The sequence below is a fragment of the Demequina rhizosphaerae genome, assembly GCF_000971255.1.
In the GTDB taxonomy this organism is placed as follows: Bacteria; Actinomycetota; Actinomycetes; order Actinomycetales; family Demequinaceae; genus Demequina; species Demequina rhizosphaerae.
On record NZ_BBMC01000003.1, the window covers coordinates 1 to 57671 of the forward strand.

Consider the following 57671-nt stretch of genomic DNA (forward strand, 5'->3'; position numbering starts at 1 on the left):
GACTTGTACGCGGGCCCGTTGTCGGACAGCACGGCTTCGACGTGCACGCCGGCGGCGGCGAACCATGCGACCGCACGGACGAGGACGCCGATGGCGGTGGCCGCGGTCTCGTCGTCGTGGATCTCGGCGTATGCGACGCGGGAGTGGTCGTCGATGACGGTGTGGACGTACGCATGCCGCATCAGGGGGTCGCGGTACTTGGACTTGGCCTTGCCGGGTGTCGCGGCGCGGTTGCGGTCTCCTTGCTGGCGTCCGACGTAGCGCCAGCCCCCGCCATCAGGGACGTTGCCGAGCTTCTTCACGTCGACGTGGATCAACGAGCCCGGATGGTCGTGTTCGTAGCGGCGGATTACCTCACCCGTGCGGACGTCGACGTGGGACAGCCGGTTCAGTCGGCACCGCTTGAGTACGGCATACACGGTCGATGCGGGCACGCCGGTGAGGGAGGCGATCTCGACCGGCCCACGCCTGGTCTTGATGCGCTTGTGCACGATCTTGCGCACCAACGGTTGCGGGGTCTTGCTCGGCGAGCGATGCGGACGTGACGAGCGGTCGTCCATGCCGCCCCGACCCATCTCGAGATACCGATGCGCCCACTTCGCCGCCGTGGGCCAGGAGACACGGAAGAACCGAGCCGCTTCAGCGACCGTCCAGCCCTCGTCGATCACCATGCGACCGATCCGAGCACGTTGGACAGGAGTCAGCGCGGCATTAGCGTGGGACACGAGAACCTCCAGGTTCAGAGCGAAGTGGTAGCAGCTCCACTCTGCCTGGAGGTTCTCTTCATCGCCCCAGATTCAAACAACGTCCCTGGGCACTACATCTAGAGGTGACGGCGACCTCTCTGGTAGGCATGGCGTGTCGCCCATGTCGAGGAGGACACGCGATGACCGCTACCGCGCCCATGCCGGCACTGGCCCACCCCCTCAGCGCGCTCGAGGGCGCCGCCTGGATCGCGCCGCACGAGCCCGACCCCGCGCCGCCCGGCGAGCGTCCCGCCCACCTGCTCCGCGCATCGTTCACCGTCGCGCCGAACCACGGACGTTTCCGGCTCGTCGCCACCGCGCACGGGATCTACGAGGCCTTCCTCAACGGCGCCCGCGTGGGCGACGACGAGCTCGAGCCGGGCTTCAGCGCGTACCGCAAGCGCCTCCAGGTGCAGGAGCACGACGTCACCGCGCTGGTCCGCGAGGGCGAGAACACCCTGGTGCTCGTGCTCTCCGACGGGTGGTTCCGCGGCCGTCACGGCTTCCAGCGCCGCGCCGACGGCTTCGGCGAGCGCACCGCGGCGCTCGCGGCGGTCGTCGGTCCGGACGACGCGCCGCTCGCCGCGACCGGGCCCGGCTGGGAGTCGCGCGCGAGCCACATCACGCGGGCGGACCTCATGGACGGCCAGGCGGTCGACCTGCGCCTGCTCGACCCCGCCTGGTTCACCGGCGGCGGCGACGGCTGGCATCCCGTCGGCACGCCGGACGATGCGCTGCTCGCCGACCGCTCGCGCCTCGTGCCCGCCGAGGGCGCGCCCGTGCGCCGCGTCGAGGAGCTCGCGCCGGCCGCGATCACGACGCCGCGCCCGGGCACCGCGGTGATCGACCTGGGGCAGAACATCAACGGCTGGATGCGCCTGACGGACCTCGGGCCGGCAGGCACGCGCCTGACGCTCACCCACGGCGAGATCCTCGACGCGGACGGCCTCGTGACCGTGGAGCACCTGCGCGCCTTCAACTTCGACACGCACGAGATGCTGTCCGCCGGACAGGTCGACGAGGTGGTCTCGGCCGGCCGCGTCGGCGACATCTTCGAGCCGCGGCACACCACGCACGGCTTCCGCTTCGTCCAGGTCGACGCCGTGCCGGACGGGCTCGACCTCACATCCGCCCGGGGCGTGATGGTGGAGACCGCCCTCGCGCGCACGGGCGAGTTCGCCTGCTCGGACCCGCGCCTCGAGCGGCTCCACGAGGCCGTGCGGTGGAGCCTGCGCGGCAACGCGTGCTCGGTCCCCACCGACTGCCCCCAGCGCGAGCGCTCGGGCTTCACGGGCGACTGGCAGATCTTCGTCGCCACGGGTGCGCTGCTGGCGGACGTCGACGAGTTCTCGCGCCGCTGGCTGCGCGACCTCGCCGCCGATCAGTGGGCGGACGGCCGCATCCCCACCGTGGTGCCCAACCCGCCGGGCGACCGGCCCTCGGGTGTCGCGTTCGAGGACATGTCCGCGGGCTCGGCAGGCTGGGGCGACGCCGCCGCCATCGTGCCATGGGAGCTGTGGCGGGCGTACGGGTCCGTGGACGGGCTGCGTGAGGCGCTGCCCGCCGCGCTCGCGTGGGTGCGGTACGCCGCGGGACGCGCCGCGGCGGGACGCCACCCCGACCGCGCCGCGGCGCGGCCGGAGCCGCTGCCGCACGAGCGGTACCTGTGGGACACCGACTTCCACTTCGGCGAGTGGCTCGAGCCCGGCGAGGTCCCGAACCCCGACCCGACTGTCGACCACGGCATCGTCGCCACCGCCTTCCTCCACCGCTCGGCGCACCTCGCGACGCTCATGGCCGGCCTCGTGGGGGAGGACGAGGCGGCCGCCGAGTGCCGCGCGATCGCGGACGGCGCGCTCGCGGCGTGGCGCGCCGAGTACCTGCGGCCCGACGGGAGCCTCGCGGAGGAGAAGCAGGCGCACTACGTCCGCGGCCTCGCGTTCGGGCTCGTCCCGGCCGAGCTGCGTCCGGCCGCGGCGGCCCGGCTCGCCGCGCTGATCGACGAGGCGGATGGGCTGCTCGGCACCGGCTTCCTCGCGACCGGCCAGCTGCTGCCGGCCCTGGCGGACCACGGCCAGGCGGACGTCGCGCATCGTCTCCTGGTCGAGACGCGGCTGCCGTCGTGGCTCGGCATGCTCGAGGCCGGCGCGACCACGATGTGGGAGTGGTGGGACGGCGTCGCTGCGGACGGCACCGCGCGCGGATCGCTCAACCACTACTCCAAGGGCGCGGTCATCGGGTTCCTCCATACCCACGTGGCGGGGCTGCGGCTGCCCGACGAGCCGGCGCCGGGGGAGGAGGCCTACCGTCGCGTGACGATCGCGCCGATGCCCGGCCCGGAGCTCACGTGGGCGCGCAGCCGCCAGCTGACGCGGCAGGGCCCCGTCGAGGTCGCGTGGCGGATCGACGGCGGGCGGTTCGCGCTCGCCGTCGACCTGCCGGCGGCGACCGAGGCAGACGTGCTGCTGCCCGACGGCACGTCGCACCGGGTGGCCGGCGGGGCGCACGAGCTCTCCTGCGCCATTGCGCGCTGAGCCTGGTGGTCGGATCGATCGGCGATCGATCCGACCACCGGGTACGAAAGAGCCCGTATGTCGGACCGACCGGGGATCGGTCCGACATACGGGCTCGGCGGCGTCGTGGTGTCAGGCCAGCCAGGGCGAGTCGATGTCGAAGGTCTCCGCGACCTCGCGGATCTCCTGCTTGGTGAGACCCTCGGCGCGGCCGCCGGCGACGAGGTCCATGTACTCGTACTTCGCGCCCGTCTCGGCGTACTCGACGCGGTCGACCGCGCGGTAGACCGAGATGTCCGAGCGGGACATGGTGCCGTGCTTGGACCACAGCGTGATCTCGAAGTCGCGCAGGCCCTCGACGTTCGCGGTGCCCATCTCCTCGGAGCCGGGGATGAAGAACGGCAGCACCGCGATGCCCTGCGACAGCGACACGATGCTCTCCGGCTCCCAGCGCAGGATCGCGGCGTTCATGCGCGCGGTGTCGCGGTACGCGGGGATGTGGGAGAGGTAGGTGAGGTGCGGCGGCTGGGCGTGGACGACGGCCTGGAAGTCGACGCCGCGGCGCTCCACCTGGTCCTGGTGCACCGCGAGGTGCGAGTTGAACTCGGAGGTGAGCCTCGCGAAGCGGCGGATGTTGGAGGTGTAGAGCGTGCCGGTCAGGCCGCCCTCGTGGATCTTGACCGCGCCGATCGCGGCGAGGGGCTCCTCCTCGATCTGGCGCAGGCGGCGGCCCGAGCCCGTCGCGAGCACGGTGCCGCCGGCGAGGGCCGGGGCGGGCACGGGGAGCTCGATCTCCTCGGCGTTGGGGAAGTGGCGGCGCACCTCGACCTCCCAGCCCATGTAGACCGAGATGTTGCCGGCGCCTGCCTCGGACGCCTCGATGTCGCAGATGCGCGCGCCCGAGTGGCCCATCTGGGTGATGATCTCGTCGAGCGTGGGCTTGGGCTGGTCCGTGATGGCCACGAGGTTCCTCCTGTGATCGGCGGCGCGACCCCTGTGGCGCGCTCTCTCCCTGCGGGAATGAAACGATTCAACCACAGGTTCCCGGTGGCCGCGCGCGCCCAAGGTCCCGGGTCGGGCGGAGGTGCCGACGGCGGGACGATGCGGGGTGCTTCTCAGGTGGGCAGCGCCGCCTCGGCCGCGGCGCGACCGGCGGCGACCACCGCGCCGAGGTCCCTGGTCTGCCACCAGGTGCGCCCCCGCAGGTCGGGGGAGATGACGAGCACGTCGGGCCGGGTCTCGAGCTCCCGCACGATCTTCGAGCTCGAGTAGCCCGGCACGTCCCAGTCCGGTGCGACCCGCACCGCGATCACGGGCGTCGCGCCCACGGCGAGCGCCTCCTCGAGGGGCAGGTTCGCCTTGAGCCCGCCGTCGAGGAGCCGGCGACCGTCGAGGCGGACGGGCCGGAAGAGCCCGGGCACGGAGATGGTGGCGCGGAGCGCGTCGACGAGCGATCCGCGCTCGATGATCGTCGAGCGGCGCGAGGTGACGTCCGTCGCGACGGCGGCGAAGCGCATCGGCATGTCCTCGATCGGCACGTCGCCGCCGATGATCTCCACGACGGAGGCGCGCAGGGCCTCCGCGTCGAGCAGCCCGGGTCCGGGGCGGCGCGGCACCGCGGCGACGTCCTGCCAGCGCACGTCGAGGAGGAGCTCCTCGAGCCGGTACGGGTCGATCCCCATGGCGTAGGCGGCGCCCACGAGCGCTCCCGCGGAGGTGCCGACCACGACGTTCGGGTGGATGCCGCGCTCGTGCATCGCCTGGAGCACGCCGACGTGCGCGCCCGCGAGCGTCCCGCCTCCGCCCAGGCACAGGCCCAGCGCGGGTGCATCCAGGTCGATCACGGTTCCACCCTAGGCGCGAGGAGGGAGGGGGCCGGCGTTTGCGGCGCGCCGCGACGCGGCACCTCGCGAGCGCGTGGCGCGCGTGCGACGGGCGGCAGGCGGGCGGTCGACGCTCGTGAAGCGCGGCCGCACCTGCTGGGAGCGCTCTCCTCAGGATGCGGGCCGTTGCACCTTTGTATCGATTCAATAACGACGTCCGTGATGGTGGCGTTCACATCCGATCGACGGCGCGTGAGGCTTTGCGGGGGCCGCGCGCCGGTCTCGTCCGTCGCCGATTGCGAAACTCCTGGTAAGAGTGGGTTTCAGCCGGTTCGGGGGTCGGGTCTCACGGCGCGGATCGAGGGTGCGAAGCTGGGGGAAGCGGGCCGCGCGACGCGCAGGTCGGCGCTGTTGACAACGCCCGGTGCCGGGCCTACGTTCCGAATTGAAGCGCTTCAAAGAGGTCGCGTTTCTGATTCAAGGAGGAATCGTGAAGCAGTCCCTTCGACGCGGTCGCCGGACTTTCGCGGCTGCCGCATTCATCGGGGCGAGCGCACTGGCGCTCGCCGCTTGCTCGGGCTCGTCGGACAGCGACTCGTCCTCGACCGCCGGCGGAGGCGGCGGGGGAGGCGGCACCACCAGCGACGAGTTCACCTACCTGGGCCAGACCCAGAACACCACCATCGCGGCGACCCTCGAGTCGCTCCAGACCGGCGCGTGCGCCGCCGCCGCGGACGGCACCCCGCTCGTCACGGACGCGATCGACGGCACCACCTGGGACCAGCAGCTGCAGGTGCTGGCGGGCAACGACGCGCTGTCCAACATGTCGATGGCGGCGGGCACGCCGTCGCTCATGCAGGACTTCATCTCCGCGGGGAAGGTGCTCAACCTCACCGAGGCCTTCGCGGAGCTCGGCGTGGAGGGCGCGGTCCTCCCCGCCGCAGAGGCGACCCTCAAGCAGCTGTACCAGGCGGACGACCTGTACGCGCTCCCGACCGAGTTCAACATCGAGGGCTTCTGGTACAACAAGGACCTGTTCGAGGAGGCCGGCGTCGACGTTCCGGAGACCTGGACCGAGCTGGTCGATGCCGCCGAGACCCTCAACAGCGCGGACATCCAGCCCTTCGTCGCCGCAGGCGGCGACGGCTGGCCCGTCACCCGCCTCGTGGGCAACTACATCTTCCGCTCGCTCGGCGCGGACGCCCTGCAGAAGGTCGCCGACGGCGAGGCGAGCCTCACCGACGCCGAGTACGTCGAGGGTGCGGACGCCGTCTCCGCGCTGGGCGAGGCGGGCTACTTCGGTCCGGCCGCCGGTTCGATCGACTACAACACCGCGATGAACCAGTTCCTCACCGGTGGTGGCGCGATGTTCTACATGGGCAGCTGGGCGCTCGGCAACTTCAACTCGGAGGAGGAGAACCAGATCGGCGTCGACGCCATCGGCTACTTCCCGTTCCCGGAGGTCGAGGGCGGCGCCGGCAGCATCGACGAGACGCCGGCCAACGCGGGCATCCCGGTGATGTTCACCACCGCCAACTACACCGACGACATCGGCGAGTGGCTCAAGTGCATCGCCGAGAACTACGGCAACGTGGCGCTCGCCGAGTCCGGACAGGTGACCGGCTTCGAGATCACCGAGACCCCGGCCGACCAGTCGGAGCTCACCACCATGGTGCAGGACCAGATCGCCTCGGCGGCCGGATCGGTGCTGTGGTTCGAGGCGGCCTTCACCTCCGAGGGCACGACCGTGTCGCAGACGAACGGCGGCGGCCTCGCCACCGGCGACCTGTCGGGACAGGAGTTCATGGAGCTCGTCCAGGCGGCGAACGGCGGATGACCTGATTCCGCGCCCCGGGCGGACCGCCCGGGGCGCGGATCCCGTCGTCTCCGCCCCCCTCACACGCTAGGAATCATCGTGGACTCCGTCTTCCGCAACCGCACCGCCGCGGTCGTGATGCTCACGCCGGCGCTGCTGGTCTACACGTTCGTCATGCTGGTGCCGATCCTGTGGTCGGTCACCTACACCTTCCAGTCCGGCAACGCGATCACCGGCTTCGAGTTCGTCGGCTTCGACAACTGGATCGAGTTCTTCCGGGACGACACGGCCCTCGACGCGCTGTGGTTCACGCTGCGCTACGCCATCGTGATGACCGTGCTGCAGGTCGCGACCGGCTACGGCCTGGCGCTGCTCTACATCTTCTTCCTGCGCAACAAGTCGCCGCTGGTCCGGACCACGATCTTCTTCCCCGTGATCCTCCCCACCGTGGCCGTGGCGCTCATGTTCTCGCGGATGTTCGAGGCGGCTCCGACCGTCGGCCCGATCAACACGATCCTCCAGTGGCTCGGCGGCGACCTCACCGACTTCCTCGGCACGCCGAGCCAGGCCTTCTGGGTCGTCATCATCATGGATGTGTGGCGGTCGATGGGCTTCTACGCGGTGCTGCTGTACGCGGGACTCGTCGAGATCCCCAACGAGGTGATCGAATCCGCCCGGATCGACGGCGCGAGCGGGTGGAAGCTGGTGCGGCGCATCGTCTTCCCGCTGTCGCTGCCCGTTCTCCTGTCGGCGCTCATCTTCTCGATCAACGGCACGCTCAAGGTCTTCGACTCGATCGTCGCCCTCACCAACGGCGGACCAGGGTCCGCCACCACACCGCTGACCCTGTACATGTTCCGCACCTCGTTCGCGTACGGGCAGTACGGCTACGGCAGCACGGTGGCGTTCATGCTCACGCTGCTGTGCCTCATCGCGACGATCTTCGTCTTCCGCTCGATGCGACGGGATGTGACCTCCTCATGACCACCACCGCCCCCGCACCCGCCACCGACGCCCCGATGCGAGCGGGCCGCAAGCCGCTCCGCGTCCGCCTCCGTCGCGTGCCCGGGTGGATCGGGCTCGGCCTCGTGCTCCTCACGGTCGCCTACCCGATGTTCTGGATCCTCATGGGGTCCTTCAAGACGCAGCCGGAGTTCCTGTCGGAGCCGTTCTGGGCGCTGCCGCAGCAGTGGAACTTCGACAACTACGTCTCGGCGTTCGTCGACGGCGGCCTCGGCACCTACATCCGGAACTCGGTCATCGCCGTGTTCCCGGCGCTCGCGCTCGTCATCGTCTTCGGCACGGCCGCGGCGTTCGCGCTGCAGATCCTCGTGTGGAAGGGCCGCGGGCTGTTCCTCGTCCTGTTCCTCGCGGGGATCATGGTGCCGACGCAGATGATCCTGCTGCCGCTGTTCACGGTCTACTTCAAGCTGCACCTCACGCAGACGATGTGGCCGCTCGTCATCACGTACACCGCGATCGGGCTGCCGCTCACGGTGTTCATGCTCGCGACGTTCATGCGCGCGATCCCGCGCGAGATCTTCGAGGCGGCCACCCTCGACGGCGCGAGCATCTGGCGCATCTTCCTCAACGTCACGGTGCCGCTCGTGCGCAACGCGATCTTCACCGTCGCGCTCGTGCAGTTCTTCTTCCTGTGGAACGACCTGCTCATCGCGCTGACGTTCATCACGAAGCAGGACCTGCGCACCATCCAGGTGGGCCTGCTCAACTTCACCGGGCAGTACGGTGCGGTCGACTACGGGCCGCTCTTCGCGGGCATCTCCGTGACGGTGTTCGGCACGCTCGCGATCTACATCTTCCTCAACCAGAAGGTGATGGCGGGACTGACCTCCGGCGCGGTGAAGGGATGAGCGCTGTCACCGGCGTCCGCGCCGGGCTCCGTTCCGACTGCCTCGGTGCCGCCCTGCCCGCGCCGCGGGTGTCCTGGCGCATCGTGGACGCCCCGGCGGGCGCCGTCCAGGATGCCGCCGAGCTGCGCCTCGTGCGCGACGGCGAGGTCGACTCGGTCGCGCTCGACGGCGCCGACCAGAACCTCGTCGACTGGCCCTTCGCGCCCCTGCGCTCGCGCGAGCGCACCGTGCTGACGGTGCGGTCCCGCGTCGCGGGGGAGTGGACCGCGTGGAGCGCGCCCCTCGAGGTCGAGGGCGCCCTCTACGAGCCGCACGACTGGCAGGCGCCGCTCGTGATGCCGTCCGCGTCGTTCCCGCATCGCACGCGGCCGTCCTGGCTGCTGCGGGCGTCCTTCACGCTCGACGAGGCCCCCGTGCGCGCACGTCTGTACGCCACGGCGCAGGGCGTCTTCGTACCGTCGCTCAACGGCGCGGCGGTGTCCGACGAGGTGCTCGCGCCGGGCTGGACCAGCTACGACCACCGCCTGCGCTACCGGGTCCACGACGTCACGGCGCTGCTGCGCGCGGGTGAGAACGTGCTCGGCGCGGAGCTGGCCGACGGCTGGTTCCGCGGCAACATCGGCTTCGACGGCGGCGTGTGGGACGAGTACGGCAAGCACGTCGGCCTGCTGCTGCAGCTCGAGGTCACCGGCGCGGACGGCGTCGCGCGCATCGTCGCCCTGGACGATGCGTGGCGCACCGCACCCGGCCCCGCCACCTCGGCGGGCCTGTACGAGGGCGAGGTCCACGACGCGCGGCTGCTGCCGCCCGGGTGGGACGCGCCGGGCTTCGACGATGCGGCGTGGACCCGGCCCGAGCTGCGGCAGGCGGACGAGCTCGCCGCGCGCCTCGAGCCCGCCATCAACGAGCCGGTGCGCGTGATCGAGACGCTCGCGCCGGTGTCCGTCGAGACGCGCCCGAACGGGCGGATCCGCCTCGACTTCGGGCAGAACATCTCGGGCGTGCTCCGCGTCCGCATCGACGCCCCCGCCGGTCGCACGGTGACCCTCCACCACGCCGAGGTGCTCGAGGACGGCGAGCTGGGCACGCGCCCGCTGCGCCGCGCCGTCTCGATCGACTCCTTCACGTCCGCCGGCGAGCCTGAGACGTGGCAGCCCCGCCACACCGTCCACGGCTTCCGCTACGCGGAGCTCGAGGGCTGGCCGGGCGAGCTGGGTGACGGGGACGTCGTCGCCGCGGTGATCCACACCGCCATGGAGCGGCGCGGCTGGTTCGCGTGCAGCGACCCGCTGCTCGAGCGGCTCCACGAGAACGTCGTGTGGAGCATGCGCGACAACTTCGTCGACCTGCCGACCGACTGCCCGCAGCGCGACGAGCGCCTCGGCTGGACCGGGGACATTCAGGTCTTCGCGCCCGCAGCCGAGTTCCTCTACGGCGCGGACGGCGTGCTCGCGTCGTGGTTGCGCGACGTCGCCGCCCAGCAGGGGCCGGACGGCTGGGTGCCCAACTTCGTGCCGTGGCTCGAGTGCGGCTTCCCGTCGGGCGCCTCCGCCGCCTGGGGCGACGCCGCCGTCGTGGTGCCCTGGGTGATGTGGCAGCGGCGCGGCAATCGCGGCGTCCTCGAGAGGCAGTGGCCCAGCATGACCGCCTGGGTCGAGCACCTGCTGCTGCGCATCGGCGCGGACGACGTGGTCGAGGACAGCATGGAGCTCGGCGACTGGCTCGACCCGGCGGCGCCGCCCGAGGACCCGGGCGCCGCCCGCACGGACAAGTACCTGGTGGCCTCCGCGTACGCGGTGCGCTCCGCGCGGCTCGTCGCGCAGGCCGCCGAGGTCCTCGGCCGCGCGCCGGAGAGGGAGCGGTACGCCGCGGTCGCGGACCGCGTGCTCGCGGGCATGCGGCGGCGCTGGCTCGACGACCTCGACGGCCTCGCGCACGCGCCGACCGCGCTCGCGCTCGTCATCGGGTTCGACCTCGCGCGGGACGACGACGAGCAACGACGGGCCGGGGCGCTGCTCTCCGCCGCCGTCCGCGAGGGCGGGCATCGCGTGCAGACCGGTTTCGTGGGGACGCCGATCATCTGCGACGCGCTCGCCTCGACCGGCCACCTCGACGATGCCTACGCGCTGCTGCTGCAGACCGAGTGCCCGTCATGGCTCTACCCCGTGACCATGGGGGCGACCACGATCTGGGAGCGGTGGGACTCGATGCTGCCGGACGGGCGGATCAACCCCGGCGACATGACGTCCTTCAACCACTACGCGCTCGGCGCGGTGGTGGACTTCCTGCACCGCGTGGTCGCGGGTCTCGCGCCGGCCGCGCCGGGATACCGCGAGGTCGAGATCCGGCCGCGCCCGGGCGGCGGTCTCACGTCGGCGAGCGCACGCCACCTCAGCCCGTACGGCGAGATCCACGTGTCCTGGCGCATCGTCGGCGACGAGCTCGCGCTCGACGTCGAGCTGCCCGTGGGCGTCACCGGCGTGGTGACCCTGCCCGACGGCACCACCGAGGCGGTCGCCTCGGGATCCCACACGTTCCGCGGCGCGGCGCGCGCCCCGAGGAAGGAGACGCTGCGATGAGCGGCGAGCGTTACACGAGCTTCCGACCCGGCCAGGAGTGGCTCGACACGTCCGGCAGCCCGATCCAGGCCCACGGCGGATCGATCATCGCGGTCGACAGCACGTACTACTGGTACGGCGAGAACAAGGAGCGCACCACCCCCGGCTCCGGCATCTGGCACTGGGGCGTGCGCTGCTACTCCTCGACGGACCTCTACAACTGGACCGACGAGGGCGTGATCATCCCTCCCGACGAGGATGACCCCGCCTCGCCGCTGCACCCGGGCCGCGGCATGGACAGGCCCCACATCGTCCACAACCCGCACACCGGGAAGTACGTGTGCTGGATCAAGGTGATGTCCGGCTCGGTGCAGCTGTCGACCACGCTGGTCGCGGACTCGATCCTGGGCCCGTACACCAAGGCCAAGGTCGACTTCCGTCCGCTCGGCATGTACGCGGGCGACTTCGACCTCGTGGTCGACCCCGAGGACGGCAAGGGCTACTACGTCTTCGAGCGCGTCCACTCGGAGCTCATCATCGCCGACCTCACGGACGACTTCACGGACGTCACGGGGTACTACTCGACGCACTTCCACCACGGGCGGCCGCCGTTCACGCGCGAGGCGCCCGCGCATCTCCGCCGCCACGGCCGCCACTACCTGGTGACGAGCGGCACCACGGGGTACTACCCCAACGCCTCGGAGGTGGCGACGGCGCGCACCATGCACGGGCCGTGGACCATCGTGGGCGACCCGCACCCGGACGATGCGTCACGCACCTCGTACCGCACGCAGGTGAGCTCCGTGTTCAAGGTGCCCGACCGGGACGTCTACATCGCGCTGGGCGACCGCTGGCTGCCCGACTACGAGGCCGACGGCGCCGAGGCGTACGACCTGTTCGACGAGTACTTCGCGAAGATCGAGGCGGGGATGCCCGACACGGGCATGCGCGAGCTCACCGTGCCGGATCCGTCGCGGGCCCGCTACGTGTGGCTCCCCATCCGCTTCGCCGACGACGGCCGGGTCCTCATCGACTGGCACGACGAATGGACGCTCGAGGACACGGGACACGCGCCGGGCGGGCGCTGAGGCTCCGGGACCTACGATGAGCGGCATGGCTGATGGGGGCGTGGGAGCGGGCACGGGTAGGCGCGCAGTGCGCCGCACCAGCATCGCCGACGTCGCCCGTCTCGCCGGGGTGTCGCAGGGCACCGTCTCGAACGTGCTCAACCACCCCGACCGGGTGTCGGGTGACACGCTCGCGCGCGTCCAGGAGGCGATCGCGCTGCTGGACTTCGTGCCGCACGGGCCCGCCCGGTCCCTCGCGGCGGGGTCGACGCGCGCGCTCGGCCTCATCCTGTCCGACCTCACGAACTCGCTCTTCGTCGACATCGGCCGGGGGGTCGAGAGCGTCGCGTGGGAGCGCCAGGCCTTCGTGCTCATCGCGAACACCGACAGCGACCTCGCGCGCGAGCGGCAGTACCTCGCGACTTTCGACGCGAGCCAGACCCTCGCGACCCTGGTGACCATCAACGACGCGAGCCACTACCAGCAGCTCGTCGACCTGCATCGTCCCGGCCGGCCGCTGGTCTTCCTCAACTACCGCGGCCCGGCGCGGGGCCACTGCACCGTGGACATGGACAACCGCCACGGCGCACGGCTCGCGGCGCGCCACCTCATCGAGACCGGACGTCGCCGGCTCGCGATCGTCGGGGGCCCGATGATGCTGCAGCCAGTCGCGGAGCGCGTCGAGGGCTTCACGGAGGAGGCCTCCGCGGCGGGGGTCGCGCTCTTCCACGAGAGCGTTGCCGACCTCGACCGCTCGCACGGCTTCGCGGCGGGCCTCGCGCTGCGCGCGCGCGTCGAGGCCGGGGAGATCGACGGCATCTTCGCGGTCGCCGACCTCGTCGCGGCGGGCGTGGCGCAGGGTCTCGCCACATCGTCGTCCATCGAGATCCCGCGGGACGTGGGCATCGTGGGGTACGACGACAACCGCGCGTCGTGGGACAGCCCCCTGCCGCTCACGACCCTCCGCCAGCCGGGCGCCGCCATGGGTGCGGCCGGAGCCGAGCTCGCCTTCGCGGAGATCGAGGACCCGGCCCACGAGCACCGGTCCGTCACGCTCGAGCCGGAGCTCGTGGTGCGGCGCTCGACCGTCGACCCGGGCTGATCCGCCCCAGCCTCATCGGTTGTCCGGCTCCGCTGCCGCGCGCCCGCCGACCAGGGCGGACGCGCCCGTACCTGCCGTGAAGGCCGGCTCACGGCCCCTAGAGTGAGGGCATGGTCCGGGACAACGGGGGTGGACGGCCTGCCGTCGCGCAGCGCTCCAGCATGGCCGACGTCGCGGCGCTCGCGGGGGTCTCCAAGGGGACCGTGTCCCACGTCCTCAACCATCCCGAGCGGGTGTCGCCGGCGACGCGCGAGCGCGTCGAGGCCGCGATCGAGAAGCTGCGGTTCGTCCCGCACGGCACCGCCCGGTCGCTCGCGATCGGCAGCATGCCGGCCCTCGGGGTGGTGCTCTCCGACATCTCCAACTCGCTGTTCGTGGACCTGCTGGAAGGCGTCGAGCGGGCCGCGCAGGAGCGCGGTGCCTACGTCCTCATCGCGAACTCGTACACCGACCTGCGGCGCGAGCGCCGCTACATGGAGATGTTCGAGTCCGTGCGGACGCTCGGGAACCTCGTCACCATCAACTCCCAGCACCACTACGCGAACCTCGTGCGCGACCGCGACCGCGACGGCCACCAGCCGCTCGTCTTCCTCAACTACCGCGGCGAGGACGACCGCTTCTGCTTCGTCCACGCCGACAACCGTGCCGGCGGCGCGATGGTCGCCCGCCACCTCGTCGAGACGGGCCGGCGCAACATCGCCGTCGTGACCACGCCGTGGCACCTGCAACCGATCGAGGAGCGGCTCGCCGGATTCGAGGAGGCCATCGCCGGCACGGGTGCGCGCATCGTCAGCCGCGAGTCGTGCGAGCAGATCCACCGCGCCGACGGCTGGCGCGTGGGACGCGCGCTGCTCCCGCGGATCAGGTCGGGCGAGGTCGACGCGGTCTTCGCCGTGGCCGACCTGGTGGCGGCCGGCATCGCCCAGGCGCTCGCGGACGATCCGGGCATCCGCATCCCCGAGGACGTCGCGATCGTCGGATACGACGACAACCAGGCCGCGTGGGACAGCCCGCTGCCGATCACGACCGTGCGGCAGCCCGGCGAGGGGATGGGGGCCACCGGGGTCCAGCTCGTCTACGAGGAGCTGAACGACCCGACCCACGAGCACCGCGTGGTGCGGCTCGGCCCCGAGCTCGTGGTCCGCGCCAGCTCGGTCCCGCGCGCCGCGGCCTGACCCGCGCGAGGCGCCTCCGCCGCGTACCCCACGCCCTCGGTCTTGACGCGGTTCAGGCCAGAGCGAGCAGCATCGCCACGGCGATCCTGGCGTGTGAACGTTAACCCATTCTTCCAGGCAGAACGCTGTGCCTTCGCAATCCGCACATATGTTGCAGGCGTCCTGGGGCGCTGCTAGGTTCGGCAGTGGTTGAACCGATTCAACCGCAGGCATTCCTCAATGGCGAGAGAAGGAGCCCATGTCCACTTCGACACCCCACACGAGGCGGAGGGGCGGCCTGCGGGCGGCCCTCGTCGCCGCCTCGGCCGGCGCGCTGCTCGTGCCGGTCGCCACCCTCCCAGCGACCGCGGCCGAGGAGGCCGAGGTCGACTGCTCGACCGTCCCCTGGATGGACACGAGCCTGTCCGCGGAGGCGCGCGCCGCCGCCCTGCTCGACGCGAGCACGCAGGAGCAGATCTACCGGTGGCTCGTGGAGCAGCCGGCCAACAGCCCGCAGCAGACCACCTTCGGGGGCGTGACGTACCCCGAGCAGGTGCCGTGCACCCCCACGGTGGTCTACACCGACGGCCCCGACGGCATCCGCTTCCAGGACGGGGTCACCGCCTTCCCGGCGACCCTCGCGCTGGCCGCGAGCTTCGACCTGGACCTCGCGGAGCTGAAGGGCGCCGCCCAGGCGGATGAGGCCTTCGACAAGGGCAAGAACGTCATCCTCGGCCCCGGCATCGCCAGCGGCCGCACCCCGCTGTCGGGACGCACGCCCGAGTACCTGGGGGAGGACGCCGTGCTGAGCGGGCTCATGGCCGCGGCCGGTGTCATCGGCATCGAGGAGGGCAACGACCCGGACAAGGCGGTGCTCGCGGACCTCAAGCACTACGTGGCGAACGAGCAGGAGACCGACCGCTCGCGCAGCTCCTCCAACCTCGACGAGCGCACGCTTCGCGAGATCTACTCGCTGCCGTTCGAGATCGCGATCGACCGCAGCGATCCCTCGTCGGTGATGTGCTCGTACAACCAGATCAACGGCGTGTACGCGTGCGAGAATCCGGTGCTCGAGGACGTCCTCAAGGACGACGTGGGCTTCGACGGCTACGTGGTGAGCGACTTCGGCGCCGTCCACTCGACGGCGGCGTCGCTCAACGCGGGCATGGACCAGGAGCTCAACCGCCCGCGGTACTTCACGCCGGCCCTCCTGGACGCCGCGCTCGACGCCGGTGAGATCACCCAGGAGCGCGTCGAGGAGGCGGCGATGCGGGTCGTCGTCGCGTACATCGACGGCGGCCTTTTCGACCACCCGCTCGCGGACGAGCCGGTGGCGGACGCCTCCACCCCGGAGCACAAGGCCATCGCGCTGGAGATGGCGCAGTCGGGCTCGGTGCTGCTGACCAACGACGGCACCCTGCCGCTCGCGGAGGACACCACCGTCGCCCTCATTGGGCCGACGGCGGCTCTGGACCCGGATGCGGACGTGGACGCCGGCACGGTGTGCGCGCTCCCGTGGCGGTTCAGCGGAGGCACCACGCTCACCTGCGAGGACATGGTGGCGCCGCTCGACGCGTTCACCGACCGCGGCGTGGACGTCGTGTTCGACGACGGCAGCGACCTTGCCGCCGCCGCCGAGACGGCTGCCGCCGCGGACGTCGCCATCGTCTTCGGCTACAAGACGAACGGGGAGTTCTCCGACCCTGCCGACCTCGCGCTCATGGGCGACGGAGACGCGCTCATCGAGGCGGTCGCCGCGGCCAACGACGAGACGGTGGTCGTGCTCACCACGGGCACCGCGGTCGAGATGCCGTGGGTCGACGACGTGTCGGCCATCCTCGAGATGTGGTACCCGGGCGAGGTCTTCGGACCCGCGCTCGCGTCCCTCGTCTACGGCGACGTGTCGCCGTCGGGCAGGCTGCCGATGACGTTCCCCGCGTCGATCGAGGACGGTCCTCTCCTCACCGAGGAGCAGTACCCCGGCATCACCGACGAGGACGGCATCCGGCAGGTGGACTACACCGAGGGCCTCGAGGTCGGCTACCGCTGGTGGGAGGCCAACGATGTCGAGCCGCTGTTCGAGTTCGGCCACGGCCTCACCTACTCGGAGTTCGACTACTCGAAGCTCCAGGTGACGCCCACCGAGCACAAGGGGTCGAACGACCTGCGGGTGCGGTTCCGGCTCACCAACACCGGTGACGCCACGGCGACCGAGGTGGCCCAGGTCTACCTCGAGTTGCCCGCCACCGCCGACGAGCCGTCGAAGCGGCTCGCGGGCTGGGCGCGGGTCACGCTCGATCCGGGCGAGCACCAGAACGTCCAGGTGACGTTCACCGCGGAGGATCTCGAGGACCTGCACCTCCTCGAGTACTACGACACGGACGCGGGCGGATGGGTGACCCCCACCGGCACCTTCACCGTCCACGTCGGCGGCTCGGTCGACACGGTCCTCACGGACACGTTCACCGAGAAGTAGGGGGAAGGCGAGGGGCCCGGGGCTGACAGCCCCGGGCCCCTCGTCGGCTCCGGATCCGCCTAGGAGGAGGTGCTCGCCTTCGCGGCCGGACGGCGGCGCGCGGCAGGCTTCCTCGGCGCCGCTACCGGCACCATGCGCTGGAGCTGCGTGACATGGTCCGGGTTGAGCTCGGCCACCGACGAGACGCCCAGCAGCTTCATCGTGCGGACGATCTCCTTCGACAGGATCTCGACCGCACGGTCGACGCCCTCGCGGCCGCCGGCCATGAGCCCGTAGAGGTACGCGCGGCCCACGAGCGTGAAGTCCGCACCGCACGCGAGCGCCGCGACGATGTCCGCGCCGGCCATGATGCCGGTGTCCACCACGATCTCGGTCCTGCCCTTGAGCTCCGCCGCGACGGAGGGCAGCAGGTGGAAGGGGATGGGGGCGCGGTCGAGCTGGCGGCCGCCGTGGTTCGACAGCACGATGCCGTCGACGCCGCGGTCGACCACGGCCTTCGCGTCGTCGAGCGTCTGGATGCCCTTGACGGCGACCTTGCCGGGCCACTGGTCGCGGATCCACTCGAGGTCGTCGAAGTCGACCGTCGGATCGAAGAGGCTGTCGAGCAGCTCGCCGATGGTGCCGTTCCACTCGGACAGCGACGCGAAGGCCAACGGCTCCGTGGTGAGGAAGTTCCACCACCACTCGGGCCGGGGGATCGCGTTGAGCACCGTCTTCGGGGTGAGCTGCGGCGGGATGGTGAAGCCGTTGTAGCTGTCGCGCAGGCGCGCTCCCGCGGCGGGCACGTCGACCGTGACGAGCAGCGTGTCGAAGCCGGCCTCCGCGGCGCGGTTCATCAGCTGCATCGACTTGTCGCGGTCCTTCTGCATGTACAGCTGGAACCAGTTGCGGCCGTCGGGGTTGGCCTCGCGCACGCCCTCGGGCGACGTGGTGCCGAGCGTCGACAGCGAGAACGGGATGCCCGCCGCGCCCGCGGCGGACGCGCCCGCCCGCTCGCCCTCGGCCTGCATCATGCGCGTGAAGCCGGTGGGGGCGATGCCGAAGGGGAGGGCCGAGCGGCCGCCGAAGATCTCGACCGACGTGTCGACGTTCGACACGTCGCGCAGGATCGCCGGGTGGAACTCGATCTCGCGGAACGCGCGCCGGGCGCGGGCGAGCGACAGCTCCTCCTCGGCGGCGCCGTCCGTGTAGTCGAAGGCGCCCTTGGGGGTGCGGCGCTTCGCGATCCGTCGCAGGTCCGCGATGGTGTGGGCCTTGGCCAGGCGGCGCTTGCGTCCGTCCAGCTCGAGCGGCTTGAAGCGCATGAGCGGAGCCAGGTCCGCCGGCCGGGGGATCCGGCGCTCCATCTTCATCTCTACAGTCCCTTCGGGGTGAACACTCGTGGGTTGAACGTACGCGCCACCAGGTCGCGGAGCGACTCGAGCGAGCCGCTCACCGCGCCCAGGGCGCGCCCCTGGATCAGCACGTTGCCGATCGCGGTGGCCTCGACCGGGCCGGCCATGACGGGCAGCCCGGAACGGTCGGCGGTGCGCTGGCACAGCAGCTCGTTGAGCGAGCCGCCGCCGGTGATGTGGATCCGGCCGACGTCCTGCGCGGACAGCGCCCCCGCATCGTGCACCGCGTCGGCGAAGGCCTGCGCGAGGCTCTCGATGATGCAGCGCGCCATCTCCGCGCGCGTGGCGGGGACCCGCAGGCTCCGCTCCGACAGCCAGGTCGAGATCCGCGCGGGCATGTCGCCGGGCGCCATGAAGACCTCGTCGTTGGCGTCGAAGATCGGCATCTCGTCCGCGACGGCGGCGGCCTGCGCGAGCAGCTTCTCGAGCTCGATCGTGGAGCCTTCCTTCTCCCACGTGCGGATGGTCTCGGACAGCAGCCACAGGCCCATCACGTTGTGCAGGAACCGCGTGCGACCGTCCACGCCGCCCTCGTTGGTGAAGTTGGCGCGCTCGGCGGTGCGGGTGAGCACGGGCGCCTCGGTCTCGACGCCCACGAGGCCCCAGGTACCGCACGAGATGTACGCGCCGCCGGGCTCGGTCATGGGCGTCGCGACCACCGCGGAGGCGGTGTCGTGCGAGCCCACCGCGACCACGGGCACCCCCTCGGCGAGGCCCGTGGTCTCGGCGAGGTGGGGGAGGACCGTGCCGATCGTCTCGCCCGGCTGCACGATGCGGGGGAACAGGCCGCGCGGGAGGCGCAGCCGGTCCATCAGCTCGCCGTCCCACTCCTTGGTGCTGACGTCGAGCAGGCCGGTGGTGGAGGCGTTGGTCGCCTCCGCCACCGTGGCGCCGGTGAGGTACCAGGCCATGAGGTCCGGCACGAGGAGCATCCGGTCCGCGACGTCGAGCATGCCCGTCTCGCGCTCGACCGCGAGCTGGTAGAGCGTGTTGAAGGGCAGGAACTGGAGCCCGTTGCGCGCGTACAGCAGGGAGAACGGCTCGTCCGCGTGGACGAGCTCGACGCCGTGCGCGGTGCGCTCGTCGCGATAGTGGAACGGTTCCCCGAGGACGCGGTCGCCGCGGAGGAGGGCGTAGTCGACGGCCCATGAGTCGATGCCGATGGACCGGATGCCCTCGTCCCAGCGGGCCGCGGAGCGCAGCCCGTCGAGCACGTGCGTGTACAGCTGCTGGAGGTTCCAGTGGAGCCCGTCCGGGGTGCGGACGGGGCCGTTGGCGAACCTCGCGAGCTGACGCAGCTCGAGGGTGTCGGGGCCGATCTGCCCGACCATGACGCGACCGGAGGTCGCGCCCAGGTCGACCGCGGCGACCGCGGCCGTCATCGGAGGAAGGCCGCGGCCACGCCTGCGTCCACGGGGATGTGCAGGCCGGTGGTGTGCGTCATGTCGGGCCCGGTCAGGATGGCCGTGGCGTTCGCGACGTGCTCGGGGAGCACCTCGCGCTTCAGGATGGTGCGCTGCGCGTAGAACTCGCCCAACTTCTCCTCCTCGATTCCGTAGGTCTTGGCGCGGTTGGCGCCCCAGCCGCCGGCGAAGATGCCGGAGCCGCGGACCACGCCGTCGGGGTTGATGCCGTTCACCTTGATGCCGTGCTCGCCGAGCTCGACCGCGAGCAGGCGCACCTGGTGCGCCTGGTCCGCCTTGGTCGCCGAGTACGCGATGTTGTTGGGCCCGGCGAACAGCGAGTTCTTCGACGCGATGTAGACGATGTCGCCGCCCATCTGCTGCGGGATCATCACGCGGGCCGCCGCCTGGGAGACCAGGAACGAGCCCTTCGCCATGACGTCGTGCTGGAGGTCCCAGTCCTTCTCGGTGGTCTCGAGCAGCGGCTTCGACAGCGACAGTCCGGCGTTGTTGACGATGAGGTCGACGCCGCCGAAGGCCAGCACGGCCTCGCCGATGGCCGCCTCGACGGCGGCGGGGTCCGCGACGTTCGCCGCCACGCCGACGGCGACGTCGGTGCTGCCGAGCTCGGCGGCCGCGGCCTGCGCCTTCTCGAGGTCGAGGTCCGCGATGACGACGCAGGCGCCCTCGGCCGCGAGGCGGGTCGCGATGGCCTTGCCGATGCCCGACGCGGCGCCGGTGACGAAGGCGACGCGGGTGGCGTGCGACTTCGGCTTGGGCATGCGCTGGAGCTTGGCCTCCTCGAGGGCCCAGTACTCGATGTTGAACTTCTCGGCGTCCGAGATGGGCGTGTAGGTCGACAGCGCCTCGGCGCCGCGCATCACGTTGATCGCGTTGATGTAGAACTCGCCGGCCACGCGCGCGGTCTGCTTGTTCGCGCCGAACGAGAACATGCCGACGCCCGGCACGAGCACGATGGCCGGGTCCGCGCCGCGGATCGCGGGGGAGTCGTCGGTCGCGTGCGCGTCGTAGTACGCCTGGTAGTCCTTGCGGTACTCCTCGTGGAGCTCGTGCAGGCGCGCGATCGAGTCCTCGATCGAGGCGTCGGCCGGGAGGTCGAGGACCATCGGCTTGACCTTGGTGCGCAGGAAGTGGTCGGGGCAGGAGGTGCCCAGCGCCGCGAGGCGCGGGTGCTCGGCGTGACCGAGGAAGTCGAGCACGACGTCGGCGTCGGTGAAGTGGCCCACCATCGGCTTGTCGTACGACGCGATGCCGCGGATCACGGGAGCCAGCGCGATCGCCTTGGCCTTGCGCGCCTCGTCCTCGAGCGCGCCGAAGCCCTCGAGCGCGGGGCCGAAGGGCTCGGCCTTGCCGTGCTCGGCGATGTAGCGGGCCGCGGTGTCGATGATCTCGAGCGAGCGCGCCTCGCACTCGTCGGACGTGTCGCCCCACGCCGTGATGCCGTGGCCGCCGAGCACGCAGCCGATCGCCTGCGGGTTGGCCTCCTTGATCTCCGCGATGTCGAGGCCCAGCTGGAAGCCGGGGCGGCGCCACGGCACCCACACGACCGTGTCGCCGAAGATCGTGCGCGTCAGCTCCTCGCCGTCGACGGCGGTCGCGATGGCGATGCCGGCGTCGGGGTGGAGGTGGTCGACGTGGGCGGCGTCGACGAGGCCGTGCATCGCGGTGTCGATCGACGGAGCGGCGCCGCCGCGACCGTGGAGGCAGTAGTCGAACGCGGCGACCATCTCGTCCTCGCGCTCGACGCCCGGGTACGTGTCGACCAGGCCGCGCAGGCGGTCGAGGCGGAGCACGGCGAGGCCGTTGGTGCCGAGCGTGCCGAGGTCGCCTCCCGAGCCCTTGACCCAGACGAGCTCGACCTGCTCGCCGGTGGCGGGGTCGAGGTCGGTGCCCTTGGCGGACGTGTTGCCGCCGGCGTAGTTGGTGTTCTTGGGGTCGGAGCCGAGGCGGTTCGAGCGCGCGATGAGCTCCGCGGCGGTGGGGTTGGTCATGGGGATGTCCTTTCCGGGGGCAGGAATCGGATGCCGGGACAGGTGTCCAGCGGCAGGTCTGGTGTCAGGGCCTCAGGCCCTCGGCGGAGAGCTGGTCGGCGAGGTTGAAGACCTCGGGGAGCTGCGGTGCTCCCTGGTCGGCGCGCTCGCCCTCGAGTGCGACGAAGAACGGCGCCATCGTCTCCTCCCAGCGCGAGGTGCGCGGGTCGGCGGCGAGGGCGGCCGCCGAGGCGGCGTCGTCATCGGTCTCGTAGTAGCCGACGAGCAGCCCGTCCGGGCGCAGGAACAGCGAGTAGTTCCTGCGCCCGGCATCGCGGATGGCCTCGAGCATCTCGGGCCACACGGCACGATGCGCGTCGACGTACTCCTCCAGGCGGCCGGGGTCGACCTGGAGGGTGAAGCACACGCGGGCCATGGGTCTCAGGCGCCCCAGCCCGCCTGCACGCCGCCGACGCGCTCCTCGGCGATCGAGGTGAGGTAGCCGGAGTCGGCGAAGGCGGCCATCGGGTCGGCCGGCAGGCCGCGCTCCTCGCGCCAGGCGGCGAGGTCCGCGCGCACGTCGGTGTAGAAGGCGTCCATGAAGATGCCGTTCGCGGTGAGGACGTCGCCCTCGACCTGGGCCGAGGTGAGCGCCTCGCGGTCGAGCAGCAGCGCGCGCGCCGTCATCTCCTGGACGTTCAGCACCGACCGGATCTGGCCGGGGATCTTGTCCTCGACGTTGTGGCACTGGTCGAGCATGAACGCGGTGTCACCGTCCTTGCCGTAGCCGCCGCCGCGGATCACCTCGACGATGATGCGGAACAGCTGGAACGGGTCCGCGGCGCCCACGATGAGGTCGTCGTCCGCGTAGTTGCGCGAGTTGAAGTCGAACGAGCCGAGCTTGCCCAGGCGCAGCAGCTGCATGACGATGAACTCGATGTTGGTGCTGGGCGCGTGGTGGCCGGTGTCGAGGCACACCGTGGCGCGCTCGCCGAGAGCCGCCACCTGCGCGTAGCTCGTACCCCAGTCCGGCACGTCCATGTGGTAGAACGCGGGCTCGAAGATCTTGTACTCGAGCACCAGGCGCTGGTGCTCGCCGATGCGCGCGTAGATCTCGCGCAGCGACTCTGCCATGCGGTCCTGGCGGCCGCGCATGTCGTCCTGGCCGGCGTAGTTGGTGCCGTCCGCGAGCCAGATCTTCAGGTCCCGCGACCCGGTCTCGTCCATGATGTCGATGCACTCGAGGTGGTGGTCGATCGCCTTGCGACGGATGCGGTCGTCGCGGTGCGCGAGCGAGCCGAACTTGTAGTCCTCGTCCTGGAAGGTGTTCGAGTTGATGGTGCCGAGCGCGACGCCGTGGTCCTCGGCGTGCTTGCGCAGCTCCGCGTAGTCGTCGACCTTGTCCCACGGGATGTGCAGCGCCACCGACGGCGCCAGCCCCGTGTACTTGTGCACCTGTGCGGCGTCCGCGATCTTCTCGAACGGGTCGCGCGGGGTGCCGGGGGTGCCGAACACGCGGAAGCGGGTGCCGGAGTTGCCGAACGCCCACGAGGGCAGCTCGATGGCCTGCTCCTCGAGGCGGCTTGCGACGTGGCTGCTGAAGGCCATGGGTCTCTCCTTCGAGATCGGGCCCCGGGGTGGCGTCGGTCGACGTCGACCGCTCGGCCCGAGGGGGCGTTGAAACGATTCAAACCTAGCCGGGGACGATGCTGAGGTCAAGTCCGCCGCGAATGGCGAGGCCCGGCCCGGTGCGCCGCGCGCATCGGACCGGGCCCCAGGTGACGGCTCCTAGAAGTCGAAGTCGCCGATGTTGTCCGCGTTGAAGCGGTACGGGTCGCCGAGCAGCACGGTGGCGTCCGCGCCGACCTCGTACGAGCCGAGGTCGCCGGCCTCGAAGGTGTCACCCTCCGCGCCCGTGATCTCGCCCTCGATGAGCGCCTTCGCGGCGTAGGCCGCGAGGTAGCCGAGGTCGGCCGGGTTCCAGAGCGCGAACTCGGTGACGGTGCCGTCCTCGACGTACTCGCGCATCTGGTTCGGCGTGCCGAGACCGGTGAGCGCGACCTCGCCCTTGTAGTCGGACGTCGACAGGTAGCGGGCCGCGGCCGAGATGCCGACCGTGGTGGGCGAGATGATGCCCTTGAGGTCGGGGTAGGTCTGCAGCAGCGCCGCGGTCTTGTCGAACGACGTCTGGTCGTCGTCGTCGCCGTAGACGGTGTCGACCAGCTCGATGTTCGGGTGGTCGGCCGCGAAGATCTCCTCCATGGTCGCGATCCACGCGTTCTGGTTGGTCGCGTTGGCCGAGGCGGACAGGATCGCCACCTGGCCCTCGTCGCCGATCTGCTCGGCGATCATGTCGACCTGGACCTGGGCGATGCCGTCCGCGGTGGCCTGGTTGATGAACAGGTCGCGGCACTCGGGGTTCGTGTCAGAGTCGAACGTGACGACCTTGACCCCGTTGTCGCGGGCCTCGTTGAGCGCGTCGCAGATCGCGGCCGGGTCGTTGGCCGACACCACGATGCCGCCCACGCCCTGCTGGGTCAGCGTGTTGATGTAGCTGACCTGCGCGTCGGGGCCGGCCTCGGCCGGTCCGACCTCCTCGTAGGTGCCGCCGAACTCCATGATCGCCGTCTCGCCGCCCGCATCGGACGTGTCGAAGTAGGCGTTGCCGAGGTTCTTCGGCAGGAACGTGATGGCGAGGTTGGCGTCGCCGCCGCCCATCGCGTCTCCGGACGCGCCGTCCGAGGACTCGTCGGACGAGCTGTCCGAGGAGCAGCCGGCGACGGCCAGCGCGAGCGCTGCCGCGACGGCGACGATGCCGCCGCGGGCCTTCGTGATCGGGAACTTCATTGTCTACCCTCCCTGTGTTGGCTCGCCTCGGGTATCAGCCCGAGGCCGCTGTCCCTGGGTCCGCGCCCGCATGCGCGGACGTCTCGCCCTTTCTCTTCCCTCGCCTTCTGGCGCGCCAGGACTGGGCCCAGGCGAGGAGGCTCGGCATGACCACGGACAGGATCAGCAGGGTGCCCGTGATCACGTTGATGACGTCGGAGGTGACGCTGGCGAGGCGCAGCGCGCTCGCCATGGCGCCGATGAGCAGCGCGCCGGCGATCGGGCCGTGGAGCGCGCCGCGCCCTCCGAAGATGCTCACGCCGCCGAGCAGCACCGCCGCGACGACGCTCAGCTCGAGGCCGGTCGCGTTGTCGCCGCGTGCGCTGCCGTAGCGCAGCGTGTAGTAGATGCCGGCGAGCGCCGCGACGCTGCCGCTGAGGACGAAGAGGATGAGCTTGGTGCGCTCGACCCGGACGCCTGAGAAGTGGGCGGCCTCCTTCGACTGGCCGATCGCGAAGATGCCGCGGCCGAACGGGGTGAAGTGCAGCAGCCATCCGAACACGACCGCCAGCACCGCGATGAGGATCACGACGCTCGGGATCGGCGTGCCCGGGATCTTCGACGTGGCGAGGTCGCGCCACGTCTCGGGGAAGTCGGTGATCGCGGTGGTGCCGAGCAGCCCGACCGCGAGGCCGCGGAAGAGCGCGAGCGTGCCGATCGTGACCGCGAGCGAGGGCAGTCCCACCACGGTGACGAGGAAGCCGTTGATCGAGCCCGCCACGGCCCCCGCGACGATCGCGATGAGCGCCGCGAGCGCGAAGGGCAGGCCCGCCTGGTGGAGCGTGCCCGTGAGCACCGAGGACAGTCCGACCACCGACGCCACCGACAGGTCGATCTCGCCGGTGATGATGATGAGGGTCATCGGCAGCGCGATGAGCAGGATCGCCGCCACGTCGAGGAACAGGTACGTGTACGTGATGGGCGCGCCGAAGTTGCGGACCGTGAGGCTCGCGTAGGCGATCACCAGGACGAGCGCGCCGATGACGGCCATCTCGCGGGTGAGCAGCACGCGCTGCCACAGCGGACGCTGGAAGTCGCGGTAGGTCCGCTCGGTCGGCGGGGCGAGGGTGGCGTTAGACACGGGTCGACTCCCTCTCCTTCGCGAGCCTGCGTTCCTGTCTGGTCGCGGCGAACCGGTCGAGCACGATGGCGCCGATGATGAGCGCGCCGACCACGGCCTGCTGCCAGAAGTCCTGCACGCCCAGGACCGGCAGCGCGCGGTTGATGGTCATGAGCAGGAAGGCGCCGATCGCGGCGCCGAAGACCGTGCCGCTGCCGCCGAAGATGGCGACGCCGCCGATGACCGCCGCTCCCACGGACTGCAGCTCGTATCCCGAGCCGACCTGCGAGTTCACGGTGCCGTAGCGCGCGGCGTAGAGGACGCCCGCGAGGCCGGCGAGCGCGCCCGACACCATGAACGCGGTGATGAGGCGGCGGCGCACCTTGAGCCCGTACAGCGTCGCGGCGTCCGGGTCGGATCCCATGGCGTAGTACTCGCGGCCGGCGCGCTGCGTCGTCATGTACCAGCCGGCAGCTGCCAGCACCACGAGCGCGATGATCGTGATCACCGGGATGCGCCACACGGCGCTGGTGCCGAGGTCGAGGAAGCCGCGCGGCATGTCCGAGGCGTTGATGCGGTCCGAGCCGGTCCACATCACGTTGATGCCGCGGAAGGCGTAGAGCGTTCCGAGGGTCACCACGAGGCTGGGCACCTTCGCGTAGGCGACGACCAGGCCGTTGACGAGGCCGAGCACGCCGCCGAAGGCGAGCCCGATGAGGAACACCGTGGGCCAGGGGAGCCAGGGCATGTCGACGAAGACCGTGCCGACCAGGTAGGCCGTGAGGCCCATCACCGAGCCGACCGACAGGTCCACGTTGCGGGTGATGATCACCATCGCCTGGCCGACGGCGAGGAGCATGAGGAGCGACGGCGTGAGGAGCAGGTCGCGGAAGCCGTCGTTCGAGAACAGGAAGTTGGGGTTCTTGATCGTGGTGACCACCACCACGAGCACGAACGCGGCGAGCACACCCACCTCGCGCTGCTTGAGCAGGTCGAGGGCGCGGGTGCCGAGGCCTCGCTCGGCGACGCGGTCGCGGACGTCGGTGAGCGTCATCGGGCGTCCTCCAGGCTGTGGGTCGCGGCGTGCATGACCGCCTCGGGGGTGGCCTCCTCGCGCGTGAGGTTCGCGGTGATGCGTCCTTCGTGGACCACGAGCACGCGATCCGCCATGCCGAGGACCTCGGGCAGCTCGGACGAGATCATAAGGATCGCGAGGCCCTGGCCCGCGAGGTCGGACAGGAGGCGGTGCACCTCGGACTTCGTGCCCACGTCGATGCCTCGCGTGGGCTCGTCGACGATGAGGACGCTGGGCTCGGTCGCAAGCCACTTCGCGATGACGACCTTCTGCTGGTTGCCGCCCGACAGGGTGCCCGCGAGCGTGTCGAGCGAGGGCGCGCGCACCTCGAAGCGCGCCGCCCACTCCCGGGCGGACGCGTTCTCCGCGCCGTTCGTGAGCACGCCGTAGCGCGTGAGCCGGTCGCGGATCGTGAGGGTCACGTTCCTGGCGATCCCCGAGTCGAGCACGGCGCCCTGCCGGCGCCGGTCCTCGGGGATGAGCGCGAGGCCGCGGCGCATCGCCGCGGTCGGGTCGCCGCCCGGCAGCGGCTTGCCCGCCACGGTCACCATGCCCTCGTCGTACGGATCGACGCCGAAGGCGGCGCGGGCGATCTCGGACCGGCCCGCGCCGACGAGGCCCGCGAGGGCGACGATCTCGCCGGCCCGCACCTCGAAGCTGACGTCGTGGAAGACGCCGGTGCGGGTGAGCCCGTCGACCTCGAGCAGCACGTCGCCCACCGGGGCGACCACCTTGGGGAAGAGGTCGGTGACGTCGCGGCCGACCATCTCGCGCACGAGCTGGTCCACCGTCGTGTCGGCGATCGCGCTCGTCGAGATGTACTCGCCGTCGCGCATGACCGTGACCGTGTCGCACAGGTCGAAGACCTCGTCGAAGCGGTGGGAGATGAAGAGGATCGCGCGGCCCTCGTCGCGCAGCGCCCGCGCCACCGTGAACAGCCGCTCGACCTCGACGCCGGAGAGCGCCGCGGTGGGCTCGTCCATGACCAGCACCTTCGCGTCGAGCGACATCGCCTTCGCGATCTCGACGAGCTGCTGGTCCGCGATCGAAAGGCCGCGCGTGGGGCGGTCCGGGTCGACGTGGACGCCGAGCTGCTCGAACAGCGCCACCACCTCGTCGCGCATCGCCTTCTTGTCGATGCGGCCGAGCGACAGCGTGGGCTGGCGGCCCATGAAGACGTTCTCGGTCACGCTGAGGTCGGGGAACAGCGTGGGCTCCTGGTAGATCACCGCGATGCCGGCGTCCTTCGACTCCGCGGTCGTGGTGAAGTCGACGGGTTCGCCGAGGTACTCGAACGTGCCCGCGTCGCGTTGGTAGAGGCCCGCGATGATCTTCACGAGGGTGGACTTGCCGGCGCCGTTCTCTCCGATGAGCGCGTGGACGGAGCCTGGTGTCAGCGTGAGGCTGCCCGAGCGCAGTGCGACCACGGGACCGAAGGACTTCGCCACGCCATCGAGCACGAGGGTGGGCGCCGCCGGGGATGCGGCTGGGGGAGCTGTCATCGTCGACCTATCCGCTCGTCTGCGCTTCACTTCGTCGTGAAACGATTCACATACTTCGCAACCTAATGTCCGGCTCGTGGAGTGTCAACGACATCGGGTCTCGAACGCGTAACGATGCGCCTTCTCGGGACGTCGGTCCCTGGCGGAGGGCGCCCGCGTCGCTGCGCCCGTGTCGCGCCTGGGATCATCGATGGAAGGTTTCAGTATCCTGACGGGACCATCCGTATCGATGAGGAGGCCGGAATGTCGGTGAGCGTGCGCGAGGTCGCCGCTCGGGCGGGCGTGTCCGTGGGGACCGTGTCGAACGTGCTCAACCGACCCGACCAGGTCAAGGCCGAGACGGTGGAGCGTGTCCGCGCCGCGATCGACGAGCTCGGCTACGTCCCCAACGCCGCGGCCCGCCAGCTCCGCGCGGGCCGCAGCCAGAGCCTCGCGCTGCTGGTGCTCGACGTCGGCAACCCGTTCTTCACCGACGTGGCGCGCGGCGCCGAGGCTCGCGCGTCGCAGGAGGGTCTCACCGTCCTGCTGGCCAACTCGGACGAGTCGCCCGAGCGCGAGGCCAACCACCTCGACGTCTTCGAGCGTCAGCGCGTGAGCGGCATCCTCGTGTCCCCGGTCGAGGGCGACTACACGCGCCTCGAGGAGATCCGCAAGCACGGCATCCCGGTGGTGCTGGTCGACCGGGGCGCCGACCAGCCGCGCTTCGCCTCGGTGTCCGTCGACGACGCCGCCGGCGGCGCGCTCGCCGCGCGCCACCTGCTCGAGCAGGGGAGGAGGCGCCTGGCGTTCGTCGGGGGCCCGCTGCGCATCGGCCAGGTCGCCGACCGCTTCGCCGGCGCCTCGGCCGCGGTCGCCGAGCACGGCTCCGCCACCCTGCAGCTCTTCGGCACCGACGAGATGTCGCTCGACGAGGGTCGACGCGTGGGCGAGGCCCTGCGACCGCTGATCCGGGAGACCGGCATCGACGGCATCGTCGCGGCCAACGACCTGCTCGCGATCGGGGTCGAGCGCGCGCTGCTGTTCGGGCCCGACCCGATCCGCGTTCCCGACGAGGTCGCCCTCGTCGGCTACGACGACATCTCCTTCGCCGCGTCGGCCGTCGTGCCGATCACGTCGATCCGCCAGCCGCGCGAGCTCATCGGCGCCACCGCCGTCGAGCTGCTGCTCGAGGAGGCGTCGCGCGCCAAGGGCGACCGGCCCCGGCATGTGGTGTACGCGCCCGAGCTGGTCGTGCGGGAGTCGAGCGTCGGCGGCTAGGACGCCGGGCCGGTCGAGGCGCGCACGATCAGCCGCGGCTCGAGCGTGACCTCCGCGACCTCGCGGTCGCCGTCGATCCGCGCGCGCAGCAGCCGCATCGCCTCGCGGCCCATCGCCTCGCGCGGCTGCTCGACCGTGGTGAGCGCGGGGCGCATGAGGCGCCCGGCCTCGGCGTTGTCGTAGCCCACCACGCTGAGGTCGCCCGGCACCTCGAGGCCGCGCTCGAGCGCGTCCGCGAGCACCGCCGTCGCGATGCGGTCGTTGCCCGCGAAGCACGCCGTGGGGCCCCCGGGCGTCCCGACCAGGTCGAGCAGCCGTGCGACGCCGTCGTCCGAGGCGTCGAGCACCATGGGCGCCAGGTCCGCGGCGCGCATCGTCCTCTCGAAGCTCGCGCGGCGGGCCGTGGCCGCGGCCCGGCGGGACGAGGCGACGTGCGCGATCCGCAGGTGACCGAGCCCGAGCAGGTGGGAGACGGCGGCCTCCGCGCCGTGCTCGTCGTTGTTGCGGACCACGCTGACGCGGCGCGGCGGCGCGAACGGGCGCCCCACCATGACGACGGGGCGGCGGGCGGCGGCGCGGTCGAGCGTGTCCGCGTCGAGCATGGCGGAGATGACGATGACGCCGTCCACGCCGAGGTCGAGGATCTCGTCGAGCCGGCGCGCGAGCACGTCGGCCGAGCCGCGTCCGTGGCCGATGATCGTGCCCAGCCCGGTGGCCTCGGCGTCCGCCTCGATCCCGTCGACGACGTCCGCGAAGTACGGGTTCGCGAGGTCGCTCACCAGGAGGCCGACCACCTGCGTCCGCCCGCGGGCGAGTCCGCGCGCCAACGCGTTCGAGTGGTAGCCGAGCTCGTCGGCCACCTCGAGGATGCGCGAGCGGGTCGCCTCGGACACGCCCGCGTCGCCGCGGATCGCGAGGGACACGAGTGACTTGGACACCCCCGCCGCGCGGGCGACGTCGACGATGGTCGGCGCGGGCCTGGCGGGCGTGGTCACCCTGCAGTTCTAGCAGAACGCCAGGTGAACGACGGGGGAACGACCGGCGAACTTGTGGGAACGGGACGGTGTGCGCCTGGAACGCTCCAGTAGCGTCCACGACGTGACCTTCTCCACCCTCTCCTCCCCGGCGCCCGAGGCGCTTGAGGCGGCGGCCGTCCTGCACCGACCGCGCGCCCTGCTGCTCGACTTCGGCGGCGTCATCGTCACCACCGCCAAGCGCGAGACCGGCCTCGACGAGGCCGCCGCGCTCGTCGTGGCGATGCTCGAACGCGGGCTCGTGCCCGTGGCCCCCACCGAGGTGCGCCGCAGCCTCCAGTCGGGGCTCACCGCCCTCACCCACTGGAAGCACGCCTCGAGCCGCCGCCTCGAGCCACGCGAGCTGACCCACCGCGAGATCGTCGAGGACTTCCTCGCCGCGGAGCTGCCGGCCCGCTCCCGCGCGCTGCTCGTCGCCGAGGCCGCGGAGCTGCTCGACGCGCTCCAGACCCTCATCAGCGACCACCACCTGCGTCCCGGCGTGCGGCGCCTGCTGCAGCTCGCGCGCAGCCGCGCGATCCCGGTGGGCATCGTGTCGAACGCCCACTCCGGACGCAGCCACCGGCGCATCCTCGCGGAGCTGGGCGTGATCGACGCGTTCGCCGTGCAGGTCTACTCCGACGAGGTCGGGATGCGGAAGCCGAACCCGCGCATCCTCGAGCTCGCCGCCGCCGCGACCGGCGTCGCGCCCGCCGACTGCTGGTACGTGGGCGACACGTTCGACCGCGACGTGGTCGCCGCACGCCGGGCCGGCATCGGCGTGGCCATCGTCACGCGCGACAAGCACACCGACCACCCGCCGTTCGCGGTCGCGCAGCGTCCGGATGCGGTGTTCGACACGCCCGCCGAGCTCGCCGACGCGTTCGAGGCCGCCCTCGCCGTCCCCGCGGACGCGGCCGCCGCGCCCGAGCCCGCGGTCGACGCCCCCGCCGCCGCGCCCCGCCGCGGCGCGCTGCTCATCGACCACGGCGGCGTCATCTCGGCCTCGCACGCCGACCTCGACGCGCTGCTGACGCTCGGCGAGCACCTCTCGCGGCTGCTCTCGACCCCTGAGGCGCCGCTCAGCGCGGACGACGCGGTCGCGATGATCCGCGTCGCCCGTCGACGCCGCGCCGAGCGCAAGGGCGACTCCCTCGCCGAGACCCGGCCGTTCGAGTTCTGGGTCGAGTGCTTCGGCGCGGACCTCGACGAGCGCGCCCGCGCGGTTCTCGCCGCCGAGTGCGTCGACCTCATGCACCGCTACGGCCGCGCCAAGAGCCGCCGCACGCTGCGCGCCGGCGTCGCGGAGGCGATGACCCACGCCCGGGTGCACGGCATGCCCGTCGTGGTGGTGTCGAACACCCTCTCGGGGCGGGCGGTGCGCGACGCGTGCGCGTCCCACGGACTCGCACCGCTGATCGGCGCGTACGTCTGCTCCGACGAGCACGGCATGCGCAAGCCGCACGCCGGCATCGTCGAGGAGGCGCTGCGCATCGCGGACGCCGACCCGGCGTCCACCTGGTTCTACGGCGACAAGCCCCACGCCGACGCCGAGGCCGCGCTCGCGGCCGGCATCGCGCACCGCGTCATGGTGCGCGGCGGGGCCGTCGCCGACGACGTGCTCGACACCGCGCTGGCCGCCGGGACGGCGACCGACGTGGTGGACGACGCGAACGGCCTGCTCGCGCTCCTGCGGCAGGCCGATCCCACCCCGCAGTCTCCTGTCACCACCCTGTCCTGATGGAGGAGCTCCACATGTCCCAGACCACCGCCACCGACGAGCGCACCGGCAGGCTGCGCGGTACCGTCGCCGGCCTGCCCCGCGACCTCACCGGCTCGCAGAAGCTCATGGTCTTCGTGCTGTCCATGGCGCTGTCCGGCGTCGCCAACCTCGTGCTCGAGATCATCCCCGACGTGACGATCGGCCCGGTCGACGTCTCCGTCAGCTACTTCGTGTTCGTGCCCCTCGCGCTCGTCGCGCTGCTGAACCCGTTCTGGGCCGCGCTCGGAGCCCCGATCGGCGAGGTGATCTTCGTCGACCTGCTCATGGGCGACTTCTCCGGCCTCGCGGAGATCGAGGGCATCATCCAGATGTTCCTCGCGCTCTACATCGCCGGCTCGCTCGTGCGGAACCCGCGCAACCGCCTGCAGATCGCCATCGCCGCCGTCACGGTGGTCGTCATCGACAAGGCGCTGTCGGCGCTGGTCGACCTCTCGAAGGTGTGGATCGGCGTCGAGGACGCCGAGTTCGTCGAGGGTCTGCCCGAGTCGATCCTGCTCCTCGAGGGCATCGGCTACGCGGTCGACATCCTCATGAGCGGCGTCCTGTTCGGCGTCATCCCCGCGATCTGGCTGATCCCGGCCCTGCACGGCCGCATCGAGCCGCTGCTCGGCATGCGTCCCCGCGTCCCCGGCGAGCCCATCCAGGGCTCGGCGCCGCGCAACGCGATGTTCGTCGCGATCGCGGTGGCGCTGTCCGTCGCCTCGTTCCTCTTCGCGTTCCTCGAGGCGTGGGACATCGAGCTCGGCGTGTTCGAGCCCGAGTGGCTCGACACCTACGGCCCGGGCTTCATCTGGGTCGGCGTCGGTGCCGCGGCGATCGCCTTCCTCGTGGGCGTCGCGCTCGCGAGGCTCGCGCGCCGCAACGCCGGCTCCGAGAACTGACACGCGGGTTCCGGGCCGGGGCACCCGCCCCGGCCCGGACCCTCCTCTCCTAGAAAGCAGCACCCCGCATGACCGCCATCATCGAGCTCGACCGGCTCAGCTTCCGCTATCCGGGGGCGACCAGGGACAGCCTCCGCAACGTCTCCCTCAGCATCGAGGAGGGCGACTTCGTCGCCGTCATCGGCGGCAACGGGTCGGGCAAGACCACCCTGTGCAAGACGTTCAACGGGCTCGTGCCGCACTACTGGGTCGGGGAGTTCGCGGGCGAGGCGCGGGTGGCGGGGCTCGACACGTACGACTCGTCCGTCGCCGAGCTGTCCGCGACCGTCGGGTACGTCTACCAGGACTTCCAGAACCAGCTCGTCCGGCCGCGGGTGCGCGACGAGGTCGAGTTCGGGCCCATGAACTTCGGGATGGCGGACTTCGCGGCGCGCGGTGCGGAGGCGATGGCGATGCTCGGCATCGACCACCTCGCGGACCGCTTCGTGTGGCAGCTCTCCGGGGGTCAGGCGCACCTCACCGCCCTCGCGTCGGTGCTGTCGATGCGCCCACGCATCATCGTCGTCGACGAGCCGGTGGCGGAGGTCGACCCGGCGGGCGCGCACGCCCTCTACGAGCGGCTCACGCAGCTCAACCGCGACCACGGCATCACGGTCGTCGTGATCGAGCACCACGCCGAGTTCATCTCGCAGTACGCCAGGTCGGTGATCCTCATGGACGACGGCGCACCCGTGTGGCACCTGCCGGTCGCCGAGGCCGCGGCCCGCGCCGACGAGCTCGCCGCGCACGGCATCCCCGCGCCGCAGATCGTCGACGCGTGCGCCGCCGCCGAAGTCCCAGGCGCCCCGCGCACCGTGGCCGAGGCGGCCACGCTGCTGCGTGACGCCGGCGTCTCGCCGAGCGCCGCATCGTCCCTGCGTGAGGACGATGCGGGGGAGCGCGGCATCGCCGCGGCACCGCGCCCGGTGGTCGCCGCATCGTCCCTCTCGCACGGCTACCGCACGGTCGGCGGCGACCTCATGCCCGTCCTGCACGACGTCGACCTCACCATCCACGCGGGCGACCGCGTCGCGCTCGTCGGCGGCAACGGCGCCGGCAAGTCCACGCTCATGCGGCTGCTCGGCGGCCTGCAGGTGCCGCGCGGCGGCACGATCGTGCTCGACGGGGTCGACACGCGCTCCGCGCCGAGCGCGCGGCTGGCGGACCACGCCGCCTACCTGTTCCAGCGGCCCGAGCAGATGTTCCTCAAGGACTCGGTCCGCGCGGACGTGCTGCTGCATCCGGCCGGGCGCGGGCGCGACGACGCCGACGCGCTCGTCGACCGGGTCCTCGACCGCGTCCGGCTCACCGAGTTCGCGGACCGTGACGGCCGCACCCTCTCCGGGGGCCAGCAGCGTCGCGCGACGCTCGCGATCGGGCTCGCCATGAGCCCCGCGCTGATGCTCGCGGACGAGCCGACCGCGAGCCTCGACGTCGCCAGCCGTGACAGCGTCATCGGGATGCTCGACGAGCTGTCCGACACCATCGCCGCGGCGGTGGTCGCGACGCACGACATGCACCTCGTCGCCGAGTGGGCGACCCGCGTCGTCGTGCTGGAGCACGGGCGCATCGTCGCCGACCTCACGCCGCGCGCGCTCTTCGCGGACGACGCGTTGCTCGCGAAGGCGCGGCTCGTGCCGCCGCAGATCGTGGCGCTCGGGAGGGAGCTCGGCATCGACCCGCTGCCGCTGTCGGTGGCCCAATGGCGCGAGGCCGTCGCGCCGATCCGGACGGAGGCGCTCGCGTGAGCCGCAAGACCAGGGACGTGCTGTCCGTCGAGTGGGTCAAGCTCGAGCTGATCCGCACCGCCTACGCCACGCGCGGCGGGCTGTTCGCGCGGATGGATCCGCGCATGGTGATCGGCTGGTACCTCCTGCTCGCGGTCGCGCCGTGGCTGACCCACAACTTCACGACGATCCTCGCGCTGTTCGTCATCACGGCGGCGAGCGCGGCGCTCGCGCGCGTGGGGCCGCTCGTGCTGGGGCTGTTCCTCATCGGCTTCTTCACGGACTTCCTCTACGCGTTCCTCGCGGCCTGGCTGTTCGGCGGCGACGCCAACACCGCGATCGCGCTGATCGAGATCAACCTCAAGCTCGCGACGGTGTCGCTCGCGTCGATCGCCGCGTTCGTGTCGCTCGACCCGGAGAAGCTCAGCACGGGGCTGCTCGCGCTGGGCGCGCCCGAGCTGCTCGCGTTCGGCGTGAGCTACGGCTACCGGATGATGCCGATCCTCTTCGAGGAGTTCGGGATCGTGTTCACGGGGCTGCGGCTGCGGTCGGCGCCGGGCGCGCGCGGGTTCCTCGGGCTCAAGGCGCTGTGGAGGTGGGGCACCTACGCGGTGCAGGCGTTCTACCCGATCTTCCTCAACACCGCGAAGAGCGTGCGGACCACGGTGGAGTCGCTCGAGACGCGCGGCTTCACGGCCAACCAGGGGCGCGAGCTGCGGATCGCGCGGCTGAGCATCGGCGGGCTCGACGTGGCCGTCGTGGCCGTCACCGTGATGGCCGTGATGACGGCGTTCGGGCTCGGGTCGAGGTGGCCGCTGGGGTGATCCCGGCGTGCCTGGACGGTCCTCCGGCGAGACAATGGATGAGGGGCGTCCACCCCTCCGTGGAGTCGGAGAGAGGGTGATCGACATGGGCTCCACGCTCGCAAGGATGCGCTTCACGATGCTGTGGCTGGTGAGCGGCATCGCCCTTCTCGGCGCGGCGGTGATCTTCTTCTACGAGCCGGACGTGCTCGCGGAGGGCGTCGCCGGCGAGATGGAGGGCGAGCCCGTGACCATGGGCATGGCCCTGATGATGGCGGGCATCGCGGCTCTGCCGCTCGCGCTGGCCGTCGCGTCGCTGTTCGTGCCGGGCCGGGCGAACGCCATCACCAACCTGGTCGGCGGCGTCGCGCTCGGAACCTTCGGGCTGTTCGCGGCGGGCAGCGAGCTCGGCGGGGGCGTGTTCCACGCCCACCTGCTGCTCGCGCTGGTCGGGGCGGCGACCGCATGGACCATCGCGGGCCTGAGCATCGTCGCGCTGCGACGGCACTCGCTGGAGGAGGCGCCGCCGGGCTCGCTGAAGCTCGAGTTCACGGCCACGGCGAAGGCCTGACGGAGGACCGCGGTCGTCTCGGCCGCCCAGGCCTCCGCCTCACCGGGCTCGTCGACGCATCGTCGCCGGCGGGCCCGACGCATCGTCCCGACCGTGCATCACGCCTGCGGGCCGTGGACCTGGCGGTGGAGCCGCGCCATGCGCGCGTCGAGCTCCGCGGCGGTGGCGGCCGCCTCGCGCAGCTCCTCCGTGAGCTGCTCGGGGACCGCTGCGTCGTACTTGTAGTAGATCTTGTGCTCGAGGCTGGCCCAGAAGTCCATCGCGATGGTGCGGAACTGGACCTCGACGGGGACGGCCGTCCTGCCGGTCGACAGGAAGACCGGGATCTCGATGACCGCGTGCAGGCTCTGGTAGCCGTTGGGCTTCGGGTGCGCGATGTAGTCCTTGACCTCGCGCACGGTGATGTCGTCCTGCTGGGTGAGCAGGGAGAACAGCCGGTGGACGTCGGCGACGAACGCGCAGGTGACCCGCACGCCCGCGATGTCGGTGATGTGCGCGCGGATCGAGTCGAGGTCGCGGGCCACGCCCTTGCGGCCCACCTTCTCGAGCAGGCTCTCGGGCGACTTCACGCGGCTGGAGACGTGCTCGATGGGGTTGTAGTCGTGCAGCTCGAGGAACTCGTCACGCAGGATCGACAGCTTGGTCTCGACCTCGCGCAGGCCGAACTCGTACTGGAGCAGGAACCGCTGGATGTCCTGGCGCAGAGCCTTCACCTGGTCCGCGGTGACCGGCGGGGCGCTCGCGTGCCCCAGGGTCGCCATGGTCTCGAACGGTGTGATCTGCGTCATCGTGTCCCTGTCGTCGTCGGCCGGGGGCGGTGCGGCCCCACCCAGTCTGACGCGTGCCGCGGGCGCCGGGTTCCCCTCCGGCGCCGATGCCGCGCGACCCTGCGCGAACGCGGGCTCGCCGTCAACCGTGCCGTCGCCGGGTGTTCGCCCAGCGTTCACGTGGCGGTCGCCCCGCGCGCGCTTTGCCGGCAGCAGGCTGGAGGCGACGCCGACCCGAGGGGGAGCCATGGACGCTCGACAGACGGCCCGCACCGAGCAGGCGCGATCGGACAACGCGCATGAGATCGCCGTGCTCGCGGCACGCATCCGGCAGGTCTCCTCCGAGGCCGCCGTCCAGGGCCTCGCGACCAAGATCGCGCGCATCGCCCGGAACCTCGAACGCGAGCGCGCCGCGCGCTAGCGGAACCGCGCCCGTCGGGGTGGAAGCCGGCATCACCGGTCCGGTCTCCAGCCCCGACGTTCCCCCACGCGTTACCCTCGCACCGTGACAGACGACCGCGACGGCAGCTCCGGCGCCGGCAACCCGCCGCGCCGGATGCCGCCCTCGATCCAGCCCCGCAGCGGGCAGGAGCGCCCCGGCACCGCGCGTCCGGCCCAGCCGGTCCGCCGAGAGAGCGTGCGCCCGCAGCCCGCGCCCGAGCGGCCGTCCACGCGCCAGCCCCAGCAGCAGGCCTACGCGACGCCGCCCGGCCAGCAGCGCCCCGCATCGTCCACGCGCACGCAGCAGGCGCCTGCCGCTCAGCCGCCGGCCGCCCCCAGGAAGCGGCGCAAGCGTCACCCGGTCCGCAACACGCTCATCGCGCTCGTGCTCATCCTCGCGATCGCGGTCACGGCCTTCTACTTCTGGGTGGACTCGCGCATCAACCACGTCGACGCGCTCAGCGGCGCGGCGGACACGCCCGGGCTGACGGTGCTCATCGTCGGGTCCGACTCGCGCGAGGGCTGGGACGACGACGGCACCGAGGGCGCGCGCACCGACACGATCATGGTGCTGCACAAGCCGGAGTCCGGTCCGACCGCGCTCATCTCGATCCCGCGCGACTCGTACGTCGAGATCCCCGGCTACAACCCCAACAAGATCAACGCGTCCTTCGCGTTCGGCGGGCCGCAGCTGCTGGTCGAGACCGTCGAGGGCGTCACCAACCTCACCATCGACCGCTACCTCGAGGTCGGCTTCACCGGCGTGGGCGAGATCGTGGACGCGCTCGGCGGCGTCGAGCTCTGCTACGACCAGGACGTCGACGACAAGCTCAGCCGCCTCAAGTGGAAGGCCGGCTGCCACGTGGCTGACGGCGACAAGGCGCTCGCGTTCTCGCGCATGCGGTACGCGGACCCGCTCGGCGACATCGGACGGACGCAGCGTCAGCAGCAGGTGGTGGGCGCCGTCGCGGACGAGATCATGAGTCCGGCGACCCTCCTCAACCCGTTCCAGCTGGTGCCCGTGGTGTCCGCGGGCCTGGACGCGTTCCGCGTCGACGAGGACGCGTCGCCGTTCGACCTCGCGCAGGTGGCGCTCGCGTTCAACTCCGCGCTGGGCGGCGACGCGGTCACCGGCACCCCGCCGATCGCGTCGATGGGCTACAGCGTGGCCGGCGTCGGCTCGACCGTGCTGCTCGACCCCGAGCAGGAGGACAAGTTCTGGCGCAAGATCGCGAACGGCAAGTTCAAGCCGGGCGCGGAGGTCGGCGGCGTCGAGTAGCGCGCCGCCCCGGTCGCGGCGCCGGTCAGTCGACGTTGCGCGTCGGCCGGGTCGCCTGGGCGCCCCAGCGGATGCCGCGCGTCACCAGCCCCGCGGCGGCCGGTCCGAACGTGCGCGTGGCCCATCGATCGCGTCCCAGCTCCGCGCGCGCCCAGCCGGGCAGCAGCGCCACGGCGCCCGAGGCGAGCATCGCGTAGGGCGCGCGCATCGCCCGACCGATCGGCGGCTCGCGCAGGAGGAAGTCCGCCGCATCGAGGGCGGCGTCGGTCGCCTCGAGCTCGGGCCGGTAGCCCTCGATCGCCGCCTGCAGCTCGTCGACGGTCGTCGGCAGGCCGGTCGCGCCCAGCCGGCGCCCCACCTCGGCGGACTGCGCGACGTACTCGTCGCACCCGGCGGCGTCGAGCGGCTGCCGCCCGTAGCGGCGGTGGGCCGCGAGGAACGAGTCCGCCTCGGCGATGTGCACCCACCGCAGCAGGTGAGGATCGCTCGCCCGGTAGGGGCGCCCATCCGGCGCCTTGCCCCGCACGCGCTCATGGATGGCGCGGATCCGGTCGACGGTCTCCTGTGCGTCCTCGGCCGTGCCGAAGGTGGTGAACGCGAGGAACGTCGCCGTCCGGGTGAGCCGGCCCCACGGGTCGCCGCGGTACCCGGAGTGACCCGCGACGCCCGCCATCGCCAGCGGGTGCAGCGACTGCAGCAGCAGGGCACGGATGCCTCCCACGTACATCGACGAGTCGCCGTGCACGGTGCGGATCGCGCTTCCCGGAGGGAACCAGCGCGGCCCCGGGGTCTCGTGGACGCGCGCCCGGATCGCGGGACCCTCCGGTCCGCCCACCTTCGCGAACAGCGCGGCACCCATCCGCGCGCGGACGCGCTCGACCGGGTTCGCGGTGGTGGTCATGTGGACAGTATCGCCCGGCGGGCCGCCGCCGGACGAGGTCCCGACCGGGGGAGGGCGAGGCCCGCTCCGGGGTCGGACCTGCCGCCGGACCAGCCCGGTCCACGGGGCGGGCCGGTGGCGCGGGTTAGGATGACGCGCCGGTCTCACTCAGCCGTGAGGTGCACGCGAGAGCGGCACGCATCCGCCCTGCCGGCCGCCGACGAGTACCGTCCCTGGTAAGGAGGATCCGACCGGATGCCCACACGATCAGTCGCGTCCTTGTACGCCCGCACCACGTCCCAGCGCGCCCGCGCGTGGGTGACGGTGTGGACCGTGGTGCTGCTGTTCTCGGGCCAGGGCTTCCGCTACCTCCTGGGCGTCCCGCTGTACTCGGTGCTCGTCGCGCTCACCGTCGCGGCCGTCGTCGTGACGTTCCGCCGCTTCCTGCGCAGCCTTCGCGTCCCGCCGCTGGTCGGGACCTTCACGGCGCTCGCGGCGCTCAGCGTGCTGTGGTCGCAGACCCGCGCGGTCACCGCGCTCGCGGCCGGCGTGCTCGCCGTCACGACCTTCATCGCGGTGCTCATCGCGCGCGGCACCTCCCGCGGCCAGTTCATGGCGTTCCTCTACCGCGGCCTGCAGGTGAGCCTCTTCGGAGGGCTGCTCTTCGAGATGATCGTGGCGTTCGTCGTGCGCGCGGACCTGCCCCCGCTCGCGACCGACCTGTCGAGCATCGCCAAGGTGGACGGCGGGGGAGAGCCGATCCTCTGGTCGCGCAACAACCTCCTCGTCGGCGGGCCGATCCAGGGATTCGTCGGCAACCGCAACCCGTTCGCCGCGATCGCGCTCTTCACCGCGATCGTCGCCGTAATCGTGCTGCTCGAGCGGCGCATCCGCCTGGTCGACGGGCTCATCACGCTCGCCGCGGCCGTCGCGGTCCACCTGCTCACGCTGTCCGCCACGGTCACCGTCGCGGCGGTCTACCTCACCGCCCTCACCGTCGCGGCCCTCGTCATCCGCCGCGTGCGGCCGTCGCTCAAGCGGCGTCTGTCCTTCGCGGTCCTCGCGTGCACCGCCATCGTCGCGGTGCTCACGCTGAAGTTCCGCGCCGAGATCTTCGCGATGTTCGACCGCGGCCCCGACGCCACCAACCGCACGATGATCTGGGACCAGGTCGTCCACTACGCGTGGCAGCGTCCCGAGGGCTGGGGCTACGTGGGCTACTGGCCCATCTGGGAGGAGCCCTACGCGACCATCGTCGACAAGGCGGGCGTGGTCGCGGCCCACGCCCACAACGCCTTCCTCGACGCGTGGCTCCAGCTCGGCCTCATCGGCTTCACGCTGCTGCTCGTCATGGTGGTGCTGTCGTTCGGCAGCGCGTGGCGACTGGTCGAGCGCGCGAGCCGCGGCGACACCTACATCCCCCTCGGCTGGGCGCTGCTCACGGCCGCGCTGGCCCTGCAGGCGCTCACCGAGTCCCGCCTGCTCGTCGAGGGCGGCTGGTTCCTCCTCGTGGTCCTCTACTGCTCCGGGCCCGCGGTCTTCACCCTCGCGATCGTCGACCCCGACCTCGTGCGCACGGGCGCGCCGGCGGGCGACGAGGCGCACGCGCAGGACCCCGTGTCGGTCCTCACGCGTCCGCCGCTGTAGGGTCGGCCTCTCACCCGAGCTACAGGAGGCAGCGTGCGCGCCACGATCATCCACGGCGAGCGGGACATCCGCGTCGAGGAGGTCCCGGACCCGGTCCTGTCGACGGGCCGCGACGCGATCGTCCGCGTGGTCGCGGCGTGCGTGTGCGGCTCCGACCTGTGGCCCTACCGCGGCGTCACGGAGGTCGCGGCGCCCAAGCGCATCGGCCACGAGTTCGTCGGCGTGGTCGAGGAGGTCGGGGACGCCGTCGAGACCGTCAGCGCCGGCGACTTCGTCATCGCGCCCTTCTACCAGTGCGACGGCACCTGCCTGAACTGCCGGAACGGCATGACGGTCCACTGCCAGCACGGCGGCTGGTGGGGCAGCGCGACCGACGAGCTCGGCTTCGCGGACGGGGGCCAGGGCGCGCGGGTGCGCGTCCCCATGGCCGACGGCACCCTCGCCGTCGTCCCCGGCGGGATGCCGGACGATGCGCTGATCCCCGGTCTCCTCACGCTCTCGGACGTCATGGGCACGGGTCACCACGCCGCGATCTCCGCCGGCGTCACGGAGGGCAGCACGGTGGCGGTCGTCGGCGACGGCGCGGTCGGGCTGTGCGCGATCATCGCCGCCAAGCGCCTGGGCGCCTCGCGCATCGTCGCGATGTCGCGCCACGAGCCCCGCCAGGCGCTCGCGCGCGAGTTCGGCGCCACCGACGTGGTGCCCGAGCGCGGCGACGCCGGCATCGCGCGCCTCAAGGGGATGTTCGACGGGATCGGGCCGGACATCGTGCTCGAGTGCGTCGGCACCAAGGAGTCGATGGACCAGGCGCTGCGGTCGGCGCGGCCGGGCGGCCAGGTGGGCTTCGTGGGCGTGCCCAACGGCGGCCCCGAGCTGCCCGTGCGGCAGATGTTCAACACCAACGTGGGCGTCCGCGGCGGCGTCGCACCCGTGCGCGGCTACATCGACGAGCTGCTGCCCGAGGTGCTCGACGGCCGCATCCAGCCCGGCCGCGTCTTCGACCTCGAGCTCCCGCTCGAGGAGGCTGCGCAGGCCTACCGCGCGATGGACGAGCGCACCGCGATCAAGGTGATGCTCCGCCCGTAGCCGCACGCCTCCGCCCATGGGTAGGCCGTGGTCGCCGTCCGGCGATCGCGGCAACTCAGGGGTAGACCGGTGTCGTTCGGCCGCCCCATCGCGGTGCGGCGGTAGCGTTGATGGGCCCCGTCGCCGACCCGAGGGAACGATGCGCCTCCACACCTCCGCCCGCCTGCTCGCCGTTCTCGCGGCACTCACGGTCGCCGCGACCGCGTGCTCGACGCCGACCAGCACGGTGTCGCCGGTGGGCGACTCGGCGCCCGCCGCATCGTCCACCGCGACCGCAACCCCGGCGGTCGGCCCGACGGCCACCGCGGAGAGCACGCCGCGCCCGTCGCACGGCGACGCGTACGCGGCGGCGCTGCAGCTCACGGTCAAGGGGCGCGCGCCCAAGACGGGCTACGACCGCGACGAGTTCGGCGACGGCTGGCAGGACACCGACGGCAACGGCTGCGACGCGCGCAACGACATGCTCGCGCTGCGCCTCACCGACCTCGAGATGCAGGGCGACTGCATCGTGCTCGCCGGCACGCTCGCGGACCCGTACACCGCGACGGAGATCCGCTTCCAGCGCGGCGGAGCGAGCGAGGTCGACATCGACCACATCGTGGCGCTGTCGGACGCGTGGCAGAAGGGCGCCTTCGCGTGGGACGAGGAGACGCGGGTCGAGTTCGCCAACGACCCGCTCAACCTCGAGCCCGTCGACGCGGGCGCCAACCGGCAGAAGGGCGATGCGGACGCCGCGTCGTGGCTGCCGTCCAACACCGCGTTCCGCTGCGCGTACGTCGCGCGCCAGGTCGCGGTGAAGACCGAGTACGACGTGTGGGTGACGCAGGCCGAGCTCGACGCGATGCTGCTCGTCCTCGACACGTGCCCGGGGGAGCCGCTGCCCGCGCGCGGGGACGCGCTGGACGTGGTGATCGAGCCGTCGGCGGCGGCCACCACGACTGGGACACCCGAGGCGACCCCGACGCCCACGGCGACCGCCGCATCGTCCACCGACCCGAGGTTCTCCTCGTGCGCCAAGGCGATCGACGCCGGCTACGGCCCGTACGTCGAGGGCGAGGACGAGGAGTACGGCTGGTACCGCGACGGCGACGGGGACGGGACCGTCTGCGAGCGGTAGTCAGACCTTCGCGTAGATGCCGTCGATGATGTCGGCGAAGTGGTCCTCGACCTGCTTGCGGCGGACCTTGAGCGAGGCGGACATCTCCTCGTGGGCCTCGCTGAGCTCGCGGGGGAGCACGCGCCACTCGCGGATCGCCTCCGCGCGCGAGACCAGGGTGTTCGCCTGGTCGACGATGTGCTGGATGTGCTCCCGCACCGTGGCGTCCTTCGCGGCCTCCGCGGCTGACATGAGCGACAGGCCCTTGGACTTGAGCCACCCGGGCAGCATCGCCTCGTCGATCGACAGCAGCGCGCCGATGAACGGCTTGCCGTCGCCCACCACCACGACCTCCTGGATGAGCGCGTAGGGGCGGATCGCGTCCTCGAGGCTCGCGGGCTGGACGTTCTTGCCGCCCGCGGTCACGAGGATCTCCTTCTTGCGGCCCGTGATGCTGAGGAAGCCGTCCGCGTCGATCGAGCCGAGGTCACCCGTGTGGTACCAGCCGTCGGTCATGACCTCGGCGGTCGCCTCGGGGTTCCTCCAGTAGCCCGAGAACAGGTTGGGGCCCTGCGCGAGCACCTCGCCGTCCTCGGCGATCCTCACCGTGCCGCCCGGGTAGGGGTAGCCGACGGTGCCGACGCGCACGTCGGTCGGCGGGTTGACGGTCATGGGGCCGGCGAGCTCGGTGGTGCCGTAGCCCTCCATCACCGCGATGCCGAGGCCGCCGTAGAAGTGGGAGACGCGGGGCACGAGCCGGGCGCCGCCGCACACGATGTGGCGGAGGTTGCCGCCCAGCGCGGCGCGCACCTTGTTGAGGACCAGCGCGTTCGCGACCGCCATCTGCGCGCGCAGGACGATGCCGTGGCGGCCGCGCCGCACGCGCGCCTCGTCCACCTTGCGCGCGACGAACGCGCTCCAGCGGAACAGCCTCTGCTTGATGCCGCCGCCGGTGCGCTCGTCGACCACGTTGTAGAACGTCTCGAGCACGCGCGGCACCGCCATGAGCCAGGTGGGCTTGAAGGTCTGCAGGTCTGAGGCGAGGGTCTTGTGCGTCGGTGCGAAGCCGATGACGGCCTCGCACGCCAGGGCGAGGACCTCGACGTGCCGCGCGAGCACGTGGGCGAGGGGCAGGAACAGGAGGATGCGCGCGTCGCCGTCCGCGAGCGTCCCGAACTCGGAATGCGCGGCGCCGTTGAGCGAGTGCTCGACGAACGCGCGATGGCTGAGCGCGACGCCCTTGGGGCGGCCGGTGGTGCCCGAGGTGTAGACGATGGTCGCGACGTCGTCCGCGCGGACGTCCGCGGTGGCGGCCGCGAGCGTCGCGTCGTCGATGATGGCGCCGGCCTCGGCCAGCACGTCGAGCGCGGGCTCCTCGTCGCCGTCGATCACGAGCAGGCGCGGCGGGGTGTCCATCTCGCGGGCGGCGGCGGCCATCGTGTCGTTCTCGACGATGAGCATCGCGAGATCCGCGTCCTCGCGGATCCAGGCGAGCTGGTGCGCCGAGGAGCTCGGGTATACCGGCACCGTGATCGCGCCGGCGGCCTGGATCGCGAAGTCGATGACGACCCACTCGTAGCGCGTGTTCGCCTGGAGGCCGACCGTCTGCGTGGGCGCGATGCCGTACGCGAGCAGGCCCTTCGCGGCGCGGGTGACGTCCTCCTGGAAGCGCGCGCGGGACACCTCGACCCACGCGCCGGACTCGTCCTTGTACTCGCCGAAGATGCGCGCGGGGTCCTCGGCGACGCGATCGCGCAGCAGCGACGTGAAGGTGTAGTCGCCGGGCTTGTGGATCAGCTGAGGCGTCGTCGACTCGAGGCGGGGGGACTCGCTCATGCCTGCAATCCTAGGCAACGCGCCCTTAGGTTACGGTGCCGTAGGTCCCGAAGCGCCGCCCCGTCCCGACAGTGCGCACGGACGCGCCCGCGACGCGCCGGCGGGCGGGGACGATGCGCGGGCTTCCTCGGCGTGTCGGCGCGGGATCCGTGCGCGCCGTCGGGCGCCGGGGGGTTGTCAGCGTCCGTAACGCGATATATCGTGATAGCGCAACGATAGATAGAAACGAGAGGAGCGGGTCATGAGGCACTCGCACCAGCGACCCGGGCCGCGCGGCTACCGCGGCGACATCCCCGGCCCCGTGTGGGCCGACGGCTCCGAGCCCGCGGGGCGCGGCGCGCGCCGCCGCCGCGGCGGCTTCGGGGACCACGACGAGACGGAGGGCTTCGGAGAGCCGCGCGGCCGCGGGCGCCATGGCGGGCCTGGCCACGGACCCGGCGGCGGCCGCGGCCGCGGGCGCGGACGTGGCGGCGGGCGACCGCGCGGCGACGTGCGCGTCGCGATCCTGCTGCTCCTGGCCGACCAGCCGCGTCACGGCTACGACCTCATCCGCGAGATCGAGGAGCGCAGCGGAGGCGCGTGGGTGCCGAGCCCCGGCTCGATCTACCCGACCCTCCAGGCGCTCGAGGACGAGGGCCTCGTGGCGGTCGACACGGTCGAGGGGCGCAAGGTCGCCTCGCTGACCCCGGCCGGCGACGAATGGGCCGCCGAGCACGAGGGCGAGCTCGACGCGCTGTTCGAGGTCGACGACCGTGAGCAGCAGATGATGGCGCTGCGCCGCGAGCTCGACGCCCTGCGCGACGCCGCGCACCACGTCATGCGCCACGACCACGGGTCGGAGGTCGCCGCGAAGGCGGTCGAGGTGGTCGGCGCCGCGCGGCGCGACCTGTACCGGCTGCTCGCCGAGGCCGACGGCTGACGCCGCCGGCGCATCGTCCCGCGTCTAGGCGCTGGTAGGCGCGAGGCGCGGAGCGATCCGCGCCTCGAGCCCGCTGCGTACCGCCGGCCACTCCCGGTCGAGGATCGAGAACACTACGGTGTCGCGCAGGGTGCCGTCGTGCCAGCGCTGGTGCTGGCGCAGCACGCCGTCCTGACGGGCGCCCAGGCGCGCGATGGCCGCGCGCGACTGGTGGTTGTGCCAGTGCGTGCGGAACTCGACGGCGATGCAGCCGAGGTCGTCGAAGGCCCGCGACAGGAGCAGCAGCTTGGCGGCCGGGTTGATCCCGGTGCCCTGCGCCTCGCACCCCATCCACGTGCTGCCGATCTCGAGGCGCCCGTTGACCTCGTCGAGGTTGAGGTACGTGGTCATCCCGACCGCGCGGCCGGTCGCGGCGTCGACGATCGCCCACGGGGCGACGCGGCCCTCGCGCTGCGACGCGAGCCGCGCCTCGATCTCCGCGGCCATGCCGTCGGGCGAGGGGATCCGCGTGTACCACGTGCGCCACAGCTCGCCGGGGACCACGGCGGCCGCGAGGTCGTCGCGGTGGGCGGGGGAGAGCGGTTCGAGGCGCGCGAGCGCGTGCTCGAGCACCGGGGTGTCGTGGAACGCCATGGCGCGAGCCTAGGGGCTCAGGCCTCCGCGGCCTCCTTGGCGGCCTTCTTCTCGGCCTTCTTGCCCGCCTTCTCGGCGGCCTTCTCCTCGTCACGCTCGCGCTTGGCCTCGACGGCGGCCGCCGCGGCCGCGCCGACGATGCCGGCGCCGTTGAGCAGCTCCGCGGGGACGATCGGGGCGCGCAGGCGCAGCTTCGGCAGGAACATGTGGTGCGACTTCGAGATGCCGCCGCCCACGATGATGAGGTCGGGCCAGAGCAGCCGCTCCATCTCGGAGTAGTACTTCTGGAGCTCCTCGATCCACTGGTCCCAGTCGTAGCCGTAGCGGTCGCGAGCGGACTCGGCGGCGCGGTCCTCGGCGTCGTGGCCGTCGATGACGAGGTGGCCGAGCTCGAGGTTCGGCACGAGCGTGCCGTCGACGATCATCGCGGTGCCGATGCCCGTGCCGAGCGTCGTCATGAGGATCGAGCCGTTGCGGCCGTGCGCCGCGCCGAACTTGTACTCGCCGTAGCCCGCTGCATCCGCGTCGTTGAGGACGTGCACGTCGTGGCCCGCGTAGTCGCGGATGATCGCGCGCAGGTCGGTGCCGATCCACGAGTCGTCGACGTTCGCGGCGGTCTTGACGATGCCGTGCTGGACCACGCCGGGGAAGGCCACGCCGATGGGCACCTTCTTCGACGGGTTGAACTTGGCGATCACCTTCGCGACGGTGCGCGCGATCGCGTCCGGGGTCGACGGCTGCGGCGTCGGGATCCGGTAGCGGTCGTCGGTGAACTTGCCGTTCTTGAGGTTGACGGGTGCGGCCTTGATGCCGGTGCCGCCGATGTCGACGCCGATCGCGATGTTCTTGCTCATGGCAGCGTGAGAACCTCCGGTCCGGTCTCCGTGATGACGATGGTGTGCTCGAACTGCGCGACCCACGAGCCGTCGTCCGTGACGACCGTCCAGCCGTCCTTCCACTCGTGGTTCTCCTCCGAGCCCATGCACAGCATCGGCTCGACGGTGAAGACCATGCCCACCTCGATGACGTCGTCGTGGTGCGGCGCCGCGTCGTAGTGGGGGATGACCAGCCCGGTGTGGAACGCGGGGCCCACGCCGTGGCCGGTGTAGCTGCGCACCGACTCGAAGCCGAAGCGCCCCGCGTACTTCTCGATGACCCGGCCGATGACGTTGACCTCGCGGCCCGGCTGCGCGGCCTTGATGCCGCGCATCATCGCCTCGTGGGTCACCTCGACGAGCTTGACCGCCTCCGGCGAGCCCTCGCCCGCGATGAACGAGCCGCAGTTGTCGCCGTGGACGCCGTTCTTGAAGGCCGTGATGTCGACCTTGACGATGTCGCCCTCCTGGACCACGGTCGAGTCCGGGATGCCGTGGCAGATGACCTCGTTCACCGAGGTGCACAGGGACTTCGGGAAGGCGGGACGGCCGGCGGCGCCCGGGTAGCCGAGCGTCGACGGGTAGGCGCCGTGGTCGAGGACGAACTCGTGGCCGATGCGGTCGAGCTCGTCCGTGGTGACGCCGGGGGCCACGTGGCGGCCGACCTCGGCCAGCGCCTGCGCGGCGATCCGCGCGCTGATGCGGATCTTCTCGATGGTCTCGGCGTCGTGGACGTCTCCGCCGCCCCACGTGGCCGCGCGCCTGCGTCCCACGTACTCGGGCCGCGCGATCGCGGCGGGGACCTCGCGGATGGTCGACACGGCGCCCTTGGTGATGCTCTCGCGTACGGGGCTCATGCCTGGCAGTCTATTCACGGAGGCGATGCCGATGTCACCCGAGAGCGACCCGCCGGTCGAGTACTACTTCAACACCCGGACGAAGATGGTGGAGAAGGGCCGTCAGAGCTCGTGGGAGCACCTCATGGGGCCGTACCCGACCTACGAGGAGGCGGCCGGCGCGCTCGAGATCGCGAAGGCGCGCAACGAGCAGTGGGAGGACGACGACGACCGTTGGCGGAACGAGTCGTAGACCCCGCGTCGGAGGATCCGTCCTTGTAGGAGGAGGCTCGTCATGAGCATCCGTGTCAACGTCGACACCTTCGTGCGCGCCGAGACCGACCGCATGTTCGCGGACATCCAGCGGAGCGCCGGCGGGCCGGGGCGCCTCGCGCACCATCGCGCGCCCACGCCGATCGACCAGCAGACCGTCATCCGCATGAACCGCGACACGCTCTACAGCTTCGGCGTGGTCGACCTCGCGCGCCCGGTCACGCTCACGCTGCCGGACGCGGGCGGCCGGTACCTGTCCGCGATGATCGTGAGCAACGACCACCACATCCCCGTGATCCTGCACGATGCGGGCGACCACGTCCTCGACGAGGCGACGGTGGGCACGCGGTACGCGCTCGTCGCGCTCCGGATCCTGGTCGACCCCGGCAGCGAGGACGACGTCGCGGCCGTCGGCGCGCTCCAGGACGCCGTGGCGCTCTCCGGCGGCGGGGGAGAGCCCTTCGTGTACCCCGACTACGACGCCGAGAGCCTGGACGCCACGCGCGAGGCCCTGCTCGCGCTCGCCTCGGGGCTGAGCGACTACACGGGCGCGTTCGGCCGCCAGGGCGAGGTCGACCCGATCCACCACCTCATCGGCACGGCGTCCGGCTGGGGCGGGCTGCCCACGAGCGAGGCCGTCTACGTGTCGCTCGCGCCGGACGATGCGGCGGCGGACCGACAGATCGTGCTCGCCGACGTCCCCGTCGACGCGTTCTGGTCGATCTCCGTGTACAACGGCGCCGGCTTCTTCGAGCCCAACCCCTACGACCGGTACACCGTCAACAGCGTCACCGCGACGGCGGACGATGCGGGGGCCGTGGCCGTCCGGATGGTGCACGGCGAGCCGGCGGGCCCGAACGACATCCCGGTCCCGGACGCGTGGGGGATCGTGCTGCGGCTCTACCGCCCGCGCGACGAGATCCGCGACGGGACCTGGCAGGCGCCGCCGCTGGAGCCGATCGCCTAGGCGCCCTCGACGACCACCGGACGGCGCGCGTGCCATGCCAGGGCGAAGCCGAGGACGGACGCGCCGGCGTGCATCATCGTGAACCACAGCGTGATCGAGAACCCCAGCATGCCGAGGCCCGACTCCGGGAAGTCCCAGTTCCACACGACGATCGCGGCGGCCAGCTCGACCACGGCTGCCGCGAGCCCGGCGATGGCGCTGCGCGCGGTCGCGAGCGGCCGGGACGCGGCGAGGGTGAGCCCGACGACCGCCGCGAACGCGACATGCACGAGCGCGACCCACGGCGCGGCGGTCTCGAGCCCCGTCGCGTTGCCCAGCCAGCCGCGGTTCTTCGACTCCGCGAAGGAATAGGTCGCCATCGCGAGCAGGACCAGTAGCGCCGCGCCGCCGCTCGCCGCGACCCACCCGGCTGCGGCGGCACCGCGCCCGGCAACCGCCGCATCGTCCCTCATACGAGGGAAGTTACACGTGGTGGCGCCAGGAGTGCTGCGGCTCGTAGCCAAGAAGGCGGCGGGCCTTGTCGATCGACAGCATCGTCTCGTGCTCGCCGAGTTCCTTCACCACCGGGACGCCGGGGAACTCCGCGGCGGCCAGGTCCGCGGACGCGCGCGACATCACGGTGTCCGCGTTGGCGATGACGAAGCGGTCGAAGCCGCGGGGCTCGTAGTCGAGCGCCCTCGCCACGGCCTGCGCACCGTCGCGGCCGTCGATGTAGCCCCACAGGTTCCAGCGGCGGGCCTGGGGGTCGTCGTCGAAGTCCGGGAACGCGGCGTAGTCCTCGACATCCATGACGTTGGAGAAGCGCAGCGCGATGATCTTCAGCGCGGGGTCCCAGCGGCACAGCTGGATCGCCATCTGCTCCTCGAGGTGCTTCACCAGGGAGTAGTTCGACTCCGGGCGGGCGTCGTACTCCTCGTCGACGGGAATGTACGGCGGGGGAGTCTCGAACGGCAGGCCCAGCACCGTCTCGGACGAGGCGTAGACGACGTTCGTGATGCCGGCACGGCGCGCGCCCTGGAACACGTTGAACGTCGCGAGCATGTTGTTCTGGAACGTCGCCGTGTCCGTCATCTGGCCCGGCGCGGGGATCGCGGCGAGGTGGACCACGGCGTCGACGCTCCCGTAGCGGTCCTGGACGCCGAACATCGCGTCCATGGCCTGGCCCGCGTCGGCGAGGTCGATGCGCGTGTAGTCCATCGCGGGGGCGATGGGCTTGGCGTCGAGGCGGTGGACCCGGTGGCCGTCCTCGCGCAGCCGAGCGACCACGTGGCGGCCGAGCTTGCCCTCCGAGCCGGTGACGACGATCGAGGCCATGTCAGCTCTCGAACGTGTGCTCGGCGGCGGGGAAGGACAGGGCCTTGACCTCGTCGACATATGCGGCCGACGCGTCGACCATCGCCTGGCCCACCGCGCCGAACTGCTTGGAGAACCGCGGGTGCCACTCGCCGACCCCGGCCATGTCGAGCCACACGAGCACCTGGCCGTCCGTGTCCGGGCCCGCGCCGATGCCGATGGTGGGGATGTCGAGCGCCTCCGTGACGGCCTTGGCGGCGGGCGCGATGACCATCTCGAGGACCACGGCGAAGGCGCCGGCCTCCTGGAGCGCGAGCGCGTCCGCGACGAGGTCCTCGATGCCGTGCTCGCCGCGGCCCTGGATGCGGCGGCCGCCCAGCGCGGTCTCGCTCTGCGGGGTGAAGCCGAGGTGGCCGCAGAACGGGATGCCCGCGTCCGTGACGGCCTTGACCTGGCGGGCGACGCGTCGGCCGCCCTCGAACTTGATCGCGTGCGCGCCCGAGAGCTTGACCATGCGGATCGCCGACTCGACGGCCTGCTCGGGGGAGACCTCGTACGAGCCGAACGGGAGGTCGGCGATGACGAAGGCGTGCTCGGCGCCGCGCACGACGGCGCGGGCGAACGGCACCATCTCGTCGAGCGTGAGCGGGACCGTCGACTCCATGCCGAGCATGTTGTCGCCCAGGGAGTCGCCCACGAGGAGGATGTCCGCGCCGCCGGCGTCGAACGCCCGGGCGGTGGGGAAGTCGTAGGCCGTCAGCATGGCGATCTTCTCGCCCCGCTGCTTCATCTCCTTGAAGTGATGGATCCTGACCTTCTTGCGGCTCATGGCTCCACTGTCTCACGTGGTGATACGGGGTTGCGACGCCAGCGATACCGCTGGTGGTGCGGCCCTACTCGACCCAGCGGGAGGTGATCGGCAGGCGGCGGTCGCGGCCGAAGGCGAGCGCCGTCACCTTGGGGCCCGGCGGGTACTGGCGGCGCTTCCACTCCGCGCGGTCGACCAGCGACAGCACCTTGTCGACCACGGCCTCGTCGAATCCGCGCGCCAGCAGCTCCTCGCGGCCCTCGGCGTGCTCGACGTACGCGTCGAGGACCTGGTCGAGCAGCGCGTAGTCGGGCAGCGAGTCGCTGTCGCGCTGGTCGGGGCGCAGCTCCGCGGACGGCTCCTTGTCGATCGAGCTCTGCGGGATCGGCTCCACCTCGCCCCGGGAGCGCGCGAACGCGTTGCGCCACCGCGACAGCTCCCACACGCGGGTCTTGTCGAGGTCCTTGATCGGCGCGAACGCGCCCACCGCGTCGCCGTAGACGGTGGAGTACCCGACCGCGAGCTCGGACTTGTTGCCCGTCGCGAGCGTGAACACGCCCTCCGAGTTCGAGATGCCCATGAGGATCATGCCGCGCACGCGGGCCTGGATGTTCTCCGCGGCCACGGCCGACAGCTCCATCTGCTGCTCGAAGGCCTCGACCATCGGCATGATGTGCTGCACGCGGTAGTCGGCGCCGAGGCGGTGCGCGAGATCCATGGCGTCGTCGCGCGAGTGCGGCGACGAGTAGCGCGACGGCATCGAGACGCCGATGACGTTCTCCCCGCCGAGCGCGTCCGCCGCGATCGCCGCGACGAGCGCCGAGTCGATGCCGCCGGACAGGCCCAGCACCACCTTCGACATCCCGCTCTTGCGCACGTAGTCGCGCAGGCCGGTCACGCACGCCCAGTAGGTCTGCTCGTCGAGCGACTCGTCGGGCGCGATCCCGGACGGCTCGGCGGCCACGCCGGCCTCCGGCACGTCCCACACCATGAGCGCGTCGGTGAAGCCGGGCGCGGACGCCACCATCTCGCCGGACGCCGACACGATGAACGAGTGGCCGTCGAAGACCAGGTCGTCCTGGCCGCCCCACAGGTTGACGTACGCCAGCGGCGCGCCCACCTCGCGCGCCCGCTTCGCGGCGAGCTCGACGCGCGTGTGGCCCTTGCCCTCCTCGAACGGCGAGCCGTTGAGCACCACGAGCAGGCGCAGGTCGCGGCCCGACAGCGCCGCGACGGTGCCGCCGTCCTGCCAGATGTCCTCGCAGATGGCCAGGCCCACGGGGGACGATGCGGCGGTCACCACGCACGCGTCGTCGCCGGCCGCGAAGATGCGCCGCTCGTCGAACACGCCGTAGTTGGGCAGGTGGTGCTTGTTGTAGCGGGCGGCCACCTCGCCGCCCGAGAGCACCACCGCCTGGTTGAAGGGCATGCCGCCCTCCGACACCCCGAGCGTGCCGAGGATCACCATGAGCTCGCCGAGGCCCTCGGCCGCGAGCGTCGCCGCGATGTCGTCGACGGCGCGGGCGGCGGCGCGCTGGAAGCTCTCGCGCAGCGCGAGGTCCTCGATGGGATAGCCGGTCGTGGTCATCTCGGGGAACGCCACCACGTGCGCGCCGAGCGCATGCGCGGCGCGGCAGCGGTCGAGGATCAGGGCGGTGTTACCTGCGATGTCGCCCACGCAGGTGTTGATCTGGGCGAGCGCGATGCGAAGGTCGGACATGGGTCAAGCGTAGGGCGCGCGGCGCGCCCGGCGACGACACACGATCGACACATGGATGCGGCAGGATAGGCCGCATGGACAAGCAGCAGGAATATGTGCTCCGCAGCGTCGAGGAGCGCGACATCCGCTTCATCAGGCTCTGGTTCACGGACGTGCTGGGGATCCTCAAGTCGGTCGCGATCGCGCCGGCCGAGCTCGAGAACGCGTTCTCGGAGGGCATCGGCTTCGACGGCTCGGCGGTCGAGGGCCTCACGCGCGTGTACGAGGCCGACATGATCGCGAAGCCGGACCCGGCCACGTTCCAGATCCTGCCGTGGCGAGGCGAGCGCCAGGGCGCCGCCCGCATGTTCTGCGACATCTTCACGCCGGACGGCGAGCCCGCGATGTCCGACCCGCGCCAGGTCCTCAAGCGCACGCTCGACAAGGCCTCGGACCAGGGTTTCAGCTTCTACACGCACCCCGAGATCGAGTTCTACCTCTTCAAGCAGTTCGAGAGCGGCCAGCAGCCGGTCCCCGTCGACCGCGCCGGCTACTTCGACAACGTTCCGCGCGGCACCGCGCACAACTTCCGCCGCGAGGCGATCACGATGCTCGAGAACATGGGCATCTCGGTCGAGTTCAGCCACCACGAGGCGGGGCCCGGCCAGAACGAGATCGACCTGCGCTACGCGGACGCGCTCACCACGGCGGACAACGTCATGACGTTCCGCACGGTCATCAAGGAGGTGGCGCTCGAGCAGGGCGTGTTCGCGTCCTTCATGCCGAAGCCGCTGTTCTCCGCGCCGGGCTCGGGCATGCACACCCACATGAGCCTCTTCGAGGGGGACCGCAACGCGTTCCACGAGCCGAGCGGCGAGATGGGCCTGTCGCTCGTGGCCCGCCAGTTCATGGCCGGCCTGCTCAGGCACGCGCCGGAGATCACCGCGATCACCAACCAGTACGTGAACTCGTACAAGCGCCTGTGGGGCGGCGCCGAGGCGCCCTCGTACGTGTGCTGGGGCTCGAACAACCGCTCGGCGCTCGTGCGCGTGCCCGTGCACAAGCCGGGCAAGGGCCAGTCGGCGCGCGTCGAGTACCGCGCGATGGACTCCGCCGCGAACCCGTACCTCGCCTTCGCGGTCCTGCTGGCCGCGGGCCTCAAGGGCATCGAGGAGGGCCTCGAGCTGCCCGAGGGCGCCGAGGACGACGTGTGGGAGCTGTCGAACGCCGAGCGCCGCGCGATGGGCTACGAGCCGCTGCCCACCTCGCTCGCCGAGGCGATCACGGAGATGGAGCGCTCCGAGCTCGTCGCGGAGACGCTCGGGGAGCGGGTGTTCGACTTCGTGCTGCGCAACAAGCGCGCGGAGTGGGAGGCCTACCGCGCCCAGGTCACGCCGTACGAGCTCGACACCTACCTCTCCGTCCTCTAGAGGGGGCGCCATGAGCGCGCGCGAGGTCTCCTTCACCACGCTGCTGAGGCGTGCGGGCGCCGCCGACCCCGCGCGCGCGGCCGGCCTGGTCGAGGAGATCCAGGGCATCGTCGGGATCGAGTTCCCGGACCCGGCGACGCTCGTGTCGTACCTCGCGGACCCGGACGCGGGCCTGCTCCAGCTGGTGCGGCTCGCGGAGGCCGCGCGCGACGCCGGCCACCTCGACACGCTCCGCGGCCTGGCGGCGACCGAGGCGGGCGCCAAGCTGGGCGTGCTGCTGGGCGGCTCGCTCGCGCTCGGCGACTTCCTCATCCGCCATCCCGAGCTGCTCGCGGACTTCACGGCGTGGGCGGACGCGCCGGCGTTCCCCGAGGTCGACGTGCGGGCTGTCCTGCTCGAGGCCGTCGGGGCAGACCCCGCGGACGAGGCGCCGGTCGCCGCGCTCGGCGGCGCCGAGGGGCAGGTGGCGATGCGGGTGGCGTACCGCCGCGCGCTCATGCGCGTCGCCGCCGAGGATCTGTACTCGCCCGCGCCGCCGACGCTCATGCCGGCGGTCGGCGCCGCGCTCGCGGACCTCGCCGGTGCCGCGCTCGAGGCGGCGCTCGCGATCGCGCGCCACGACGAGCCGGACCACGCCGCGACGCGCCTCGCGATCATCGCGATGGGCAAGTGCGGCGCGCGGGAGCTCAACTACGTCTCCGACGTCGACGTCATCTACGTCGCCGAGCCCGCCGAGGGCGTCGAGGACGAGCGCTCGCTGCGGGTCGCCACGAGGCTCGCGGTCGCCGCCGCGAAGTTCTGCTCGGGCATGGGCATCGAGCCCGCGCTGTGGGAGGTGGACCCCAACCTGCGGCCCGAGGGCCGTGACGGGCCGCTCGTGCGCAACGTCTCCGCGCATCGTGCCTACTACGAGCGGTGGGCGGAGACCTGGGAGTTCCAGGCGCTGCTCAAGGCCCGCCCCGTCGCGGGCGACCCTGCGGTGGGGGAGCGCTACATCGAGGCGATGTGGCCGATGGTGTGGAGCGCGGTCGAGCGCGACGGCTTCGTCGAGTCCGCGCAGGCGATGCGCCGCCGCGTCGAGCAGCACGTGCCGTCCGCGGAGGCGGACCGGCAGATCAAGCTCGGCCCCGGCGGGCTGCGCGACGTCGAGTTCACCATCCAGATGCTCCAGCTCGTGCACGGTCGAGCCGACGAGTCGCTGCGCGTGCGGGGCACCCTCGACGCGCTCGCCCGGCTGCGCGCCGGCGGCTACGTGGGCCGCCCGCAGGCGGCGACGATGGACCGCTCGTACCGCCAACTCCGCGTGTGGGAGCACCGGCTCCAGATGCGCAAGCTCACCCGCACCCACCTCATGCCCGAGGGGGACCAGGAGCGCCGGGTCCTCGCCCGCGCGTCCGGCTTCGCCACGGTGCACTACATGGACGAGGTGTGGACCGACATCCGGCGCGACGTCCGCGCGATGCACCTCGAGATGTTCTACCGGCCCATCCTGCCCGTGGTGGCACGCCTGTCCGCCGACGAGGCGCGGCTGGACGATGCGGCGGCCCGGGCCCGCCTGGCGGCGGTGGGCTTCGTCGACCCGGCCGGGGCGTACCGCCACATCCAGGCGCTCACCGAGGGCGTCTCGCGATCCGCGGCGATCCAGCGGCAGCTCATGCCGGCGATGATCGGGTGGTTCGCGCAGGGCGCGGATCCCGACGCGGGGCTGCTCGCGTTCCGCCAGCTCTCCGAGCAGCAGGCGAGCTCGCAGTGGTACCTCAAGCTCCTGCGCGACTCCGCGACGGCGGCCGAGCGGCTCGCCCGCCTGCTGTCGACCTCCGGGTACGTCGCCCGCGCGCTGCTCGCCTCGGGCGAGGCGGTGACGTGGCTGGACCGCGACGAGGACCTCGTGCCGCGCGCCTACGAGCGGCTGTGGGGCGAGGCGGACGCGGTGCTGCGCCGCTCCAACGATCCCGCGCAGGCGATCACCGCGCTGCGCGGACTGCGCCGCCGCGAGCTGTCGCGCGTCGCCGCCGCCGACGTGCTCGGCATGATCAACGCCTCGCACGCCGCGAAGGCCGTGTCGCACGCGGCGGACATGGTGATCGAGGGCGCGCTGCGCATCGCGCAGCACCGGGTGCGGGAGGCGCGCGGCCTCGACGAGCTGCCGATCCGCTTCGCGGTCGTCGCGATGGGCCGCTACGGCGGTCTCGAGATGGGCTACCAGTCCGACGCGGATGTGCAGTTCGTGTGGGACGGGGACGCCAAGGACGGCCAGGCGATCGCGGTGCAGGTCGCGCAGGAGCTGCGGACCTTGCTCCAGAAGGTGGGGCCGCAGCCGCCTCTCGAGATCGACGCCGACCTCCGGCCCGAGGGCCGCAACGGCCCGCTCGCGCGCTCGCTCGCCTCGTGCACC

48 protein-coding genes (1 of these 48 running past the window's edge) are annotated in these 57671 nt (G+C 71.9%); 25 read left to right on the forward strand and 23 right to left on the reverse strand.

What is annotated here, in order from left to right; all coding sequences use genetic code 11:
* Nucleotides 1-725: IS481 family transposase (locus AOM07_RS03725; RefSeq protein ID WP_062311906.1), on the reverse strand; the 725-nt coding region annotated here is incomplete at its 3' end.
* A gap of 161 nt (nt 726-886) precedes the next feature.
* Here AOM07_RS03725 and AOM07_RS03730 point away from each other — a divergent pair.
* The gene (locus AOM07_RS03730) at nt 887-3280 is read left to right on the forward strand and encodes an alpha-L-rhamnosidase (protein ID WP_062311473.1); all 2394 of its coding nucleotides are present in this window, start codon (nt 887-889) and stop codon (nt 3278-3280) included.
* Between the two features lie 111 nt (nt 3281-3391).
* On the opposite strand, the gene AOM07_RS03735 is transcribed toward AOM07_RS03730, so the two are convergent.
* Nucleotides 3392-4222, reverse strand: a complete 831-nt coding sequence (locus AOM07_RS03735; protein ID WP_228374375.1) for a class II aldolase/adducin family protein — start codon at nt 4220-4222, stop codon at nt 3392-3394.
* A 152-nt stretch (nt 4223-4374) separates the two neighbouring features.
* The gene (locus AOM07_RS03740) at nt 4375-5103 is read right to left on the reverse strand and encodes a patatin-like phospholipase family protein (RefSeq protein WP_062311474.1); all 729 of its coding nucleotides are present in this window, start codon (nt 5101-5103) and stop codon (nt 4375-4377) included.
* 469 nt (nt 5104-5572) lie between these two features.
* On the opposite strand from AOM07_RS03740, the gene AOM07_RS03745 reads away from it, so the two are divergent.
* From AOM07_RS03745 to AOM07_RS03780, 8 genes are all read left to right on the forward strand, one after another.
* Complete coding sequence (locus AOM07_RS03745) at nt 5573-6919, forward strand: ABC transporter substrate-binding protein (RefSeq protein WP_084830084.1); 1347 nt, start codon at nt 5573-5575, stop codon at nt 6917-6919.
* A 78-nt stretch (nt 6920-6997) separates the two neighbouring features.
* Nucleotides 6998-7882 carry a carbohydrate ABC transporter permease gene (locus AOM07_RS03750; protein ID WP_062311475.1) on the forward strand — a complete coding sequence of 295 codons (885 nt, stop codon included), beginning with the start codon at nt 6998-7000 and terminating at the stop codon, nt 7880-7882.
* Nucleotides 7879-8769: a carbohydrate ABC transporter permease gene (locus AOM07_RS03755; protein WP_062311476.1), complete on the forward strand. Its 891-nt coding sequence runs from the start codon at nt 7879-7881 to the stop codon at nt 8767-8769. Before AOM07_RS03750 ends, AOM07_RS03755 begins: the two co-directional genes overlap by 4 nt.
* The gene (locus AOM07_RS03760) at nt 8766-11348 is read left to right on the forward strand and encodes a glycoside hydrolase family 78 protein (protein WP_084830085.1); all 2583 of its coding nucleotides are present in this window, start codon (nt 8766-8768) and stop codon (nt 11346-11348) included. Before AOM07_RS03755 ends, AOM07_RS03760 begins: the two co-directional genes overlap by 4 nt.
* The gene (locus AOM07_RS03765) at nt 11345-12415 is read left to right on the forward strand and encodes a family 43 glycosylhydrolase (RefSeq protein WP_062311477.1); all 1071 of its coding nucleotides are present in this window, start codon (nt 11345-11347) and stop codon (nt 12413-12415) included. The genes AOM07_RS03760 and AOM07_RS03765 overlap by 4 nt, the downstream gene beginning before the upstream one ends.
* A 25-nt stretch (nt 12416-12440) precedes the next feature.
* Nucleotides 12441-13496, forward strand: a complete 1056-nt coding sequence (locus tag AOM07_RS03770; protein WP_062311478.1) for a LacI family DNA-binding transcriptional regulator — start codon at nt 12441-12443, stop codon at nt 13494-13496.
* Between the two features lie 110 nt (nt 13497-13606).
* Entirely contained in the window at nt 13607-14671 is a 1065-nt protein-coding gene (locus AOM07_RS03775) for a LacI family DNA-binding transcriptional regulator (RefSeq protein WP_084830087.1), read from the forward strand.
* Between the two features lie 238 nt (nt 14672-14909).
* Nucleotides 14910-17126 (forward strand): beta-glucosidase, encoded by a 2217-nt coding sequence (locus tag AOM07_RS03780; protein ID WP_062311480.1) that lies wholly within the window; start codon nt 14910-14912, stop codon nt 17124-17126.
* Nucleotides 17127-17185: 59 nt separating this feature from the next.
* Here the strand turns inward: AOM07_RS03780 and AOM07_RS03785 are convergent, their stop codons facing one another.
* The 9 genes from AOM07_RS03785 to AOM07_RS03825 form a co-directional block, all read right to left on the reverse strand.
* On the reverse strand, nt 17186-18472 hold the full coding sequence (locus AOM07_RS03785) for an alpha-hydroxy acid oxidase (protein WP_062311909.1): 1287 nt from the start codon (nt 18470-18472) through the stop codon (nt 17186-17188).
* 8 nt (nt 18473-18480) lie between these two features.
* Nucleotides 18481-19902 carry a rhamnulokinase gene (locus AOM07_RS03790; RefSeq protein ID WP_062311481.1) on the reverse strand — a complete coding sequence of 474 codons (1422 nt, stop codon included), beginning with the start codon at nt 19900-19902 and terminating at the stop codon, nt 18481-18483.
* On the reverse strand, nt 19899-21935 hold the full coding sequence (locus AOM07_RS03795; protein ID WP_062311482.1) for a bifunctional rhamnulose-1-phosphate aldolase/short-chain dehydrogenase: 2037 nt from the start codon (nt 21933-21935) through the stop codon (nt 19899-19901). The genes AOM07_RS03790 and AOM07_RS03795 overlap by 4 nt, the downstream gene beginning before the upstream one ends.
* A gap of 64 nt (nt 21936-21999) precedes the next feature.
* Nucleotides 22000-22350: an L-rhamnose mutarotase gene (locus tag AOM07_RS03800; RefSeq protein WP_062311483.1), complete on the reverse strand. Its 351-nt coding sequence runs from the start codon at nt 22348-22350 to the stop codon at nt 22000-22002.
* A 5-nt stretch (nt 22351-22355) separates the two neighbouring features.
* Complete coding sequence (gene rhaI, locus AOM07_RS03805; RefSeq protein WP_062311484.1) at nt 22356-23522, reverse strand: L-rhamnose isomerase; 1167 nt, start codon at nt 23520-23522, stop codon at nt 22356-22358.
* A 180-nt stretch (nt 23523-23702) separates the two neighbouring features.
* Entirely contained in the window at nt 23703-24761 is a 1059-nt protein-coding gene (gene rhaS / locus AOM07_RS03810; protein WP_062311485.1) for a rhamnose ABC transporter substrate-binding protein, read from the reverse strand.
* 34 nt (nt 24762-24795) lie between these two features.
* Nucleotides 24796-25881 carry an ABC transporter permease gene (locus AOM07_RS03815; RefSeq protein WP_062311486.1) on the reverse strand — a complete coding sequence of 362 codons (1086 nt, stop codon included), beginning with the start codon at nt 25879-25881 and terminating at the stop codon, nt 24796-24798.
* Entirely contained in the window at nt 25874-26914 is a 1041-nt protein-coding gene (locus AOM07_RS03820) for an ABC transporter permease (RefSeq protein WP_062311487.1), read from the reverse strand. Before AOM07_RS03820 ends, AOM07_RS03815 begins: the two co-directional genes overlap by 8 nt.
* A complete protein-coding gene (locus AOM07_RS03825) occupies nt 26911-28437 on the reverse strand; it encodes a sugar ABC transporter ATP-binding protein (RefSeq protein ID WP_062311488.1) in 1527 nt (508 codons plus the stop codon). The genes AOM07_RS03820 and AOM07_RS03825 overlap by 4 nt, the downstream gene beginning before the upstream one ends.
* Nucleotides 28438-28680: 243 nt before the next feature.
* On the opposite strand from AOM07_RS03825, the gene AOM07_RS03830 reads away from it, so the two are divergent.
* Nucleotides 28681-29694 (forward strand): LacI family DNA-binding transcriptional regulator, encoded by a 1014-nt coding sequence (locus AOM07_RS03830; protein ID WP_062311489.1) that lies wholly within the window; start codon nt 28681-28683, stop codon nt 29692-29694.
* Here the strand turns inward: AOM07_RS03830 and AOM07_RS03835 are convergent.
* Complete coding sequence (locus AOM07_RS03835) at nt 29691-30689, reverse strand: LacI family DNA-binding transcriptional regulator (RefSeq protein WP_062311490.1); 999 nt, start codon at nt 30687-30689, stop codon at nt 29691-29693. The genes AOM07_RS03830 and AOM07_RS03835 overlap by 4 nt on opposite strands.
* A 103-nt stretch (nt 30690-30792) precedes the next feature.
* On the opposite strand from AOM07_RS03835, the gene AOM07_RS03840 reads away from it, so the two are divergent.
* The 5 genes from AOM07_RS03840 (at nt 30793) to AOM07_RS03860 (ending at nt 36511) form a co-directional block, all read left to right on the forward strand.
* Nucleotides 30793-32448 carry an HAD family hydrolase gene (locus AOM07_RS03840; protein ID WP_169748127.1) on the forward strand — a complete coding sequence of 552 codons (1656 nt, stop codon included), beginning with the start codon at nt 30793-30795 and terminating at the stop codon, nt 32446-32448.
* Nucleotides 32449-32462: 14 nt separating this feature from the next.
* The gene (locus AOM07_RS03845; protein ID WP_062311491.1) at nt 32463-33371 is read left to right on the forward strand and encodes a DUF8171 family membrane protein; all 909 of its coding nucleotides are present in this window, start codon (nt 32463-32465) and stop codon (nt 33369-33371) included.
* A 68-nt stretch (nt 33372-33439) separates the two neighbouring features.
* Nucleotides 33440-35158: an ABC transporter ATP-binding protein gene (locus AOM07_RS03850; protein WP_062311492.1), complete on the forward strand. Its 1719-nt coding sequence runs from the start codon at nt 33440-33442 to the stop codon at nt 35156-35158.
* The gene (locus AOM07_RS03855) at nt 35155-35961 is read left to right on the forward strand and encodes an energy-coupling factor transporter transmembrane component T family protein (protein WP_228374376.1); all 807 of its coding nucleotides are present in this window, start codon (nt 35155-35157) and stop codon (nt 35959-35961) included. Before AOM07_RS03850 ends, AOM07_RS03855 begins: the two co-directional genes overlap by 4 nt.
* 85 nt (nt 35962-36046) lie before the next feature.
* A complete protein-coding gene (locus AOM07_RS03860) occupies nt 36047-36511 on the forward strand; it encodes a hypothetical protein (protein ID WP_156171783.1) in 465 nt (154 codons plus the stop codon).
* A gap of 98 nt (nt 36512-36609) precedes the next feature.
* On the opposite strand, the gene AOM07_RS03865 is transcribed toward AOM07_RS03860, so the two are convergent.
* Nucleotides 36610-37299, reverse strand: coding sequence for a GTP pyrophosphokinase (locus AOM07_RS03865; protein WP_439644870.1), 690 nt, complete (start codon nt 37297-37299; stop codon nt 36610-36612).
* Nucleotides 37300-37525: 226 nt separating this feature from the next.
* Between AOM07_RS03865 and AOM07_RS14635 the strand changes: the two genes are divergently transcribed.
* The gene (locus AOM07_RS14635) at nt 37526-37699 is read left to right on the forward strand and encodes a hypothetical protein (protein WP_156171784.1); all 174 of its coding nucleotides are present in this window, start codon (nt 37526-37528) and stop codon (nt 37697-37699) included.
* A gap of 84 nt (nt 37700-37783) precedes the next feature.
* Nucleotides 37784-38998, forward strand: coding sequence for an LCP family protein (locus AOM07_RS03870; RefSeq protein WP_228374377.1), 1215 nt, complete (start codon nt 37784-37786; stop codon nt 38996-38998).
* A 25-nt stretch (nt 38999-39023) separates the two neighbouring features.
* Here AOM07_RS03870 and AOM07_RS03875 read toward each other — a convergent pair whose 3' ends face one another.
* Nucleotides 39024-39899, reverse strand: a complete 876-nt coding sequence (locus AOM07_RS03875) for an oxygenase MpaB family protein (protein WP_084830089.1) — start codon at nt 39897-39899, stop codon at nt 39024-39026.
* Nucleotides 39900-40133: 234 nt separating this feature from the next.
* On the opposite strand from AOM07_RS03875, the gene AOM07_RS03880 reads away from it, so the two are divergent.
* The 3 genes from AOM07_RS03880 (at nt 40134) to AOM07_RS03890 (ending at nt 43728) form a co-directional block, all read left to right on the forward strand.
* Entirely contained in the window at nt 40134-41525 is a 1392-nt protein-coding gene (locus AOM07_RS03880) for an O-antigen ligase family protein (protein ID WP_082227172.1), read from the forward strand.
* 33 nt (nt 41526-41558) lie between these two features.
* Nucleotides 41559-42611 (forward strand): zinc-dependent alcohol dehydrogenase family protein, encoded by a 1053-nt coding sequence (locus AOM07_RS03885; RefSeq protein ID WP_062311496.1) that lies wholly within the window; start codon nt 41559-41561, stop codon nt 42609-42611.
* A gap of 139 nt (nt 42612-42750) precedes the next feature.
* The gene (locus tag AOM07_RS03890; protein ID WP_084830090.1) at nt 42751-43728 is read left to right on the forward strand and encodes a GmrSD restriction endonuclease domain-containing protein; all 978 of its coding nucleotides are present in this window, start codon (nt 42751-42753) and stop codon (nt 43726-43728) included.
* Here AOM07_RS03890 and AOM07_RS03895 read toward each other — a convergent pair whose 3' ends face one another.
* Nucleotides 43729-45543: an AMP-dependent synthetase/ligase gene (locus tag AOM07_RS03895; RefSeq protein WP_062311497.1), complete on the reverse strand. Its 1815-nt coding sequence runs from the start codon at nt 45541-45543 to the stop codon at nt 43729-43731.
* A 241-nt stretch (nt 45544-45784) separates the two neighbouring features.
* Here AOM07_RS03895 and AOM07_RS03900 point away from each other — a divergent pair, with 241 nt between their 5' ends.
* The gene (locus tag AOM07_RS03900) at nt 45785-46462 is read left to right on the forward strand and encodes a PadR family transcriptional regulator (RefSeq protein WP_062311498.1); all 678 of its coding nucleotides are present in this window, start codon (nt 45785-45787) and stop codon (nt 46460-46462) included.
* A gap of 24 nt (nt 46463-46486) precedes the next feature.
* Here the strand turns inward: AOM07_RS03900 and AOM07_RS03905 are convergent, their stop codons facing one another.
* Genes AOM07_RS03905 through map form a run of 3 tightly spaced genes read right to left on the reverse strand, consistent with a single transcriptional unit; the run spans nt 46487 to nt 48827 of the window.
* The gene (locus AOM07_RS03905) at nt 46487-47095 is read right to left on the reverse strand and encodes a GNAT family N-acetyltransferase (protein WP_062311499.1); all 609 of its coding nucleotides are present in this window, start codon (nt 47093-47095) and stop codon (nt 46487-46489) included.
* Between the two features lie 17 nt (nt 47096-47112).
* Nucleotides 47113-47949: a polyphosphate--glucose phosphotransferase gene (ppgK, locus tag AOM07_RS03910; protein WP_062311500.1), complete on the reverse strand. Its 837-nt coding sequence runs from the start codon at nt 47947-47949 to the stop codon at nt 47113-47115.
* Nucleotides 47946-48827, reverse strand: a complete 882-nt coding sequence (gene map, locus AOM07_RS03915) for a type I methionyl aminopeptidase (RefSeq protein WP_062311501.1) — start codon at nt 48825-48827, stop codon at nt 47946-47948. Before map ends, ppgK begins: the two co-directional genes overlap by 4 nt.
* Before the next feature lie 31 nt (nt 48828-48858).
* Here map and AOM07_RS03920 point away from each other — a divergent pair, with 31 nt between their 5' ends.
* Nucleotides 48859-49059, forward strand: coding sequence for a hypothetical protein (locus tag AOM07_RS03920; RefSeq protein ID WP_062311915.1), 201 nt, complete (start codon nt 48859-48861; stop codon nt 49057-49059).
* 42 nt (nt 49060-49101) lie between these two features.
* A complete protein-coding gene (locus AOM07_RS03925; RefSeq protein WP_062311502.1) occupies nt 49102-50046 on the forward strand; it encodes a DUF1214 domain-containing protein in 945 nt (314 codons plus the stop codon).
* On the opposite strand, the gene AOM07_RS03930 is transcribed toward AOM07_RS03925, so the two are convergent.
* From AOM07_RS03930 to AOM07_RS03945, 4 genes are all read right to left on the reverse strand, one after another.
* Nucleotides 50043-50498, reverse strand: coding sequence for a hypothetical protein (locus tag AOM07_RS03930; RefSeq protein ID WP_062311503.1), 456 nt, complete (start codon nt 50496-50498; stop codon nt 50043-50045). The two genes, AOM07_RS03925 and AOM07_RS03930, sit on opposite strands and share 4 nt — an antisense overlap.
* Before the next feature lie 10 nt (nt 50499-50508).
* Nucleotides 50509-51360: an NAD-dependent epimerase/dehydratase family protein gene (locus tag AOM07_RS03935; protein WP_062311504.1), complete on the reverse strand. Its 852-nt coding sequence runs from the start codon at nt 51358-51360 to the stop codon at nt 50509-50511.
* A 1-nt stretch (nt 51361) separates the two neighbouring features.
* The gene (panB, locus tag AOM07_RS03940) at nt 51362-52168 is read right to left on the reverse strand and encodes a 3-methyl-2-oxobutanoate hydroxymethyltransferase (RefSeq protein WP_062311505.1); all 807 of its coding nucleotides are present in this window, start codon (nt 52166-52168) and stop codon (nt 51362-51364) included.
* Between the two features lie 64 nt (nt 52169-52232).
* Nucleotides 52233-53867, reverse strand: a complete 1635-nt coding sequence (locus AOM07_RS03945; RefSeq protein ID WP_062311506.1) for an NAD+ synthase — start codon at nt 53865-53867, stop codon at nt 52233-52235.
* Nucleotides 53868-53941: 74 nt separating this feature from the next.
* Between AOM07_RS03945 and glnA the strand changes: the two genes are divergently transcribed.
* Nucleotides 53942-55276: a type I glutamate--ammonia ligase gene (glnA, locus tag AOM07_RS03950; protein WP_062311507.1), complete on the forward strand. Its 1335-nt coding sequence runs from the start codon at nt 53942-53944 to the stop codon at nt 55274-55276.
* A gap of 10 nt (nt 55277-55286) precedes the next feature.
* Nucleotides 55287-57671: the 5' portion of a bifunctional [glutamine synthetase] adenylyltransferase/[glutamine synthetase]-adenylyl-L-tyrosine phosphorylase gene (locus AOM07_RS03955; RefSeq protein ID WP_062311508.1), read on the forward strand. The gene runs 615 nt beyond the window's last position; only the first 2385 of its 3000 coding nucleotides appear in the window; the start codon lies at nt 55287-55289; its stop codon lies beyond the right edge, outside the window.

Excerpts from the sequence above, each read along its gene's own strand:
- AOM07_RS03920 (WP_062311915.1), top strand. The coding sequence starts at position 48,859 with ATGTCACCCGAGAGCGACCCGCCGGTCGAGTACTACTTCAACACCCGG.
- AOM07_RS03890 (WP_084830090.1), top strand. The coding sequence starts at position 42,751 with ATGCGCCTCCACACCTCCGCCCGCCTGCTCGCCGTTCTCGCGGCACTC.
- AOM07_RS03765 (WP_062311477.1), top strand. The coding sequence starts at position 11,345 with ATGAGCGGCGAGCGTTACACGAGCTTCCGACCCGGCCAGGAGTGGCTC.
- AOM07_RS03860 (WP_156171783.1), top strand. The coding sequence starts at position 36,047 with ATGGGCTCCACGCTCGCAAGGATGCGCTTCACGATGCTGTGGCTGGTG.
- AOM07_RS03795 (WP_062311482.1), bottom strand. The coding sequence starts at position 21,935 with ATGACCAACCCCACCGCCGCGGAGCTCATCGCGCGCTCGAACCGCCTC.
- AOM07_RS03895 (WP_062311497.1), bottom strand. The coding sequence starts at position 45,543 with ATGAGCGAGTCCCCCCGCCTCGAGTCGACGACGCCTCAGCTGATCCAC.
- panB (WP_062311505.1), bottom strand. The coding sequence starts at position 52,168 with ATGAGCCGCAAGAAGGTCAGGATCCATCACTTCAAGGAGATGAAGCAG.
- AOM07_RS03820 (WP_062311487.1), bottom strand. The coding sequence starts at position 26,914 with ATGACGCTCACCGACGTCCGCGACCGCGTCGCCGAGCGAGGCCTCGGC.
- AOM07_RS03825 (WP_062311488.1), bottom strand. The coding sequence starts at position 28,437 with ATGACAGCTCCCCCAGCCGCATCCCCGGCGGCGCCCACCCTCGTGCTC.
- AOM07_RS03800 (WP_062311483.1), bottom strand. The coding sequence starts at position 22,350 with ATGGCCCGCGTGTGCTTCACCCTCCAGGTCGACCCCGGCCGCCTGGAG.
- AOM07_RS03850 (WP_062311492.1), top strand. The coding sequence starts at position 33,440 with ATGACCGCCATCATCGAGCTCGACCGGCTCAGCTTCCGCTATCCGGGG.
- AOM07_RS14635 (WP_156171784.1), top strand. The coding sequence starts at position 37,526 with ATGGACGCTCGACAGACGGCCCGCACCGAGCAGGCGCGATCGGACAAC.
- AOM07_RS03905 (WP_062311499.1), bottom strand. The coding sequence starts at position 47,095 with ATGGCGTTCCACGACACCCCGGTGCTCGAGCACGCGCTCGCGCGCCTC.
- rhaI (WP_062311484.1), bottom strand. The coding sequence starts at position 23,522 with ATGGCCTTCAGCAGCCACGTCGCAAGCCGCCTCGAGGAGCAGGCCATC.
- AOM07_RS03780 (WP_062311480.1), top strand. The coding sequence starts at position 14,910 with ATGTCCACTTCGACACCCCACACGAGGCGGAGGGGCGGCCTGCGGGCG.
- AOM07_RS03845 (WP_062311491.1), top strand. The coding sequence starts at position 32,463 with ATGTCCCAGACCACCGCCACCGACGAGCGCACCGGCAGGCTGCGCGGT.
- AOM07_RS03875 (WP_084830089.1), bottom strand. The coding sequence starts at position 39,899 with ATGACCACCACCGCGAACCCGGTCGAGCGCGTCCGCGCGCGGATGGGT.
- AOM07_RS03755 (WP_062311476.1), top strand. The coding sequence starts at position 7,879 with ATGACCACCACCGCCCCCGCACCCGCCACCGACGCCCCGATGCGAGCG.
- AOM07_RS03930 (WP_062311503.1), bottom strand. The coding sequence starts at position 50,498 with ATGAGGGACGATGCGGCGGTTGCCGGGCGCGGTGCCGCCGCAGCCGGG.
- rhaS (WP_062311485.1), bottom strand. The coding sequence starts at position 24,761 with ATGAAGTTCCCGATCACGAAGGCCCGCGGCGGCATCGTCGCCGTCGCG.
- AOM07_RS03830 (WP_062311489.1), top strand. The coding sequence starts at position 28,681 with ATGTCGGTGAGCGTGCGCGAGGTCGCCGCTCGGGCGGGCGTGTCCGTG.
- AOM07_RS03900 (WP_062311498.1), top strand. The coding sequence starts at position 45,785 with ATGAGGCACTCGCACCAGCGACCCGGGCCGCGCGGCTACCGCGGCGAC.
- AOM07_RS03785 (WP_062311909.1), bottom strand. The coding sequence starts at position 18,472 with ATGGAGCGCCGGATCCCCCGGCCGGCGGACCTGGCTCCGCTCATGCGC.
- map (WP_062311501.1), bottom strand. The coding sequence starts at position 48,827 with ATGAGCCCCGTACGCGAGAGCATCACCAAGGGCGCCGTGTCGACCATC.
- AOM07_RS03945 (WP_062311506.1), bottom strand. The coding sequence starts at position 53,867 with ATGTCCGACCTTCGCATCGCGCTCGCCCAGATCAACACCTGCGTGGGC.
- AOM07_RS03925 (WP_062311502.1), top strand. The coding sequence starts at position 49,102 with ATGAGCATCCGTGTCAACGTCGACACCTTCGTGCGCGCCGAGACCGAC.
- glnA (WP_062311507.1), top strand. The coding sequence starts at position 53,942 with ATGGACAAGCAGCAGGAATATGTGCTCCGCAGCGTCGAGGAGCGCGAC.
- AOM07_RS03880 (WP_082227172.1), top strand. The coding sequence starts at position 40,134 with ATGCCCACACGATCAGTCGCGTCCTTGTACGCCCGCACCACGTCCCAG.
- AOM07_RS03770 (WP_062311478.1), top strand. The coding sequence starts at position 12,441 with ATGGCTGATGGGGGCGTGGGAGCGGGCACGGGTAGGCGCGCAGTGCGC.
- AOM07_RS03935 (WP_062311504.1), bottom strand. The coding sequence starts at position 51,360 with ATGGCCTCGATCGTCGTCACCGGCTCGGAGGGCAAGCTCGGCCGCCAC.
- AOM07_RS03790 (WP_062311481.1), bottom strand. The coding sequence starts at position 19,902 with ATGACGGCCGCGGTCGCCGCGGTCGACCTGGGCGCGACCTCCGGTCGC.
- ppgK (WP_062311500.1), bottom strand. The coding sequence starts at position 47,949 with ATGAGCAAGAACATCGCGATCGGCGTCGACATCGGCGGCACCGGCATC.
- AOM07_RS03730 (WP_062311473.1), top strand. The coding sequence starts at position 887 with ATGACCGCTACCGCGCCCATGCCGGCACTGGCCCACCCCCTCAGCGCG.
- AOM07_RS03865 (WP_439644870.1), bottom strand. The coding sequence starts at position 37,299 with ATGACGCAGATCACACCGTTCGAGACCATGGCGACCCTGGGGCACGCG.
- AOM07_RS03775 (WP_084830087.1), top strand. The coding sequence starts at position 13,607 with ATGGTCCGGGACAACGGGGGTGGACGGCCTGCCGTCGCGCAGCGCTCC.
- AOM07_RS03760 (WP_084830085.1), top strand. The coding sequence starts at position 8,766 with ATGAGCGCTGTCACCGGCGTCCGCGCCGGGCTCCGTTCCGACTGCCTC.